The following is a 47207-nucleotide window of genomic DNA, read 5'->3' on the forward strand; positions in this document are numbered from 1 at the left end:
TCCGCCACACACTGTACTTGTTTGCGTAACTTTGCATCCGAAGATGCAGGTGTTTCTTTCTTCATCTCAGTAAAAGACTGAACGCCCATCTCATTCATCTGACTATCCGGCAACACAGCAAACTGCTTACGACCTGTCGGCGAAGAGCTACAACCCACCATCACAACCAACGCCGCAGCTAGCGCTGCCTTAAAAGAAACTTTCATAAACCCCATCGTAAAACCGCCTTGAAAACTGCATGGACTATTGGATATAGCCACTATTATAGAGAAGGGTTTTCGTTAGAAGCAAATGGAGATCAGCGAGTTTGTTAGAGGTTTTGTCAGAGCTATGACAAATATTAGTCAACATCATGTAGGATCAAACATTGTTGCTCTGAAGCCTTTATAAATCGTTCTACTATTTTATTCACACCTTGTCCTAAAAAAATGTAAACGATTCTTTACAATTCCAATATCTATCTTGAGTTAGGATATTAAATGCTCTAGGTGCAGAGCATATCTTTTAATGCAAGGAAAGCGACTAAAGTATTGAGATGCATATGATGCATTTCGCTCCCTTAATATAAGCTTTGGTTGAGAATATCTTGAAGCAATTGCAGACTGCATATTTTTATTTTATTTCGTTGTTTTTTGCTACCGCATTCTTATGTTTGTCGGCAAACGTATTTGCGCAGGATGTGAATTTAGATGACGGTTGGGAATATGCGTGGGGAGACTCTACGTTTAACCCTGACGGTGTTCCCTTATGGACTCAACAAGATAATTTAGCAGATTGGCAACCCATTGCTTTTCCAGCCAATCCCCCCGCTCGTGGTGAACACCATAATGTTTGGTTTCGTATAAGGCTTCCGCAACATGTTTACAGAGATCCTGTATTTTTTGCGTCCAGTATCGATTTATTGGCTGAAGTATATTTGGATGGTGAGCTTATTTATAAGCATGGTCAGTTAGATCAAAATGGCATGGGGCCATTTGCTGGTTGGCCTTGGCACATGATTACTCTGCCTGAGGATTTTGCGGGAAAAGCACTCTATTTTCGGGTGTATTCAGATTATATCAGTATTGGTTTTTGGGGAGAGCGAAAACTCACTGAGCGAGTTGATGCTCTCACACAAATTATTGAAGAATCTCTGCAAGGTTTTATTGTCGCTGGCGTGACAATTTTTATTGCTTTGATGGCGGCCATTTTTGCCATGTTAAAAGGTCAGCGTCGCCAATTTCTGAATGTATGTCTCTTTTCCCTTGCGGCAGCGGGTTTAGTATTGGGAGACATCCCTGCCATGAAGCTTATCTGGGATCAACCCTTACTGTGGAACTATATTGGTGCGTATGCGTATTTTTTATTGCCGATTCCGATGTTTATGTTGTTGGCTGAGTGGTTATCAGATGCCGGTTTAGAGGTTCGTCATTTTCAGTGGTTATGGCGCGCTCATGTTGTATTTTTGTTGTTAGCGGCAATTGGAAGTGTGTTTGGGCTCCTTCATCTTACCCAGCTTTATCCTGCATTTGATGGCATGTTTATCGTGACGTCACTCTTGTTAGTCGTCTCTGTGCTATTGGTGTTTAACCGTGTTCGTCTCGAGCAAAAATTACTCATCCTAGCTTACTTTGGTTTTTGCGCTGTCATGATGCTTGATATGGCGGTTGCACATAATTGGATCTCGTGGAGTTCTGTTCCTGTTTCTAGTGGTGCGCTGCTATTTTCTATCGCGATTATTGGCTTATCTTTTAACCACTATCTGTCGACTCAGCGCCGATTGGCGAAGCTGAATATTTCATTAGAGTCTAAAGTCATTGAGCGTACCGAGCAGCTTAGTATCATGGTAAAGCAAGAGGCACTTCGCGCTAATGGGCTGTTATTTCAACAGGAAAAGAATGAAATTGTCAGTGATGTCATCGTTGAGCTGGAAAGCTGTCATACACTAGAAATGGGAATTGAAAAGATAGCCAATAACATTGAAGCGCTTTGCATGCCTTTTTCTGGTGTATTTAGCATAGCGAGTACCGATGGGTGGCAAAAGGTCCATAGCTGGGGGCAGGGAATTAACGCTCCTCTCCCTGATAATACCGCGCTGATTAAGCTTAAGTTTAATAACGAGCAGGGCGTTTTTCCATTTAGATTCGTTAATCAGCAAGGTTCTGTTCGTTATGTTGCGATGCTGCAAGTTCAGGCAACAGAAGTGCTCAATGGTTATCCCATTGCGCACTTTATGAAACTGCTAAAGCGAGCCATAGAAAAAATAAACATTACCTTAGCGAATATAGCCTTACGCGAGGAACTACAACGTTTTTCCTATGAAGACGAGCTCACAGGGTTAAAAAACCGACGCTTTTTCTCTGAAGTCATGGAATGTGAAATTGCAGCGGCAGAACGAAATCAAGAAGCGTTATCCCTACTGATTTGTGATATCGATTACTTTAAAACCTTCAACGACACCTATGGTCACCCTGCGGGTGATGAAGCACTAAAAACCCTTGCCAGCCTACTGAGTCACTTTTTCCATGAAGGCGATATTGTTTGTCGTTTAGGAGGTGAAGAGTTTGTCGTTGTTATGCCAAGAGTCAGAAGTGAAGACTGCCTACGTAAAGCCGAGCAACTGAGGGCCGCTGTTGAAAAAACGCAAATAGAGTATGAAGGGAATTTGCTCGAAAATATCACCATATCCATTGGTATCTCAAGCTGGCCAGAACAAACTACAGATCCGCGACAATTATTCCAACAAACAGACTCTGCCTTGTACCAAGCCAAAGAGAGCGGCCGCAACTGTATTCGGATAACGGAAAAGTAGTTCAATAACATCATGACCTGCGAAACCAGATAGGCTGCCAAGCAATTGGCGGCCTTTTTCGTTATTGATTTAAAAGACTTAAGTTGTATCATTTGACAAAAGTTACGCGTGCAAGAATGGAAGTGGCAACTTAACATTGGTGAGTTGAAGCGAAAGGGCTAGCGGGTAAACGACTATCTTGTGTCATATTATGGAGTCGCGCTAAAATGCATTCTAGTAATGTTGTATCCAGTTTACAGTGCAGATATAAAAGGAGCTTATTTTGCAGCCATTAGCTATTTATCCACAACCTGATCGGCCTTCCAATCCCACACCTCTAGAAATGGCTATTTATAACTATGAGTTAAAAGCCAAAGCTTTTTATGATAGAAAAGCAAAACTGCGAGGTTCAAAAGACTCAGAAATAATTGATAGATTAAATCAAGACTATAATCACCTCGAAAAAGAGCGCAAGAGGTTAGAGTCGATTACCGTGATACAAGAATCTTTAGACGCGTATAGAGCTGCTAACGAATTATCAGATGAAGAAACTTTACTCAAAGAAAATCACCATCCAACCAATAAACTTGCTAGGTTTTTGACTGCGGTAGGGGAACCTAAGCCGACAGTTAAGCATGAGGCTCATCATATAATTCCTGGAAAAGGTCGTTTTGTAGCAATGCCTTTGCTTAGAGCCCGCTTGCAATTACATACACATGGAATAGGTATCAATGATCCTATGAATGGAGTGTGGTTATATGGTACCGAAAAAGGTAAGGATTTTGATTGGGCAACGGCGGATACCGTTTCTCATCGACGTCTTCATAGGCATAACTATGAGTTGTGGATTTCGGATACGTTAAGAGCCCAAGTAAATAAAACCCAATTTGTGAATTTGTTGAGACAAGTTAAATTAAAGATTAAAATGGGAACAATGCCACAAAATGTAATGATGCCAAAAAATAAGGCTTAGGATGGTGAGTTTTGATTTATGTTCCAAGGAATTATGAAAACACATGTGATGTAATTGATTTTGATTATTTTGAGGTTGTGGAAAAAATTAAGACGAAAATGAGCGATAATGTCAATCCATTACACTATTTGATGGATATGCATCATGAAAATAATACTTTAACTGAATTTTGGCCTGAGACGATATGTTTTAAATATTTACGAGACGCTAAGGAAGCTAACGTTGATATTAATATTCTGGCTGGTCTGATTTTTTTAAGTGAAAAAGCACATGATACGTTATTTAAGTTGCTTTCTTCGTATGGCGAGTTTTTGAAAATTAATGTTGAAGGAGACTTGAAATACCTTTTCAACCCTCTTGTTTTTGGTAAAGAAGATCTGGTTTTAAGTGAAAGAGACTATTTTGATGGGCTTCCCGTTGGCTATAAGAGTATAGTTTTTAAAAGTGACGATGTAGATAAAAAAGTTATTTTTAAGAGTAAGCTAGGTGGTGCAGAGTTTTATTGTAATGATGACTTTGTTGATGCCTACAATACCTATTGTTTGACTGGTATCAATTTTACACCTCTCGTTGATTTTACCTATAAAGATTTCATTGGTGCTTGAGTGATATAAATGAAATATAAATAAGTTCAATCATGAAGCAAACGAGTAGTGCTTTTAAGCTATGCATGAAAATGCAAACTTTTACTGAAAAATTGATTTAGATTTATTTTTAACTAGTTGCTAAGGAAAAGCTCGTTCGACGCAATCCTTAGTGCGGGACCCTATGGAGTTTCAGAGTCAGTTAAAAATCCCCTTCCTAAAAGCATCAAAATCAATCCATGCCTTACGGTTTAAATCGTCTTGCTAAAGGTTGCGTAAACACAGCAAATGAGACGTTTGGGCGATAGCCCGATAAAAGATTTTTTGCTTTTCTTTTAAGGTGGCGTTTTGCATCGTTTGGCAAAAGTTACACGCCCAGCCTTTGCTGAATTAAATAGTGGAGTAAAGGTCAGGAATATAAAGCATTCGAATGGAGCCAAAAAAAGATGAAATCCACAAATCCTCTGGCACTTCTATCAAAAAACACTGTCTACTCACCACAGTGCGCATTTTTCCTTTATGATAGTCGCCATTAGCATTTGAATTAAACTTGGAACCAGAAATTATGAGTAACACTCCCGAACACAAACCGCGTCCTATGATAGACCTTATTGTTAGTGTCATCTTGCCGTCGTTAATTTTAATGAAGTTGAGTGGTGAAGATAAGCTAGGTACGACCGGTGGTTTGCTTGCGGCGCTGGCGTTTCCTCTTGGTTGGGGGATTTACGAGTTAATTAAGTATCGCAAGTTTAACTTCATCGCCTTGTTAGGTTTGGTGAGCGTGTTGCTGACGGGCAGCATTGGCCTGTTTGAATTGGATAATAAATGGTTAGCGATAAAAGAAGCTGCTATTCCCGCTGTCATCGGGATTGGCGTTTTGGTATCGACTTTTACGCCTTACCCTTTGGTGCGAGCCATGTTCTTCAATGCGGCGATCATGGATGTGGATACCATCAAGCAAAAACTAGAAGAGAACAACAGCACAGAAATGTTTGAAAAACGCCTCATGAAAGCTACATATTTTATCGCCGGCTCTTTTGCTTTTTCTGCGACGATGAATTATGTCTTGGCGAAATGGATCGTCACCAGCCCAGCGGGAACCGAAGCCTTTAATGAAGAACTAGGGCAAATGACGTTATACAGCTATCCAATGATCGCCATTCCTTCTATGATCATGTTAATGGCTATTTTTTATTACCTATGGCGCAGCATCCAAAAAGCCACAGGATTGAAGCTAGAAGAATTAATCGTTAAGAAATAGCACTGTCTTCACGCCTGGGGTCAAAGCCCTTTTTGACCCCTTGGTCTCTTAGTCTACGTTGTCGGGCTAAAGCCGCGACCTACAAAACCCACTACAAACCAATCACTTGTAGGTCGGCATTTATGCCGACAAAAAATTTTAACACAACAAATTACGTCTTGTCGGGCTGTGGTCAAAAAGGGATTCGTCCCCTTAGTATTTCGAGCATCCGGTCAATAAAAGCTCAAACGATCAAAAGAGCTTAACCCCATCCTCCGCCTTCCCCTTGAAAAAAAGGGGAAGGCGGAATAAATGCCATGAATACAAAGCGTTTGAGCGGGGACTGAGTTTCTTGTCGCCCTGAAGGACGACTTACAAAAATGGTTTTAAAGCGACTATGCCACTAAGTCGCTTTTAGTCTACCTCTAGTCGTTTCCAGCCACCTCCTGCCTGTAGCTAAAAATTACACTGAGTTCATTGATAGTCACTCCTTTAAAAAGCCCATATTTGATAGGTAAGGAAGAGCAATGAACGCAGCAGAGCTACACGATAAGTCTATTATTATTGACGGTTTGATTTGTGCGAAGTGGAATCGCGAGTTATTCGAAGACATGGCCAAGGGGAAGCTGACGGCGGCGAATTGTACTGTGTCGTTTTGGGAAAACTTCGAGGGCACGGTTCGCAATGTGGTTGAGATGAACCAGTTGATCGAAGCCAACAGTGATTTGCTTACCAAGGTTTACACGACGAAAGACATTCATCGCGCTAAAGCCGAAGGCAAAACAGGTGTGATGATGGGCTTTCAAAATGCCCATGCGTTTGAAGATCAAATCGGTTATGTGCAGATTTTTAAAGACCTTGGCGTGGGCATTGTGCAGATGTGCTACAACACGCAAAACTTGGTTGGTACAGGTTGTTACGAGCGTGACGGTGGTTTGTCGGGTTACGGTCGTGAGATTGTGGCGGAGATGAATCGTGTTGGTATGTTGTGTGATTTGTCTCATGTTGGACCAAATACCGCGAAAGAAGTCATCATCGAATCGAAGAAGCCTGTGGCGTATTCCCATTGTTTGCCAGCGGGTTTAAAAGAACATCCACGCAACCGCACTGACGAAGAGCTTAAGTTCATTGCCGACAACGGTGGTTTTGTCGGTGTCACCATGTTCGCGCCTTTCTTAAAAGCCGGTATTAACGCGACCATAGACGATTACGTGGAAGCCATTCAATACATTTATAACATTGTTGGTGAAGACGCGATTGGCATCGGCACTGACTTTACTCAAGGTCACGGTTACGACTTCTTCGAATACCTAACCCACGACAAAGGTTATGCCCGCCGTTTGACGCGCTTTGGCGAGATCATTAATCCACTTGGTATGCGCACCGTTGGCGACTTCCCGAATTTAACCGAAGCCTTGTTGAAACATGGTTTTAGTGAGCGTCAGGTGGTGAAGATTATGGGTGAGAATTGGGTGAACCTTTTGCAGGAAGTCTGGGGAGAATAGTCAATCGACTAGGCTCGTAATGCTTTGCAGGATTTGATTTTAACGAAAAGAATTTAAGGAATTGAACATGTCTACACATGCGCCAGAAATGCCGATAGTTGTTGATGATGAGACGGGCGTTTGGACGACGGATGCGCTGCCTATGCTGTATGTGCCGCGTCACTTCTTTGTTAATAACCACATGGGAATAGAAGACGAAATCGGTGCCGAGCGTTATGCCGAGATCCTATATAAAGCGGGTTATAAGTCGGCGTATTTTTGGTGTGAGCAAGAGTCTGAATGCCATGGTATTTATGGCGAGGAGATTTGGCACCATTATTTGAAACGCCTATCGCAGCGCGGTTGGGGCTTTTTTATTACTGAAGAGTTGGACATCGAGAAAGGCACGGCAAAAGTGCGTTTGGAAAACTCGGCCTTTGTTTATCACTACGAAAAAATCCACGGTAAGAAAGTTAACCGCAAGGTGGATTATATGTTTACGGGTTGGTTTGCTGGTGCGTTGGATCAGATCCTAGAAAGCAAGGGTTTGACGACCCGCACTAAAGCGATTCAAACCCAGAGCGCAGCCGAAGAAGGTTGTGATGTAGGTTATTTCCAAGTTTCTCCACTTTAGTTTTTTAATCAGAGCTTAAATGTATGAGGTCACCACGGGCAGGTGATGACCACAACAGTAAAAGTTAAACGTCGTTTCCAAGAAGGCAGGATGTTATGTCCCAGTATGATGCGTTGTTCGAGCCACTCAATATTAATAAATTAACTATCCGCAATCGTATCGTTAGTACGGCTCACGCAGAGGTATATGCGACTGATGGCGGCATGACAACAGACCGTTACGTGAAATATTACGAAGAAAAAGCCAAAGGTGGCTGTGGTCTTTGTATTTGTGGTGGCTCTAGTGTGGTGTCTATTGACAGTCCACAAAGTTGGTGGAGTTCGGTCAATCTTTCGACAGATCGCATTATTCCTCATTTCCAAAATCTTGCTGATGCGGTTCATAAGCATGGTGGCAAGATCATGATCCAGATCTCTCACATGGGACGTCGTTCTCGTTGGGACGGTGAAAACTGGCCTAACCTAATGTCGCCTTCTGGTATTCGTGAGCCAGTTCACCGTGCGACTTGTAAAACGATTGAAGTAGAGGAAATGTGGCGCGTTATTGGTGATTTCGCTCAAGCGGCGCGTCGTGCGAAAGAAGGTGGCTTGGATGGTGTTGAGCTGTCTGCGGTTCACCAACATATGATCGACCAGTTCTGGTCACCACGCGTAAACAAGCGTACCGACGAATGGGGTGGTACGTTTGAAGGCCGTATGAAATTTGGTATGGAAGTGCTCAAAGCCGTTCGTGCCGAAGTAGGACCTGATTTTGTTGTGGGTATGCGTATCACAGGTGATGAGTTCCATCCTGATGGCTTAGGCCACGAAGAAATGAAGAAAATTGCTCAATATTACGATGCGACTGGCATGGTGGATTATTTTGGTGTAGTTGGTTCTGGTTGTGATACTCACAATACTTTGGCTAACGTTATTCCAAACATGAGCTATCCGCCTGAGCCATTCTTGTATCTGGCTGCTGGTATCAAAGAAGTGGTTAAAGTGCCGGTTATTCATGCACAAAACATCAAAGATCCAAACCAAGCGAAACGTATTATTGAAGCGGGTTATGTAGATTTTGTCGGCATGACACGAGCGCATATTGCTGATCCGCACTTTATTGCCAAAATTAAGATGGATCAAGTTGACCAAATTCGTCAGTGTGTTGGTGCAAATTATTGTATCGACCGCCAGTACCAAGGTTTGGACGTGTTGTGTATTCAGAACGCGGCGACATCGCGCGAATACATGGGCTTGCCACATATTATTGAGAAAACCACAGGCGTTATTCGTAACGTGCTAGTTGTCGGTGGTGGTCCTGGTGGATTAGAGGCGGCTCGTGTCGCAGCGGAGCGCGGTCATAAAGTGACCTTGCTTGAGAAAGCTGAGGAGCTAGGTGGGCAGTTAGTATTTGCTGCTAAAGCGCCTCAACGTGATCAAATTGCGGGTATTACTCGTTGGTTGGTTATGGAAGTAGAACGCTTGGGTGTGGACGTACGTTTAAATACTGCAGCGGATGAGGCGATGGTTAAAGAGCTGAATCCAGATGTGTGTATTTTGGCTACCGGTGGTCGACCATTTATTGATCAGAATGAGCATTGGGGTGCGGCGGAAGGTTTGGTTGTTTCTTCTTGGGATATTCTGAGCGGCGCCGTTGAGCCAGGTAAAAATGTTTTGGTTTACGATACGATCTGTGAATTCTCTGGTATGTCTGCAGCGGACTACTTGGCTTCTAAAGGCTCTTTAGTGGAATTGGTAACAGACGATATAAAACCAGGTGTAGGTGTAGGTGGTACAACATTCCCAACTTACTATCGTTCTTTATACGAGCGAGAAGTCATTATGACGTCAGATATGCTGCTTGATAAAGTGTATCGTGAAGGAAACAGTTTAGTAGCCGTGCTTGAGAATGAATATACCGCGCAAAAAGAAGAGCGTGTTATAGACCAGGTCGTGATTGAAAACGGTACTCGTCCAAATGAGGAACTGTATTACGCTTTGAAAGCCAGCTCACGTAATAAAGGTCAAATTGATAACGAAGCCTTATTTGATATTAAGCCTCAGCCAGTACTGGATGGTGGTTCAGGTGAAGGTATGATCTTGTGGCGTTTGGGAGACTGTGTGTCTCAGCGTAACGTCCATGCGGCTATGTACGATGCACTTCGTCTTTGTAAAGACTTGTAGGGGAGCGATTACTGCGCTCGTAAATGCTGAGTTAAAATGAACTCGAAATGCTCATTTATCATTACAAACTGTGCTTTCGTGTTCATTTTTCCTTGTCTTTACTTCGCTTGTGACATCGCTAATGCATATATTGGTAAATACAGTATGTGCCTTCTGTATTTATAATGATGAGGATTCATCATGATTCTTGATTGGTTACCTCCAACTTTGATTGGTTTTCTTCTTGTACTAGCAGGGATTGGTGCTGTTCGCCGCATGAATTTATGGCGCGCAGGACAGGCTGAAAAAGTCGATATTCTGGCTGGTTTGCTGGCTATGCCGAAACGTTATCTGCATGACCTTCACCATGTTGTAGAGCGAGATAAGTATATGTCTCGTACTCACGTTGCGACAGGCGGTGGTTTCGTTTTAGCAATGGTGTTAGTTCTGTTTGTTCACCTATTTGGCGTTAAGAGTGAAATTCTTGCTTGGGCGCTATTAGCAGCTTTAGTGCTGATGTTCTGTGGTGCTCTGTTTGTTTATAAGCGCCGAATGAATCCGCCATCACGCCTTTCCAAAGGGCCGTGGATGCGCTTGCCAAAAAGCTTGCTAACGTTTTCGATTACCTTTTTTGTTCTGACTTTACCTGCAGCTGGAATCCTTCCAGAAGGAACGGGTGGTTGGATACTCACTCTTGTATTGTCTGTGCTAATTTTAATGAGCCTTAGTGAAATGTTGTTTGGCATGACATGGGGCGGACCGATGAAACACGCTTTTGCGGGGGCTTTGCATCTGGCGTTTCACCGTCGTTCTGAACGTTTTGGCGGTGGCCGATCCACTGGATTGAAACCTGTGGACTTTGGTGATGGCGTTACCATTAAAGAGGTGCATGGTGTAGCTAAACCAACAGACTTTAAATGGAATCAATTGTTAGGCTTCGATGCTTGTGTGCAATGTGGTCGTTGCGAAGCAGTTTGTCCTGCGTTCGCGGCAGGTCAACCACTTAACCCAAAGAAACTTATTCAAGATATGGTGGTGGGTTTTGCTGGTGGTACTGATGAAAAGTATGCTGGTAGCCCTTACCCAGGTGTTGAGGTTGGTAACGCTAAAGGTGCGCCAGACCAGATTATAACCAATGGTTTGATTAGTTCAGATACGCTTTGGTCATGTACAACATGTCGCGCCTGCGTAGAAGAGTGTCCGATGATGATTGAACATGTTGACGCCATTGTTGACATGCGTCGTTTCTTGACCCTTGAAAAAGGTGAGACACCAAATAAAGGTGCACAAGTTCTGGAAAATATTATCGCTACGGATAACCCGAATGGTTACTCACCAGCGAGCCGTACGCATTGGGCAGCAGATCAAAATTTGAATGTTATGAAGGATGTGAAACAGGCGGATGTGCTGTTTTGGGTCTCTGACGGTGCTTTTGATATGCGTAGCCAGCGAATTTTGCGTTCTTTCGTGAAGTTGATGAAAGCCGCCAATGTCGATGTGGCGATTTTGGGTGACGAAGAGTTAGACAGTGGTGATGTTGCTCGTCGACTAGGTGACGATGCCGCTTTTCAAAGTTTGGCGAAACGTAACTTAGCGACTTTGTCGAAATATAGTTTTAAGACAATTGTGACGACAGATCCACACGCGTTCCATTGTTTGAAAAATGAATATGGGGATTTTGGTTCTGATGCTCTTAAAGGCGTAGAGGTACTGCATCATACGACATTTTTGAATCGCTTAATAAAAGAAGGCCGTTTTAATTTAAGTCCTCTACAAGGTGGCAGTAAGGTAACGTATCACGATCCATGTTATTTGGGACGCTATAACGGGGAATACGAAGCTCCGCGCGAGTTGTTGGCGAGTTTGGGGATTGAAGTGGCTGAAATGGAACGTTCTCGTTATCGCTCACGTTGTTGTGGCGGTGGCGGTGGTGCGCCAATTACCGATATTCCTGGCGAGCGTCGTATTGCCGATATGCGTATGGAAGACGTTATCAGCACGGGTGCAGACATGGTTGCTGTTGGTTGTCAGCAATGTACAGCGATGTTGGAAGGTGTCGTCGAGCCTAGACCCGTTGTAAAAGATATTGCTGAAATTCTTGCTGGGCAGTTAATTGAGGAGACACACTGATGAGTGATTTATCATCAAAAGACAGCTCTTTAGATAACCTGTTTCGACGAGACCCGAGAGCAGAATGGATAGCGCGCAACCGATTACACCCTTTACATGGTGAAATGTTACATGCAGGAAGTGGTGAGGTGCGTGGACCTTCTGGGTTGTTGCGTAAGAATCCACATGTTATTGGATTTATTGGTCCAAACGGCATTAAACGTATAGATAGGGCTAACGTATCTTCTGCTGCCGTTGGTGGCAAAAAACGCTCAGGCGAGGCAAAAGAAGTACAGTTGCCTTTGCATATTGTCGAAAACCCAGATTTTTATATCATGGTGGTGGCGGATATGGTGGGTGGTCGTTTGACTGGTCACGATAAAGATATTCTTGGCTTGGCGCATCAGTTGGTTGCTAGGCGCAATGGTGCCGTGACGCTGGTGTGCTTTGGTGAAAACAAAGAAACACAATGTGATTTAGCGGGTGTTGATAGATTGATTCACCTCGAAGGTGCTGAGTACGAAGGCTTTGCACCAGAAGCTAGGCTAACTGCGTTGCAGAAAATAGAAGCGCAATATAAACCTCATCATTGGTTGTTTCCTGACAGTGTTCATGGTGGAACGGATCTGGCTTGTCGTTTATCTGCGCGTTTGGGCGAACGTCTTGCAGCTCAGGCTTGGCAAGTAAATGCTGAGCAAACTGTGTGCCGAGGAGCGTCTGCTAGTCATGATATTTTGCGTGACACACCGCGGATTTTAACCTTGATGGAAGAGTGTGGTGACGCGATAGACGAAACTCGTCATCAGGTATTGCCAATCTCACTTGATAGCATTGAACAAGTATCTCCTGCCGTTGTGGATAAAGGCTTAATTGCTGTTGATTCAAATGCGGTGCCTTTGGCAGAAGCTGAGTTTATTTTGTCAGCAGGTAATGGCATTCATAACTGGGATCAATTTCATTCCACTGCTGCAGTGCTTGGTGCTACAGAAGGTGCAAGCCGTGTTGCTGTGGACGATGGCTTTATGCCGCGTTCTCGTCAAGTGGGTGCGTCGGGTACTTGGGTTACGGCGCGAGTTTACCTTGCTGTTGGTATCTCTGGTGCGATTCAGCATATGCAAGGTATCGGTCAATGTGACAAGGTGATTGCGATTAACACCGATGCTGGTTGTGATATGGTGAAACGTGCAGACTTGGCTGTCATTGCTGATAGTGAAGAGATATTGGCCGAACTGACTAGACTGGCTCAAGCGTATTCATCATCTAAAAATCAAGAGGAGAAGAGCGATGCAGCCTAGCGTCAAAGTTGTTTCATTAGTGTCTGTTGGTCGTCATCCTCAATCCGGTCGTTCTCGCCGTGCCGAACAAGATGGTCGCGCTGTAGAACTGGGTCTGAAATTGGCGAGTGCCGAACTGACGGTAGTGCATGCTGGCAATGCTCAAGAGCAAGTCCTTAGGCAATATGCAGGTATGGGATTGCTTTCGTTAACCGTATTGGAGCAAGAGAGTGATTGTGATGCTGTGCCTGTGCTGGTTTCGTTCTTACAAGACAAGCGTATCGATGTGGTGCTAACGGGAGTTCGTGCCGAAAGCGGCGAGTCGTCTGGTATGTTGCCATATCTATTAGCCGAAAAACTAGGATGGCCTCTAGTGCCAAGAGTGGCTGATATTATCAGTATTCAGGGGGGGGCGGCCGAAGTCTTGCTGGCTTTGCCTCGTGGTCAGCGCCGTGCCGTAACGGTGAAGTTACCATTTATTGCAAGTGTTGATAATGCCGCGCAAGAGGCGCGTCAAACGGCTTTTGGTCCTGGATTAAGAGCAGATGTCAAAGTGTTAAATGTTGACTCTGTTGTTGATGAAGCCGCAAGTCAATGGCAAATCAGCGCCGCCAAACCTCGTCCTAAGCGCATCAAGGTGGTAAAAGCAAAAACGGCTGCAGACCGAATGAAGGCGGCAACTGCAAAACCTATGGGCAGTGGTGGCAAAGTAATGAAGGACGAAACGGCTGCAGAAAAAGCCCAAGCCATATTTGATCTTTTATTAGAAGAAAAAGTGGTTCGCTAAGTGTTCGTTTAGGTATAAGCTATATGTCCCATTGGTTATTGATTGAACAAATTGTTTGTTTATAGGTATGCAAAATGATGATTGTAGATTTGGTCGACGAAGTCGATTTTAAAGAAAGACTCATCGCGCTAGGAGCGCCTGTTACTCAAGAGCAAAGTTTGGCACAAGTGCAGTCTGCTGTGCTGTCTTGGTTGCAGGCATATCCCGAGCAAACTCCCTTTGTAAAAGACCTTTGTATTGAAATGCAAAAGGACAACACAACTGTTTTGCCCGAAGTTTCTACAGTTATGGCGGCGTTCAGTTAACATTGGCTTTTTGAAATATAAGCTTTATGTCTATCAATAAATCTCTGTTGTGAAGTAGTAAACTTGTCTAAGTTGTATTACTTCATAATGAGATTTTCATTTCCCCCATTTTTTATGAGTCTAATCTCTCTAAATTAGACTTTCTCTATATTCTTTCCATAATTGTTACGTTTTGAAACTTGCTATGGTTTATACGCTTCTTATGCAGTACTTTGTCTAGGTATATGGATAATAAAGTAGTAAGGAAATAAAAATATTTCGTTATGGCCTTTTTTATAATGTCATTAATGATGATGTTTTTGGGTTATTAATAATCATTTTCAATGTATAAGTTAATGTTGATGATCAGCTGGTGAATTTATAAAAATTCCTTCTTGGCTCCATATGGCTATTATAATATTTGGGTGAATTCTATGAAAATCAAAACGAAGTTATTGATTGCTTTTTCAATCGCTACCTTGTTGCCCGTCTTAGTTGTCAGTTCCATAACTGCTTTCCTCGCGTCAGACCAAGCACTAAAAAACTTTTCAAAAAATAGCGGACAAACATTGGGCGCTGTTGAAAAATCCTTTGATCAATTTATGAATGACATTAAGTATGTTGTTGGTTTTATTGCTGAGAGTGATCCAGTTACTGTCACTGATGCAGCACCATTAACGACTTATTTTGAGGCAAAAGGAAAGGCACCAAGCAAAATTGCAGAACAAAATGGTGGCCGCGAAGCAGATGTTTTTAATATGTTTGAGGCGATTGGTAAAAATAATCCCAATTTTGTTTATGTTTATATGGGAGACGATGGTGACGGTTATTTAGAATGGCCGGGGACTTATGAATACGCTGAATGGCATCCTAAGCAACGTGGTTGGTATACAAGAGCGATGGAAACGCCTGGTAAAGTTGCGTTGCGTGATGCCTATTATTGGGAGCCTGATGATGCTGTTTATGTGTCTGCTGTTCGGACTTATAAAAAAGGCAATGCTATTGGTGGTGTCGTTGCGGTTGATGTGTCGATCAAAACTCTCACTGAAATGGCGAATAAAACTAAGTTGGGTAACTCCGGTACTATTATGGTCATTGAAAATACCGGTACTATTTTGGTTGATGCCCTCCATGCAGATAATAACTTCAAGAAAATCAGTGAGGTAACGGGTGAGGCGTATCAAAAAATCGCTCAAACTTCTTCAGGTTTGATTAACTTTAAATTGGATGGTGAAGATTATTATGCCGATGTTTACACTTCTCCGAATTTAAAATGGAAGTTTATTGGTTTAATGCCAGCGTCCGAAATTTACTCTAGTACTGTGGAGCTAATTCAAACCACGGCTATTGTTTGTATCTTGTTATTGATTGTTTTTGGTTTTGTTGCTTATTTGATGGCGAAAAGCTTAATCACTCCAATTGAATCTGTATCAGATCACTTACGTATTCTTGCAGAAGGTGAAGGTGATTTAACATCCAAAATTGACATTAAAACCAATGACGAAACAGGTACATTGTCTAATTGGTTTAATCAGTTTATTGAGTCAACTCGTAAACTTATTCTTGGTATTAAGCATTCCGGTATACAGATCGATAAAATTGCTGCTGAAACCTCAGCGAAAGCAAATGAAGTGGCTCAGTCAGCGACGGATCAATTGCAGTCTATCGAACTAATCGCAGAAGCAGGGCAGCAAATGCTGATTGCATCTAATGAAGCGGCGGAAAGTTGTGCTAATTCTGCTCAGTTTTCTGAGAAAGGATTGGAGACAACCATCGCCGGAAAAAATCTTCTTAAGAACAGTGCTGAAGGCGTAAATCGTTTAGGTGCTCGTTTGAAAGATTCGAACCAAATCATTACCGAATTGCAAAAAGAAACCGTTAATATTAATCAGATTCTATCGACTATACAGGCGATTGCTGAGCAGACTAACTTGTTGGCGTTGAACGCGGCTATTGAAGCGGCTCGTGCCGGTGAGCAGGGGCGCGGTTTTGCTGTAGTCGCTGATGAAGTAAGAACCCTTGCGGGGCGTACACAAGAGTCGACGGAGCAGATTAGTAATATCTTAGGGCTTCTTGCTAACAGAACTAAGCAAGCGTCGGATTCTATGGTGACAAGTTTAGCAGAATCTGAGAATGCGATTAGCTTATCTGATCAGGCGCTTGATTCTTTTGAGCAAATAGAAGAAGTTGTTAAGCAAATGCGCGATATGACGATGCAAACGGCTGCGTCTGCAGAAGAACAGCGAGCAGTGACCGAAGGTGTTAATGAGAATATTGGTGCCATCAGCGAAGCAGCACACCGTGTTTCTAGCATCTCTGGCGATGTAGCAAGCCTTTGTAAGAAGCAGGATCAATTGAGCAAAGAACTGCATTCTATGGTTGTTCGTTTCCGTACTGAATAAAAATTCTGCGTTCTTTCCTAGTTAACCTACTAAAGCTTCTCTCCTTAATTGGGGCGGAGCTTTTTCTTTTAGGTGTTTTTTAAAATTCCTTTCTAATATGAAGTGATAACGATTATCATACCGGGCAAATTTACTAATGAAGGTGTCAGTATGGTTAAGTCGTTTGTAATGCTTCTGTTCACTCTTTTTGTGAGTGCAACCTGGGCTGGTCAAGTTACGGTGAAGGATGTTCTTGATCGTGAGGTAACATTTAATGCGCCAGCTCAACGTGTCATTGTCGGGTTTTATCCTGAAGACTATATGGCTATCGGCACGGAAGCCGCTTACGACAAGGTTGTTGGTATGTCTAAATACATTTGGCAAGCGCGTCCTGCGAACTGGGAAATGTATGTTAAACATCGTCCATCTTTAGAAAATATTCCTGGCATTGGACGTGTTGATACGCAAACTTTTTCTGTAGAAAAAGTAATTAGCTTGAATCCAGATGTATTGATGTTGGCCGACTGGCAATATAAGGGCTTAGGAACGGATATTGAACGCCTTGAAAATGCCGGCATTAAAATCATCGTGGTGGATTACAACGCGCAAACGTTAGAGCGACATATTAAAAGCACTGAGTTAATCGGTGTCATTACAGGGCAAGAAAAACGCGCGGCGGCGATTGCTGCAGAATATAAGAAAACCGTTGAAAGCATCAGTAAGCGCCTTGCAGATGCTAATTTGCCAGTACCAAAAGTGTATACCGAGTTTGGTGCTTCTGGTGTACAAGAGCTTGGTTTTACTTTTGGTAAAAACATGTGGGGTGCGATCTCTACTATGGCGGGTGGCGATAATATTTCTGCACCGTTTGTTGAATGGTGGGGGAAATTGAACCCTGAGCAAGTGATTGCTTCGAACCCTGATGTCATTGTTATTACGGGTTATGAAACAGGCAAGGGTTCTGATTCTATGTTGATGGGCCAGGGTGTAGATAAAGCCGAGGCACTTAAACGTCTGGAAGGTTACAAAGATCGTTTGGGTTGGTCTTCTATTTCAGCAGTGAAAAACAATCGTTTATACGGTGCTTATCATGGTGCATGTCGTACTATTTTAGATGCGGCAATGATAGAGTTCTATGCAAAAGCCATGTATCCAGATTTGTTCGCAGACCTGAACCCTGAACAAGCTTATTTGGACTTCTACAAAAAATATCTTCCTGTCACGCCAGAGGGAACCTTTACTCTGTCGCTGTAAGATTAATTTTCACATGTAAAAAAGGGCTTGCTACATTCGTTGTAGCAAGCCCTTTTTTTGTTTATATCCTGTTTAAATCTAAAGATTACTCGAATGCATACCGCGTAACTTGTCGGTAAGTATCTTCTGGTGCAAGTAAGATTGGCGGGAAGTGAGATTGGTTAATCGCGTCCGGCCAATGCTGGGCTTCAAGGGCAAGACCTGCGTAAGCTGTCAATGCGCCTTGGTTAATATTCGATTCAGCATCAAGTTGGATATGACGGCCATCGTAAACTTGCAGTCCTGGCTCAGTCGTCTGGTAATCTAATGTGAGTCCGGTGATGGGGCCTTTTAGTGTTGCTACCGTTTGTATTGGGCGGTGACTAGCAAGAGAAAGACAAAAGTTAGTGTCTAACCCAGGATAATCGTCACGACCAATGGTTCGAAGTTGGTGAAAATCAAACGCGCTGCCAGCAGTTGGAGTAACTTCTCCTGTTGGAATAAGCCCTGCATCGACTGGTAAATAATGATCGGCTTGGATACTAAGTTGGTGATCTAAAATAGAGCCTTTGCCATCAAGGTTTACGTAGCTATGACCAGCAAAATTGCAAATCGTTAGCTTGTCTGTGGTGGCAGTGATTTCCATTTCCAAAGTGCTATCGAGTAGACGATAAAACACATCGATAATCATGTTGCCTGGATAACCCATTTCACTGTCAGCTAACTTGGTTTGCAGCTGAACCATGTCGTCATTTTGTTGAATGATTGACCAGTTCTTGCTGCCTGTTCCAGCTGGGCCGCCATGTAAATGATGTGCTTCTGGCAAGGTTGGTGGTAATTGATAGGTTTGATCGCCAATGACTGCATGGCCTTTATTGGTTCGGTTTGCCACTCGACCGACGACTGCACCAAAGTATTTTGCCCCCTGAAGGTAATCGGACAACTTTGGCGAGCCTAAAACTAAAGAATGTTCGTAGCCATTTAGATAAATAGATTGGATGCTAGCGCCTAATGTCAAAATAGACACCTTGAGTTGCGCGTTTTTTAGCGTGACAGATTGAACTTGGTTTAAGTCTGGAGCGAGGTTCACGGAAGTATCCTTTTCAAATAAACGGGAGCCGAAGCTCCCGAAAGTATAGATATATAGATAAATCAGATATTTTCTAACAAGTCGTTAATGCGATATTGCGCTGTTTCTAACGCATCGTCTATTGATTTGTTGCCAGTAACGGCAGAACCTAGTTCTTCACCAAGAATGTCTTGAATGGCAAATTGTCGTAATACCCCAGCTGGTAAGGCTTGTCCTGTTGTGGCTATTTTTGCAATATCACTACGATGCGGTAAGGATTTGAACTTGTCGCTGGCGATGACTTTTTTGACTGTTGGCAAGTGGCCAGTACGAGACCATTCGTAATCATTGTCGTAGAGGAATTTAAACAGTTTGCCAATAGCAGCCATTTTTTCATCGCTACGATCACCACGAGGAACAACCCAACCGTGTCCGTCGGCATAAGTGGCGTCTTTTTGTTTAAAAAACTGAGGCACAGGGAATACACTATAGCCGTCAGACAGTGCGTTATTGGCTTGTTTAGATTGGGCGTCATAAGAGCCAATTAACCAGGTCCCATTAACTGCAATACCGCCAGCGCCATTAGCAAAGGCTGATACGGCAGCAGGGTAATCCATATTTTTTGTACTTAAGTCTTTGTCCATGATGTTTTTCATCAAGGTAAGTGCGGCTTTTGCATCTTCACCACTTAAATCAATATGGCCAGGATCGGCGAAAAATTTGCTGTCTTGTTGCATCATTAGGGTATAAAAAATACGTGCGTACGTGGCGGTTTCGTTAGCTAAAACTTGTACTAAGTAGGGCTTTCCTGTCGCTTCGTTGAACTGTTTGCCTTGCGCAAAAAGCTCATCACGGCTGGTTGGTAGCATGGGCGTGCCATCGGCTTTCATTAGATCTGCTTTTTTCATCAGATTGTTATTTACGTGAAATAACATGGTCCAGTTATCAAATGGAAGAGCATAGACTTTGCCTTCTTTCGTGACACTGGAAATAGCTGCGTCTGTAAAGTCTGTTGCTTTGATACCTTGGTCTTTTAGTAACTTATCAAGCGGAACCAAAAGGCCACGGGATTGGTAATCTGACATGGCAGAGTAATGCATAGAGACCACATCTGGAGCGGATCGAGACGCTAGCTGAGCGTTGAGTTGATCGTATCCTGGCCATTCTACTGTGGTGACTTTCACGTCAATATCAGGATTGTCCGCTTCGAATTTATTCACTAGCGTGGTAATAATGCCGCATTCACCAACGGCAGCAGACACATCGGTTGTCTTGCCATATTCCGCTTCACAAGCGCCAAAGAAACGCTGTAACTCAATGGTTGTGTTGGCATTGGCCCATGAAGACAGCGCCAGTAGGCTGACTGCGGTTGTTCCAAGAAGTAGCTTTTTCATTATTGATTCTCCTAGGTCGTTGTTATTGTTGTAGCCCTATTTCACTTCCAATTTCTGATCTTTTTAGTTCAAATTATTTTTTAGTCATTGTGACAAGTGTTATTTCACGGCGCCTCCTGATACCGCGGTCACTATGTGGCGTTGAAAGAAGATGTAGACGATCACCACGGGCAAGGAAGCGAAGATGGCTTGCGCCCCTAAAAAGCCTAATCCTTCGGATTGCGCAAAGTTCGTTTGCGAGGAGGCTATGCCTATAGTGAGTGTGTACATGTCAGATTTAGTCGCGGAGATAAGCGGCCACCAGTAATCATTCCAAGCTTGCAAGAAAGTGAAAATGCCCAAGGTCGCTTGTGCAGGTAGTGTTAGTGGTAACAATACTTTCCAGAAGATACGGAAAGTTGAAGTGTTATCTAGCATGGCGGCTTCATCAATTTCTTTAGGGATAGCCCGAAAGAATTGCGTCATTAGAAAAACGCCAAACGCCGAAGACAAGTTAGGCAATATCAAACCAATGTGGGTGTTGTGTAGATCAAACCAGTTAAACATCTGATGACGAGCAATAATCACCGCTTGTTCTGGTACCGCTAAGCCAAATAATACAATGATGAATAATGTCTTACGGAATGGAAATTCCAGTCTTGCAAAGGCATAACCTGCTAGAGAAGAAAGTAGTAAGACACCAAACGTTTGCCCAACCGCCACTATCATCGAATTCATAAACCAGCCAAAAACGCTGGAAGATTCAAGGATGTTGGCGTAATTCACCAAGGTATAAGGAAATGAAAAGACAGCTTCTGTGCCTTTGAGCAATTCCGCGTTGTCTTTCAGCGAGAGGCCAATAATCCAAGCTACTGGCGCCATCATGATGACACCAAGTGCAGCCGCGATCCAGAACAAGCGACGGTTCGAGGTTAAATGCTCAGGCGAATAGTTTAATGCTTTCATGCGTCTGTCTCCTCTTTACGAGTGCTGACCCAATATTGCAGCATGGCGGCACACAGAATAATTAAGAATAGGATTTGTGACGCAGCTGCGCCCATTCCTATGTCCCAACGTAAGAAGCCAATCTCATATATGTACATCACAATGGGTCGTGACGAGCCCGCAGGGCCGCCGTTGGTCATCAGTTGTGCCTGACCAAATAACTGGAATTGCATGACTACCTGAATGATGGCCACCAACATAATGGTCGATTTAATGGATGGTAGGGTGATACGCGTAAGCACGCGCCAGCGGGAGGCGTTATCTAACGCTGCCGCTTCATACAGGTCTTTTGGTATCTGTTGTAAGGCGGCTAAGAACAGCATCATGGGTAAACCAATGCACCACCAAACGGTTGCTACGCCCACTGAAAACAGTGACCAGCCCGTCGTTGAAAGAAATCCAATTGGCTGCCAGCCAAAATAGTTGAAAATCAACGCCATTAAGCCGTCATTAGGGATAAACACGATCCGCCAGATGAGCGTCACTATGGTGACGGACAATATGGAAGAGGCAAAAAATAAACCTCTTAAAAAGGACGAGCCTTTGGTGGTTTTATTCAAGGCCAACGCCAGAAACAATCCCAGAATAACCAAAGTAGGCACGGATACGCCGACGAAAATTAGTGTATTTTTTACTGCTTGACCAAAGATTGGATCGCTCAAAACGCGCGCGTAGTTTTTTAAACCAATGAAGCGTTCGCCACCAAACAGATCGACTTTATTAAGCGATAGCCAAATTCCCCAGCCAAGCGGAAATACCAGCAAGGTCAAAAAAACGCTGAGATAGGGAACGACAAATAAGCCATTTGTCCAACGAGAACGACGATAACTTTCCGCCATTTTACACCTCCATTTGACTGTGATGAGCAAGGCCATCACCGTCAAAGATATGTGCAGCGTGAGGTGAAATCGACACTCTGACTGTTTCACCTGCTTTCACTTTTGAGCGACCCGAATCTTCGGCGATAAGGTCTGTGCCGTCGATTAAAGTGCCATATAGCAGCGTGCGATCACCAAGACGCTCAACCACTTTTATGGTCAGATCAAGGCCATCTTCTTCTGAGGAAACCACTGCAGTGTCTTCCGCTCTAATGCCAATTACTGCGTCTTTGGCGTTAAACTCCGGTGGAAGGGTAATCGCTGTGGCGATGCTTCCTGCTCTACTGACTTCAACAGTGACGCCATTAGCGGTTTGTTGGATGTTATTAATCGGCAACATAGACATAGGTGGAGAGCCAACAAATTCCGCGACAAAACGACTCACAGGGTGTTGGTAAATTTCCATAGGCGTGCCGATTTGTTCAATTTTTTGGTTGTGCATGATGACAATGCGATCTGCTAACGTCATAGCTTCCACCTGATCATGGGTAACAAAGATCATAGTCGAACCAAGACGCTGGTGGAGTTGTGCTAGCTCCAGCCGCGTCCTGCCGCGCAATGCGGCATCCAAGTTAGATAGTGGTTCATCAAACAAGAAGGCTTTTGGTTCTTTTACAATGGCGCGACCTATGGCGACGCGCTGACGTTGACCGCCAGACAGTCGTCCGGGTTTACGGTCTAACAAATGATCGATTTCGAGGATTTTCGCCGCATCATTAACACGACGATCAATTTCGTCTTGGGCTACTTTCACGTTTTCTAGACCAAACGCCATGTTTTGGCGAGTCGTCATGTGTGGATAGAGCGCATAGGACTGAAACACCATAGCGACGCCACGTTGACCCGGAGGTAAGGTGTCAATGCGCTTGTCGCCAATTTCAATGGAACCTTCTGTAATGGATTCCAGCCCCGCAATCATGCGCAATAAGGTGGATTTTCCGCAGCCAGAAGGACCAAGGAATACAACAAACTCACCGTCTTCAATGTGTAGGTTAATGTCGTCTAATACGGTAACGCTGTCATATCGCTTTGTTATATTTTTTATAGAGATAGATGCAGACATGTTTTCCTCTCTCAGCAAATTTTAAACGGAAGATCTTGGGGTGTTACACCCCAAGTCGAATCATGCGATAGCTCATAGGAGCAATGCTTGCCGTTAGTTTTTGCTGCGTAACAGATGCGCCTTGACCATCTTTTGGTGCTACTTGCTCTGCATCTGGGCCATTTTTTGCGTCAAGTGCATGACCTGACATGACTTTATCCATAATTACTTTCTGGTGTGTGAAGCCTTGTAGAGACAGATCTAATTCAATGCTTTCATCTGGGTGGCGGTTGACGATGAAGAAGGTCAATCCGCCATCGTTATCGGATTCCACGGCAGAAATATCCAGATAGGAAACATCACTGGCGAACTCTGTATCGTAGCCTTGGCATTGCACCGCAAGGTTGAGTGCTGTGCCACGACCGTATTGGGACGCATACAAATATGGATAGTAAGTCGACTGACGCCACGCTGGTCCATCTTTGACTGTCATAATCGGCGCGATAACGTTGACCAATTGCGCCAAACAGCCAATTTTGACCACATCACTGTGGCGAATAAAGGTGTTCAGAATACAGCCAACTTGTAGTGTATCGGTAAAGTCGTAAATGTCTTCTAACAAAGCTGGAGCATGTGGCCAGCCGTCATTGCCACCGAGAATTTTTTTGTCTTGTTCGTTAGAGTGATACCAGACGTTCCATTCATCGAAGGAAATATACACATCGTGTTTGGAGCGTTTTTTGGCTTTAGTGGCTTTAATGACTGCTGCGATGGTGTCGATATAGTTATCAAGCAAGCTGGCTTTGGCTAAGTAATTGGCGGTGTTTTTTTCGTGATTATCGAAATACATATGCAGTGAAATGTAGTCGACTGTGTCGTAGGTGTAATCTAGTACAGTGCTTTCCCATTCAGGGTAGGTCGGCATTTTAGGGGAAGAAGAGCCACAAACAACCAGCTCGATGTTTTTGTCGAAAGCGCGCATGGCTTTAGCGGTTTCGAATGCTACTCGACCATATTCAGCGGCGGTTTTTTGTCCGATTTGCCAAGGTCCATCCATTTCATTACCCAGACACCAAAGTTTAACGTCCCAAGGTTCTTCACGACCGTTTTGCTTGCGAAGGTCAGACCAATATGAGCCGCCAGGGTGGTTCACATATTCAAGAAAAGCACGTGCTTCGTCTAAGCCGCGTGAGCCAAGATTCACCGCTAGCATCATTTCTGTACCGGCTTGTTCTGCCCATTCTGCAAATTCGTGAATACCTATTTCGTTGCTTTCTGAAGTATGCCAAGCAAGGTCTAGGCGAGTCGGGCGGTCTTCTTTTGGCCCTATGCCATCTTCCCAGTTGTAAGCAGAAACGAAGTTACCACCAGGGTAGCGAGTAACTGGTACGTCTATATCTTTAATCAGTTCGATCACATCTTGGCGAAAGCCGTGTTCGTCTGCGGTTGCATGACCTGGTTCGTAGATGCCGCTATAAACAGCACGTCCTAAATGCTCGATGAAAGAGCCGTAAAGGCGAGGGTCTATTTTGGCAATCACATAATCTTTATGTGCGGTCACATTGGCGCGCATGGAAGTCTCCTTTCTTATTTTTGTATTTTTTAAGAATTTATTAAGTATCTGTATTTATGTTTCTTATCTGATTAGTGGATATTAAAAGCATATTTGACCTGAGGTCAATCAATAAGACGTATATTTTTTGTGCAGATAAATACCAAAATTGGTATGGGTGAGTGAGATTTGTAACGAAAAAAGAAAGAGGTAAGTGTTTTGGTTTTTTTAAAGTATTGAAACTTATAGGGTTTATAAATTTTATTTGTTAAGGCAGGCTTGCTGACATCTGCATCAGAAAATAAGATGTTTAAGATTGAAGGCGTAAAATAATGTCTTGGTCGTAATTACCAAATTGCTTGCCAAAAATATTGATGCCGCCAGGGTGTTCAGCATCATCGGGAACAGAGATTCGTACCCGAATCGATCTATGCTCTTCAAGCGCGAGATCTTTCAAAGAGATATCAGAAACCCGTACACCATCGACGTATGTACCGTCATTAGTGACACGAAAGCTTTTTAAATGGCCATACTGACTGCCTGCAAGCTTCCACCAATCGGGTGTGTATTTGCCTTGGTGATCGCCATAATCTCCAGGAGCTGTCCAGATCGCTGCAGTCTTGCCATTGATTGATATATGGATATCAGAAGGCCAGTTTTCGGACGTGCCAGGTACTTCGGATGAAAGCTCCATGACCAGCTCTAGCTCTTTCACTGTCTGGCCTGCAATGCGGGCGTTGTTGGGGAATTGATATTCCACATAGCCCTTGGTGAACCACAACAAACTGGCGCGCATGCGGTCAGGAGAAAGGTAAGTGTCTGGGCTGTCTAGGAAGCCAACAATGCCGGACTCAGAACACAAACCACAAGGGGCCATGACATCAAATTCAGAATATAAGCCCACAGGCATAGCCACTTCGATGACATTGTTTTTGTTCTGTTTGGTGTTGCTGAAAGACAAGACAATTTCTTCGTGGGTTGCACGACAAATTTTCTGGCTGCCTTTGCGGCCTTTTTGGCTTTCGGTGGTTATTAAACCGGCACTTTCGAGGGAGTTGATATGACTGGAAGTCGATGATTGAGGTAATTCGAGAAGGTCTGAAATGTCGTTAACATTCATTGGTCCTTTTTCATGTAACAAGGACAATATTGCCAATCGAGCGGGCGCAGCTAGGCTTTTCAGAACATCGGCGCCATCCTCAGGTGTCAGCAATAAGAATTTTTTACTCATCGTCATCTCCAGTTGAAGATGTCTTTATATCGAGTTTTTTGATTCTTATCAAGTTTTAATTGGCTTTCTCACCTGAGGTTAAATGGTGAGAAAGCCATGACTATTATGCTTAAGCTTTAAATTCCGCTTAATGATATAAGGCGTTAAACGGCACCATAACCAATGACGGAAATAAAATTAAAGCAATGAGCAAAGCGAGTTGAGCTAACAAGAAAGGCGCTATGCCTTTGGTAACTGCGCCCATGCTGGTATTGCCGACACTGGATATGGCGGCCAAAACCGTACCTACTGGCGGTGTTAGCAAGCCAATGCTGAGGTTAAGCACAAAGACAATGCCAAAATAGACAGGATCAATACCCGCTGCTGTAATGACGGGCATGAGAACCGGTGTCAAAATTAAGATAACCGGAGCAAGATCCATCGCCATACCGATGATTAATACCAAGATGTTGATAATGATCATTAGGGTGGTTGGATCGTCTTTCCAGCGTTGTAATAATTCGGACACGGCACCAGGAATATCGGCCATGGTAATCATCCAAGCAGCAATAGAGGAAGCCGCCACCAAGAACATAATAATACTGGTTAGGGTCGCGCAATTTACTAACACGCCATATAAACGCTTAGGTGTGAGTTCGCGATAGACAAATGTTCCGACAAACAGTGCGTAAAACGCTGCGACAGCACCAGCCTCCGTCGGGGTAAACACACCAAAGCGCAAACCGACAACAATAATGACTGGTAGGATGAGCGCCCATAGCGCATTTTTTAGAGCATGTAGACGCTCGCTAAGACTGGCCTTTTCTAGTAATTCGATATCTTCTTTGCGAGTTACGTACCACCACACAAAAATGAGTAATACACCCATCATGAGCCCTGGTGCTAAGCCTGCAATAAACAGTTGTGAGATAGAAACGCCACTGGTGACACCAAATAAAATCAGCGGAATACTCGGCGGTAAAATTGGGGCGATGATGCCGCTAGAAGCAATAAGACCACAAGAGCGATTATGGTCATAACCCGCTTTCACCATAAGTGGAATCAAAATGGCACCAAGCGCTACGGTATCAGCCACTGCAGAGCCAGATAAAGACGCAAAGAGTATTGCTGCCACAATGGTGACATAACCCATGCCGCCTTTTTTATGGCCAAGCATAGTCATGCCTAAATCAATAATTCGGCGGGTAATCCCCCCAGCATTCATTAATTCACCGGCGAGTATGAAGAATGGAATTGCCATCAAAGAAAAATTATTACTGCCACTGACTAGGTTTTCTGCAATTAACTGACTGTTAAACATATCCATGTAAAACATCAGCGCCATACCTGTCATGATAAGCGCGAAGGCGATAGGCATACCGATAACAATGGCGCCAAACAATGCGCCAGCAAAAATGACCAGCTCCATTATGCTTCTCCTTCTTGATGGTTTTTGTTTTTGTCGAGAGCGTCTTGTTGCTGTTCGTTTTCAAATAAGCGCCTAATGCCAAATAGAATAAACAAGCACATGCAAGCCCCCATAATCATTGCGCCTGCATAGAGTAACCATAAGGGCATATTTGTGGCGGGGCCGAGAGTATTCATATTAATCTTAGCTAATTGCCAGCTACCATCGATGAGTAACCAGAGTGCGTACAGCATTAAGGAAGCTGAAATAAGTTGCAATGTGACTCTTAGCCATTTGAATGGCATAAGCTTAATAAATATATCGACATTCAAGTGTTGATTGAATTTCATGGCTCGAGTAGTACCAAGAAAGATCATAAATACAAACAAGTAACGTGACATTTCTTCCGACCATGTGATACCAGAATCGAATAAATAGCGCAAAATGACATTCGAGAAAACAAGGCAAGACATAGCGGCCAGACAACTCGCCATGCCGATTCCTAGTAGTAAGTCTACAGAGCGAGATAGCTTTTTCATCATGGGGATGCTCTTAATGGGTCAAATAGTATTCAAGGTTTAATAGGAAAAAGGGCATCTATACGTATTAGATAGACACCCTTATCAAACTTACTTTTCGCCTAGTGCAATGATTTCTTGAACAATATCGCGAGCACCTGGATGAGATTTGTAGAAGTTTTCATAAGCAGATTGTTCTGCTTTTATTAGCGCATCGTGGAAAGCCTGATCTGGAACTGTGATTTTCACACCATCTTGCTCAAGTTTTGCTTTGTTTTGTGCTTCTTGCTTGATCAACAAACTCCACTCTTGCTTTGCTGCATTTTGGGCTGCAGTAGACACAGCTTGCTGCTGCTCCTTAGTTAAAGCGTTCCAAATGTTGTTGTTCATTAAGTACAAGTTTGGCGTGAAAACGTGATTCGTTTCTGTGATGTATTTCACAATTTCATACCACTTAGACGCGACAATATTTGGGTATGGGTTTTCTACACCATCCACAACACCTTGCTCTAGTGCGCTAAACACTTCTGAAATAGGTAAAGGCGTGATATTCGCGCCTAAATTTTTACCGATTTCAAGCATGCTGGTAATGCCAGGGAAGCGTAAACGAAGTCCTTGGAAATCACTCATAGAAGAGATTTCTCGGTTACTGGCAACGACTCGGAATCCTTGAACGCCGTAAGCAAGAAAGTGCAGTCCGGTATTGGAGTCCATCTCATTAACCAGTTTTTGACCGATATCGCTATTTAATGCGTTTTGAGCGTGCTCGTAATTTTTGAATAAGAAAGGCAGTTGGATGATGCCAACATTGGGAACCTCTTTATCCATAATTGTGCCAAGGATAGCCATGCTGACTGTGCCACCTCGAACGGAGTTATAGAGCTTTTCTTCTGCACCTAAAACGCCATTACTAAATACTTTAACTTTTAGCTCGCCATTACTAAGACTTTCGACATCTTTCTTGAAGGTGTCTTTTAGTGCAATGCTGTTAGGGTGAGTGTCAGGGAAAAAGTTAGCAACCGTAATCATTTTTGCTGCATATGCCGCTGGTGTAACAGCAAGGGCTGATGTAATTGCAAGGGCGGCAAGGTTTTTTCTTGTGAACATAGTCTTCTCCTAAATACGCTTTAAGCGTAGTTTGTTTTTATTGTGCTAAGAAAGATTGTGCTATTTATCGTTAATTAAGCTGCATGCTATGGTGTATTTCTCTAAGATTTCTGGCTTTGGTGAGAAGCCTAATCCAAGAGTGTTTCCAAGATCGTATGTCGCAGGGCATTCATTAAGTGGATGAAGGTAATCACCCAATTCAATAAAAGGTATTTCCAATGATGTTTCGGGCATGTTTGCCGCGATGAAATGGGCGGTTGCTATCATGCCTGCACCATAGTAGAAACAGTGAGGGACGACTTTGACGTTGTGGTGTTTGGCACGTTTGCAAACATCATACATGCCAGTAATACCACCTATTTTGCTCACGCTAGGCTGAGCAATATCAATGGCTCCTGCTTTAAATAACTGTTCAAACCCTTCTGGGCCAGAAGCGTTTTCACCCGCTGAGATAGGCACGCCAATGCTTCTAATGGTTGCAAGTTGAGCTGCATCTTCTGGCGGCCAAACAGGTTCTTCTACCCAACCTAAGTTAAGCGGTTTTAACTCAGTGACGTTGTCTGTTGCTTCCGTAAGATTCCAAGGGCAATTAACATCAACCATGAGCTCTACGTCGTCAGGCAATGCATCGCGTGCAGCAGCAATAGCCGCATAGGTTGTTTCGTGTAGTTTGATTTTTTTGAAGCCAGCATTGGCAGTTCGTAAGACGTTTTTACGGACTTTATCTGGTTCATTGCCATAACTTACCAGGCTAGCGTAAAGGTTGATTTTGCCGCTTTTGCCACCGAGAAATTTGTACAGGGGTTGCTTGGCATGCTGTGCTTTAAGATCCCAAATGGCAATATCGATTGCTGATAAGGCATAGAGCATAGGACCTGAGCTACCAAAGCTATGCAATGCACGCTTGGCTGCGTAGAGGTGTTGTTCGTAATTTGCGATGTTTTTGCCAACAAACATAGGTGCAACAAGGTGTTCTAAAGCCGCATAAGTCACGACGTTTGAGGCGTGTCCGAATGCTTCGCCCCAGCCAGTTAGACCCGTATCGGTTTCTATTTCAACAAGAAGTGATTCCATCTTGTCTATATTAGGAGAGGCGCCGTTGAATTTATCTTCCTCTTTTACGGGGGCTATGTCTCGTATGCCAGCCGTAAATGGAATAGCAATGCGCCTGATTGTTATTTTTGTAATTTTCATGGCTAAGAAAATCTCTTGTAATCAGCAGTAATAAATTGATGTAGTACATCATACAACTAACTTGTTTTCGGTCAAGAGGTATGATGACTATTTTTTATATGGTGTTTAATATCACTTTTTCGAGCCATTATCACGTTTAACTCATGTGTTTTTGAAGTTGGTTAGTAGTTAATGTCTTGTTTTTTTTAGTTTTCCGTATTTCTTTTATATGTTGTATGATGACTTTTTTGGTTGTTAGGAATAACTGAAAGTGAAAGAAGATGTATTACTGACTACTATTTCTGCTGATGAGCCCCGTCCAGAACAAAAGCCACAACGGAATTTGGCGCAAAAACTGGTTCAAGAAATACTAAATAAAATAGAAATTAAAGTATTAAACCCTGGTGATAAGTTGCCTAAAGAAGCGGACATCATGCAAGAGCATGGAGTTAGTCGTACGGTTGTGCGAGAAGCACTACAGCGACTTCAAGCATCAGGCTATGTAGAAACCAAGCATGGTATTGGCACCTTTGTTTTAAATAATAAAGGGCAAGGACCAATGGATTTGTCTTTTGATTATGTGAACGATGCGGTAGAGATTTTGGAACTGCGCATTGGTTTGGAAGTGGAAATTGCGGGTTTGGCTGCCATGCGGCGTACTGAAGAGCAGCTAGTGGAAATACGCAAAGCACTGGATGAACTGCGAGCTATAGACCGAAATGGTCATGTATCGGATGCTGGTTTGGCGGATTTTAATTTCCATTTATTAATCGCCAAATCGGCAGGTAATCATTACTTTGTCGATATCATGCAGCACATGGAAAACAGCCTTGTTCCGCGTAAGCGTATTGATGTCGCCCATGTCAACCACGAGCATGAAGAAGTGTATACTGCAATAGAGCGAGGTGATTCTTACGCTGCGCGTGCTGCTATGCGGTTACATTTAACTAACAGCAGAGAGCGGTTTTTGAAACTGGCAAGAAAGTGATTCCCCAGTAGGGCAATCACTTCTCTAGTGCTTTCTTGGCGACTTATTGGCATTACGCTAGCGGCCCTCCAATAATAGTAGTACGCAATCCTGCAATAATGTTTTCGCCTGTTTCGTGTCTTAGCTCATCATACCAAGCTTGGGTTTCTTGCATGTCTTTACCATGGGTAACATCACAGCGTTTGCGAGCTTTTAGTACTAGATCCTTTACGCGAAAGCGGCGTTCTTCTTCGTACTGCTTCAAAGCGGCTAGCACACCAGAAACCGTTTTGCCTTTCTCTTTGAATTGATCCGCGAAACACTGACCAAGAACAACGGCGTCTTCGAGTGCAGAGCAACCGCCTTGGCCAATGTCTGGGGTTGTGCTGTGGGCCGCATCGCCGAGTAGGGCGATATTGCCTTTTACCAAGGTATCGAATGGTTCGATGTCATGAATTTCGATGCGATTGGTGGTTTCTGGATTAATGGCAGCAATCAGTTTTTGGACAGGTTCAGCCCAGCCAGCAAAGTAACCCGTTAGATCGGCAACGACTGTACTTCTGTCTTCTGCTAGACCTTTTGGTAATGGCACATCAAAGAAGAAGTAAAAGCGGCCTCCGGCAATTGGCATAATAGAAACGCGTTTGCCTTGCCCAACAAAGGTTGTCCATTGATCGCCAGGGGCAATGCTTTCATCTATTTCTACTAAGCCATTCCAGTTCACATAATCAGCGTAGCGACGTTCTGTTTGATAGCCAATGACATCAGCGCGAACGACAGAATGCGTGCCGTCAGCGGCAATCATAAAATCACCCACAGCGCTGCTACCATCGCTAAAATACGCAGTTACACCTGTGTCACTTTGCTCGACTTTTTCAATACGCTTGCCAAATTGAACCTTATCACGGCCCCACCAATCGATCATTTGGCTTTGTAAGTCGGCACGTGATACTGGGCAAGGGCGTTCGCCAACCGCATCAACCAATGGTGAAAGACTAAATTGGGTCATGACGCTTCCAGTTAAACCATCGTGGTAAGCCATGTTATGCATTGGTCCGCCCAGTGCGTCCATAATGCTGCCCATACCTAAATGGTTCATGCACTTTACACCGTTAGACCAAATAGAAAGCGCCGCGCCAACAGGTTTGATTTCTTTCACCGCTTCAAAAATTTCACACTCGATGCCTTGTTGCTTTAACGCAGCCGCTGCAGACATGCCACCAATACCGCCACCAATAATAAGTGCTTTCATATCATTCCCCTTTAATCTTTCGCTTCGTTCTCTTGTTGTCTTAGCGAATTTTTAATGTCTTGTTAAAGGAGTAAATGGCAATAAATATGCCATGAAACAAATGAGCCTATATTTATTTATGTGAAACCTTTGTTTTAGGGTGGTGCGTAATCAGTTGTGATAGGTCAGAGAAGAAAAAAGCGTATTTTCTTCTCTGACCGATAGGACAGAAAGTGTTTTATCTTGGTGCGAATTTTGTGGTTTTTGCTTCATTCTGGCTCATTAAGCCTTGGGCTGAAGCCTAATTACATAAGACTAGCTGCCACGATAAGTGCTGTAAGAATAAGGCGAGACAAGCAGTGGAATGTGATAATGGGCGTTTTCATCATTGATGCCGAAGCGAATGATGACCGTGTTTAAGAAACTAGGAGCGGTAGGTTTGTTATTGTCTGAGTCTTCGAGAGAGTCAGCGAAGTACTCGTCAATGCCAAACTCTAGTTCGTACACGCCCACAGAGAAGCTATCAGCTTGCAGCAAGGGTTGATCACAGCGGCCATCGTTATTGGACACAGTGCTATGAATAAGCTGTCGTTGGCCGTCTGCAGAATGCTGGTAAAGATGTATTTTTACGCCAGCCGCAGCAACGCCTTTTGTTGTATCTAAAATGTGAGTGGTTAAGTATCCCATTGTTTTACCTCAATCTAATGTGAAAGCTTGCCTGATTTTTGCAGTAAGCGTCTTTATAAGTGAAATGGATCTGAAAATATTGTTTCATAGAGATCAATATTTGTGCCATGTGTTTCTGTATAGCGTATTTTGTTATTCATACAGATCTTTTTTATAAGAACTTTTTAGAGCCGTCAGAATTTGGAGTCCTATTATGCAAGACCCGTTAGCTGCGATTAGTCAAATGGAAGAAGTGGATTTTATCGCTTTATTTAGCAGTATTTATGAGCATTCCACTTGGGTTGCAGAAGAATTATGGCGACAAAAAGTCGAGCATCCAAGTGAGTATTTCGACAGTATCGACAAAATCAAAGACACCATGGCTGACATCGTAGAGCAAAGTACTGACGAACAAAAACTCATACTGCTTCGCGCTCATCCAGATTTAGCAGGCAAAGCGGCTTTAGCGGGTGAACTCACTCATGCGTCAACCTCAGAACAGTCAGGAGCAGGGCTGGATCAATGCTCTGAAGAAGAGCTAGCGCATTTTCTACAGCTGAACGATACCTATCGAGAGAAGTTTGGTTTTCCCTTCATTATGGCTGTGAAAGGCGCTACCAAGGATCAGATACTTGCAGGGTTTGAAGCCAGAACGCCCAATGACTGGCAAACAGAGTTTGACCGAGCCATGAGTGAAGTGCATAAGATTGCAGGGTTCAGATTGGCCGATCTTTAGATAAAGATCATAGGTAAGGTCGCAAGCAGTAATAATCCCATTGATACACTAAAGTAACGGTGGAATTTAGGTTCTTGAAGCCTCTTAGATACGAGCTTGCCTATGGTAATCCACATGAATGTGCCGGGTAACGTCGCGATATTAAACATCATGATGCATAGCAAAGCCGATGACCAATAAAGCTCTCCAGTCAATGTGAAGACAGAGCTTGCTGTCATTAAGCTGGCCCACGATTTAGGGTTAATTGCCTGAAATGATGCGGCTTGTAAAATGCCCATTGGTTGAAGGCTCTTTTTGTCTGAAGGCATTTTTGCACAAGCGATTTTTATAGACATATAAACAATGTAACTTGCTGCAATAAAGGTGAACACCTTATGAAGGTAAGGCCAATGCTTAAACATTTCACCCAAGCCAAATAAAATCATTATATGCAGTATTGTCATGCCAAAACGAATGCCAATCACGTGAGGCAAGGTTCTTTTAATGCCAAAATTGGCCCCTGAGTTAGCCAGCAGGATATTGTTGGGTCCAGGTGTGATGGTGCTTATTAGGCAAAAAAGCATCAGAGCGGGAGCGAGTTCCAATAGGGCGCTATTTATCATTTCCTTTCCTTCTTAGAAAAATTCAGCCAATAATTGTATCGATACAATTATTGGTGTAATGTACCAATATAGATTTACATATAATACAATTGTGGGCAATTTATTTATTGTTATGAATACAATTATAGAAATTAGTAAAGACGCATTCGATAAAGCTTGTTTGGCGCATCCAAAGTACAAAGCATTGGCTTTGCTTATCGAGCAGGCGATTCAGTCTGGTGAATTACCAAATCGACAAAAGTTGCCAGCGCAAAGACTTTTGGCGGATAAGCTAGAAATTACCCATGGCACGGTAACAAGAGCCTATGACTTGCTTGAAAAGAAAGGCTTGGTAAATGCAAAGCTGGGAGCAGGCACTTATGTAAACCTTCCAAGCTCCTTTGTGACTAGTGATGTATCAGCCATTAAAGAATACGATTTCGCCTCCAGTATGCAGCCTATGTTGGGTCAGCAAATGTTGGTGAAAAATGCGCTAAACGAATTGGCTCAAGATCTTATTTCAATAGAAGAGGTGATGACTTATTCGCCAAATGGCTTGCGAAAACATCGGCAAATATTCAGCGATTGGCTTGCTTCTAAAAAGATTCAAATTGATAAAGATGACATTGCTTTTACCCAAGGAGCCCAGCAAGGGATTTATACTTGNATATTCAGCGATTGGCTTGCTTCTAAAAAGATTCAAATTGATAAAGATGACATTGCTTTTACCCAAGGAGCCCAGCAAGGGATTTATACTTGCCTGCAGATTCTCGCCAAAGAAAATGACTACATTTTACATGAAGAGCTAGCGTACCCAGGTGTATTTCGAGCGGCTGAAGCCCGCGGCGTCAATCCGCTAAGTGTGCCATTAACGGCGGAAGGTTTAGATTTGGTGGTATTAGAAGAGTACTGCCAGAAGTTTCGCCCAAAAGCACTTTACATCACGCCTAACATTCAAAATCCGACTAATATTCAGTACTCAGAAAAGCAGCTAAGTGAAATAGTAAAGTTAAGTGAGAAATATCAATTTTATATTATTGAAGATGATGTGAATTATTGTCTACCAGAGAACTGGAAAGTGCCGTTGCAACAGCAAGCCCCAGATCGAATATTTTATCTTTCAAGTCTCTCTAAATATGTGGCGGGTGGTTTAAGAATTGCCTTCTGTTTGGTTCCTAAACAGTGGCAACAAGCTTTTAATATGAGCATTCATAGTCAGTGTTGGATGGTATCGACATTAAACTTCGAATTGGCCATTCGTTTCCTAATAAGTGAAAATTTTCAACATAACCAGTCTCTTCTCGAAGGTGAGATGCGTTATCGGCAAGGCGCTTTTCATGCATTGGTTGAAAAGCATGGTTTCCGTTCTCGGACTGGCGGTTTGAATGCGTGGTTGGAATTACCTAGCCATATTAATGTAAATCAACTGAATAATTTTTTTGCATCAAAAAATATCAAAGTTAGAACGGCAGATTTATTTCGTTGTCCTACTGCGTCTTTGCCTTCAGTAAATTGCTTCAGAGTATCTTTAGGTGGCTTTAATTCAAGAGTGGATTTTGAAAACGCGCTTTCTGAGTTTGAAAATGCCTTAATACAATTCAACCGCCAAGAAGATATTGTTATTTGATATTTTGAATCAAGTCTTACATAAAAAAAACCATCATAGGATGACTATGATGGTTTTTTAATTTTCTACTTATTTATCGACGAAATTAGCCTGAATGCGCTGGGTCAAAAAGTCTGCAGCGCTGATAGGTTGATAACGTTTAGCCGGACCTTGGATGATCTGCGTTTTATTGGCTTGGCAAAAGAAGGCAATGGAATGACGGCTGCCACAGTATTCATCGATTCGTGGTTGGCGAACTCTGTGTAAGTTGGATTTCAACTGGTCATCGCTCCAGCGCATGAGCATATCGCCGATGTTGCAGGTGATTACGCCACCAAGTGGCGGAATGCTGGTCCAGCGCTGAGTTTCTGCTTCTGCGCCGGGGCAAACTTGTAAACCGCCGTGGCCTTCGTGTTGGAACAATAGCGTTAAACAATCGAAATCCGTATGAGCGCCAGCACGCCAAATATTACCTTGTTCGGTGACGCCTTCAGTTGCGTAGTAGTGCAACAAGCGCAAGGTGCTTTGGTAGTCTGGCTTACGTGGGTCATGGGCTTTGCTAAAGAAGTCTCGATCAAAGCCTAGTTTGTCCGCAAAGCAAGACAATACCTTCATGCCGACTTCCCAGCATTGTTTTTCAAAACGCAGCGTATTGGCTTGAAAGTTTGGTAACTCTTCTTCAGTCGGCCACAAATTATCCATGTGGTATTGGGTAATCTGATAAGACTCTTTTTGATCCTTAGTGCCAGTAGAAGGGCGAATTTGGCTACGACTTTCCCAGCCCGCATTGACGCTTTTGGGTCTTGGGTATTTGCTTTTAATGCTTTCTGGAAGGTTAAAGAAACGCTCGGACTCTTTGAAGGCGGCTTTTATTTCTTCAGGATCGATGCCGTGGTTGCTTAATTGGAAGAAACCGATTTCGGTTGCGGCAAGCCAAAGTTGCTCGGTGATTTCTTCTCGGCGATTTTCAAAATCGCTCATATCGATAATGCGAATTTCTCGGTCGTTGGTGTCTTCGCCTGCACCACCAAACGTGGTTTCACGTTGTAGTTCTTCCAATGAATATGAATCAGTCATTATGGTCTCCTCCTAGTGGAAAATGGAGCAATGACCTGATGCACTTCAAAAGAAATACATCTGACTGCTTCTACTCCGATTGTTTTCTATTGCTTAATTAGTATTACCAAACACCTTCATGCAATTTTGCTGCCTCTTCTTCAAGGCAAGGCCCAATCACTTCTACTTTTCGTTGCCCCGATTCAAATACGGTGCGACAAGGCAAAGCCAAAGTTGGGTTTTCTGGGTGATTGCCAGTGATCTGTTTCAAGCTGTCTTCGCTTAATCCATACACAAGGCGTCCTAAACCTGCCCAATAGGCAGAACCTGCACACATGGCGCAAGGCTCGGCGGAAACGTACATGGTGCATTTCGCCAGAAAGTCAGGGCGATAGGCTTTGCTTGCGCGCGTCATTAATTTGCGTTCGGCGTGTCCCGTCATATCGAAATCAGGCAAGTAGCCATTTACTTGGCTCATTAGCACATTGTCTTCATCGTCGACCAATATCGCCGCAAACGGGTGGATGCCTTGTTGTTTGGCTTCATCCGCTAGGGCAAAGCTTTGGCGTAAAAATTCGGTGTCTTTAGTGTTTAATGTCATATCTGTCTCTATTTTATTTCTTCTTAGGAAGGCTCCACGGAAACCACCAAGCCTGAATCCACTGGATCGATTTAAACAGCAACAAACTGATAACCGATAAGAAGATCAGCCCAGCAAACGCTTGTGGAATTTTAAAGAACGAGGTGGAGAACTGAATGAAATAGCCCAAGCCTTCTTCTGCCGCGACGAACTCCGCTACTACAGCGCCGATAATCGCCAAGGTGATAGAGACACGAAGGCCACTGAAAATGTGTGGAATCGCATAAGGAATTCGGATCTGCCAAGTTTCACGATAACGCGGAGCACGCAAAGATTGGCTGAGTTCGATCATTTCAGGCGGTGTTTCCAACATGCCCGTCGTGGTTGATACCACAAGAGGGAAGAAGGTGATTAAACAAGTAATCAGCACGCGAGAGGGATCGTCTGTGCCAAGCAAGACAATGATCAAAGGCGCAACCGCAACCACAGGTGTAGACTGAATCACGATCAAAGCTGGATACAACACGCGGTTCATCAGTTCAGAACGCATCATGCTAATCGACAAGGGAATCGCAATAACGATAGACAAGGCAAAACCCATTAAAGCCACACGTAGTGTCGCCCAAAGGTGGGTTAACCAGCGAGAAAATTCCACATCAAAAAAGGCGGTAAAAATCGCTGATGGCGACGGCAGAATGTAGTTTGGCACATTGCCAAAACGACAGATTAATTCCCATAACAGCACAAGGCCGATAAAGAACAAGCCAGGCGCGAAGCGATTTGCCTGCTGGCCGAGCCAGGATTTAGGCTGGTACGTTGGGTTCATAGATATAGCCTCTAATTAAATCGGTTAGCTCAGCAAAACGAGGGGAGTTGATGGTTTTCGACGAGCGCGGGCGAGGTAAATCCACCTCAATCAAATCCAGAACCGTGCCGGGGCGCTTGCTCATTACCAAAATGCGATCAGATAACAGCACAGCTTCACTAATGGAGTGGGTGATAAACAACACGGTTTTTGGATTCTTCTTCCAAATATCCAGTAGATCAAAACCGATTTGCTCACGAGTTAACGCATCCAAAGCCGAGAAAGGTTCATCCATCAAAAGAATGTCTGGGTTAAGCAACAGTGCGCGAATAATACCCACACGTTGTTGCATACCGCCTGACAGCTCGTCTGGCATCTTGTCAGCAAACTGGGTTAGCCCCGCCATTTCTAATAGCTCGTTTGCGCGCTTTTCATCGCTGGCGGAATAGCTGCCGTATTTGTGTTTGAGTGGAAACAACACATTTTTACGCACGGTTAACCAAGGTAATAAATTGGCCTTTTGAAACACTATGCCCACATCATCACGAGGTTCTGTTACGGGCAGATTGAATACCGATACTTCACCATGAGAAGGAATCAGTAGCCCTGCCACCATGCGTAACAGGGTGGATTTACCACACCCAGAAGGTCCTACTACCGCCACGAACTCGTGACGGTGGATGTCGAGATCAATACCTTGCACTACCATTGGTGTTTCTGGACGTGGATCGTATTTATGACCCACGCTTTTCATGCTAACGTAGGCCGCTTTAGCATTGTCATCTGTCGTGTTTTTGTCTTCCATTTGGCTACTCCGGTTTAAAGCTATTGTTCACGGCAGTTTTTGGATCAATCGCGTCCGCTGTTAGACCGTTGGCTTCGGCTACGTATTCCCAGGTTTTTTGAATACGTTCGTCGGTGAAATTACCGAAGCCATCTTTTGTGGTGACATCGTTGTACACCAAGTTATAAATGCTCTTTATTTGTGCGGAGACAATGTTGGCGTCTACTTCTGGCACCATTTTGTGTAGGTCTGCACCGGCTTGGTCTGGGTTGGCATAAGTAAATTCAATAGACTTCGCAAAGGCTTTTATGAAGCGTTTCGCCACATTTGGGCGTTCTTCTAAAAAGCGTTCAGAGGCTAAAACAGAGGAACTATAAAGTGACAAGCCAGAGTTTGACCAAGGCATTTCGATCAGTTCTTTGCCTGCGCCTTTTGCTTGTGCTTCATAAAGCGCTGTGTTGGTAACCCAAGCAATAATGGCGTCGGTACTACCAGTAATCATCATTGGTGCTAATGCACCTGGATCAGATTTCACTAATTTAATATCGCTTTCGCTCAAACCGTTTTGCTTCAATACCAAAGGCAAGAAAGCATTAGATGAAGTAAAAGGCGACGTCGCGACTTTTTTGCCTTTCAAATCTTTAATAGAGGTAATGCCGCTGCTTTTCAGCACAAAGAACGCGTGGGGCGCTTGGGTGAAGTAAGGAAAGACGGCGACCACTGGTACATCGGCTTGCGCTTTGGCTGCCATCAAAGCGCCAATATCAGAACTGCCAATATCCGATTGGCCTGTGGCCATCTTAGTCAACGCATCAGTAGAACCACGACCACTGGCGATCTTAACTTCCAAATCTTCGTCAGCAAAGAAACCTTGTTGAATCCCCACATAAACGGGCGCTTTATCACCGCCTGGTAGCCAATCTAATTGAAACGTCACCTGATCTGCCGCCATGGCAGAGGTGGTTGAGATGAGACTGGCTAAAAGTGTTAATCGGATTGCTGTTTTCTTTGCCGCTTTCATAAACATGCTCCATACAAATAATAGGGACTAAAGACCCGCTTGTTTCACATTTATATTGGTTAGCAACATTTGTTCCATATTCTGTGGGAATCTGAAATTTTCTGTAAGTGTATGAATTTAAATTGAAAAATAAAAATTTAAGGTTTGGATAGATACGTTTTTTCAGATATGGAGTGGAGAGGTGAGACAAAATGGTGCGTTAAAAAAGTGATATTGGGTGTAACAGTAGACGGGGAAGTAAATATGATTTGCTTGGAAATAGAGAGTAGATATCAAATCTAGTTCTATGAGGTTTCACTGGATGGCAGCAATGCTGTGTCTTTTTTTCGTTTGCTGTAAAGTACACTCGCCATGTAGCAAACCACTATGACATTTAGCAAAAATACGCAGACAGTCAAAATGTGTATATGAAAAATGATTTCATAGATCTCAAATGGTAAATAGATTGCTCCTGTTACTAAGGCAAACCATTCAGTCCAAACAAACGCTTTCCATAAACCATAGGCTTCAACGAACCGAATTAGTGAATAAACTAGTGCACCAATAGCAACCAAACTCATATTGCGGTCTGTAATTGAGCTTGCAGCATGGATGAAAATACTTGGAAAATGGCTCGCAGGATTTAGATGAGCGTGAGAGACGATGGATTCAGCTATTTTTTGTAAGTTCTCGCCAGCTAAGACATGGATTCCTAACCCTACGATAAGAGACATTAAGCCTTTTAGTGCCTCTATAAACGCGATGGCTTTCAGCCCATTTTTTGATGATGTCATCTCGATCTCTTAATAAGCCAAATAGTATGTGTTCAACAAGTTCAGGCTTAGTTATACCAGTATAAAGCCAATAGATTGTTGAAAAATAAATAATATTTACGGTAACTTGAAAAGTGTTGTCTAGCTTGCTTGTTTCGGCTTTTTTGGTGAGAGAATTAAAGTCAATCAATCCGAGAGGCGAGTTTTTTATACACCGCGTCTTTGTCTCGTTTGCCAATTGCCAGTACATAGATGACGATTTCATCATCAATGACTTCATAAGCTAGGCGGTAGCCTGAGGTTCTTAGTTTTATTTTATAGACAGAATCATAGCCGCGCAGCTTTGAGGCAGGGACATGTGGGTTTTCTAGTCGCTCCGCTAGCTTTTTTTTAAATTGTGTTTGAATTTGTGGTGCTAATTCGCGCCATTCTTTTAGAGCAGCAGGAAGAAATTTTAATTTATAAGTCATCTAAACTCACTTCGATGGCTTTGGATAAATCAGTACGGCGAGCCTCAACCAATTTTGCTAGTTCAATATCATCGGCCATCTCCATTAAAAGCTCATAGGCCTCAGCAGGGACGAGGTAAGCCGCTGGCTTATTGTGGTTTAAAATGGCGATAGCAGAGCCACCAGATTCGTTAAGTAAAGCCGTTGGGTTTTTCTTTAATTCAGAAATACTGGCTGTGTAATTGGCTAAGACTTGTCTCATAGGAACCTCAATTAAGTACTAAATTTAAGTCTTATTTTAGACCTAAATTTTTAACAGTGCTATATCTTTATCGCTCTGGTTTTATATTTGATGCTCACCTTGGAGAGCAGTCTAAGACGGTTCTATCATCATGAAGTGCGTGTCAGTTTGTGCGACAGGGCAGTGATCAACCCCTTTTGGCATGACATACATATCGCCTGCATCAAGGACTATGTCACTAGATGATTTGAGCTTTAAGGTCAGTTGGCCTTTGAATACCATGATTATTTTCTCTTCGTCTTCATGTTTGTGCCAGCCTAACTCTCCTGTCCCCTTTAGGATTCGTACCGATTGCCCATTGGACTCGGCAATGATTTTTGGTGCCCATTCTTCGTTTAGAGATACAAATTCTTCATTAATGTTAATCTTGTCCATATTGGTAACCTTATGTCCTTTATCAAACTGCATTAATGATAATAAAACTCATTTGTCTTTGTGGCTAGAGAAAACAGTGCTCTTTACATATTCAATTCATTTTTGAGTGGGATGGTGGATGTTTTTGATTACAAAATTAATTGTTCAAGTGGAAAAATTCGTTTTAAACTAAAAGTTTGTACGATTGGTCAGATTTTTGCATTTAAGCTATCATTGCTTACATCATTTTAAATAAGGAGAGCGCTTTGCAATTTATACTAAACGATGAGCTCATCGACGATAACACGCTCCCTAGCGACTTTACGGCTTTGCGTTACCTAAGAGAAAAGCGTGGATTAACCGGTACGAAGGAGGGATGTGCATCGGGAGATTGTGGTGCATGTACGCTGCTTGTTGGTGCGTTAGAGAACGGCGAATTGACCTATTCAACGCTCAATTCATGTATTACGCCCGTACAATCCTTGTCGGGCAAACATGTTGTCTCGGTTGAGTATTTGTCTAAAGTTAATGAATTGCATCCAGCTCAACAAGCCATGGTGGAATCTCATGGTTCTCAGTGTGGTTTTTGTACACCGGGTTTTGTGTTGTCGTTGGCAGGGTTATACGAAAACAAACAGAACGCTGATCTGCCCATTGATCGTGAAGCGGTTTGCGATGCCATCTCTGGTAATTTGTGTCGTTGCACTGGCTATCGTCCAATCATCGAAGCTGGTTTATCTATGATTAAGGTGCAAGAAGCTAAAGAGACACCTTTTATTGAGCTGATGAGTAAAAACGAAGGCATTAAAGGTCTGCTTGAAAACCTACAAGCCGAGACGAATGCCAAAAGCAATTATCTGCAACCAATCAATTTAGAGCAACTTGCTCAGGCATTAACCTCTAATCCAGGCGCCACCTTGATCGCTGGTGGTACGGATTTGATGCTAGAAAATACTCAGCGCTATCGTGATTTTGATACTCTCATCGACGTATCTAGCGTGGCGGAACTCAAACAGTTGCAGTTAAGTGAATCGACACTCCATATTGGCGCATCGGTGACTTACAGTGAGTTGGAGGATTTCAGTAAGTTGCTCTATCCGCAGATCCATGGCTTGCTGAGCCGAATTGCCTCTCGACAAATTCGTAATCGCGGCACGATCGGTGGCAATGTAGCGAACGCATCCCCAATTGCCGATTTACCGCCTTTGTTGCTGGCATTTGATGCCGATATTCAATTATTGAAACACGACGGCAGCACCAGAGTCGTGAACATCGCGGACTTTTACCAAGGTTACAAACAAACTCAACTAGCCGACGATGAAATGATCGCATCCTTTGATGTGCCGCTCGACAAACTGTCGCAATTTCATCGTTTTTATAAAGTATCGAAACGCATGGAAGACGATATTTCCAGTGTCATGTTAGCGGTTCGATTCGGTGTGGATAATGGCAAAGTAAGCGACGTGCGCTTTGCATTTGGTGGCATGGCCGCCACACCGATTCGCGGCTTAAAAGCAGAATCAGCGCTGACCGGCAAAGCCATTAACGACGAACAAGCCTTAAATCAAGCTATCGAAGCATTGCGTGGTGAATTAACGCCAATGAGCGACATGCGAGCCAGCGCGAAATATCGTTTAGATATGGCCAGCAACCTGATTCGTAAAGCATGGCTGGAACTAAACGGCACCGAGGTAGTGACTTTCTCTGGTCACGCTGTCAGCGATTCCATTTTATCGACCGGTTCGGAGGGCAGCACTCATGCGTAAACTTCCACAAGATTTCACTCTCGACACAAAAGCCTTTAAGAAAGGGCTTTTGCCCGTCCATGAATCGGCTATTAAGCACGTAACAGGTCAAGCTGTTTACATCGACGACATGCCAGAATGGCCAAATGAATTGCATGTGGCAACGGGATTATCGACCGAAGCCCATGCGGATATTGTGTCGATCAATTTGGACAAAGTGCGTGCTTATCCAGGTGTGGTGGATGTTATCGTGCAAGCGGATATTCCTGGGGAAGTGGATGTGTCACCTGTGTTAAGTGGCGATTTACTACTCGCTGGTGATTTTGTTCACTTCATCGGCCAATCAATTTTTGCGGTCGCTGCAACCAGTTTACGTGCGGCGAAACAAGCCGTTGCCTTGGCTGAGATAGAGTACAAACCGCGAGAAGCAACCTTGCATCCTCGTCAATCGTTAGAGCGCCAAGAGTTTGTCTTGCCAACTCACACCATCAGCTGTGGCGATGCCAAAGGCGCATTAGAAACCGCGCCGAACAAGCTTAAATCCGATTTGTACATCAAGGGCCAAGAGCACTTCTATTTGGAAGGGCAAATCAGTGTGGCAACGCCTAATGAAGATGGCGGCGTGCAAGTATTTGCTTCCTCCCAGCATCCTGCCGAAGTGCAAAAGCTGGTGGCGCGTGTGCTAGGTTTACCCGTGGCACAGGTTCTTGTTGAAGTACGACGTATGGGCGGTGGTTTTGGCGGCAAAGAATCCCAAGCAGCGGTGCTGGGCTGTATGGCGGCTGTGCTTGCAGTACGAAATCGTTGTCCGGTGAAATATCGCATGCCTCGTCAAGACGACATGGTACAAACGGGCAAGCGTCATGACTTCTGGAACAGCTACCAAGTAGGCTTTTCTGACGCGGGAGAAATCCTCGCGGCAGAATACGATATGGTCGGAAAATGTGGTTGTACCGCCGATTTGTCGGACGGCGTTGTCGATCGCGCCATGTTCCATGCGGACAATGCTTACTTTCTACCGAATGCTCGTATCAGTGGTTATCGCGGTAAAACCCACACAGTTTCCAATACCGCATTTCGTGGTTTTGGTGGGCCAAAAGGTGTGATTTTAGCGGAAAACGTCATTGAGGAAATCGCTTGCGCAGTCGGTAAAGATGCCTTAGATATTCGTAAGCTAAATTGTTATCAAGCCGGTAAAGACACCACGCCATATGGGCAAAAAGTCGATGACGATGTGTTGCTTACATTGATTGAAGAGCTCGAAACCAGCTCAGATTATCGAGCTCGTCGTGAGGCGATTAACGCCTTCAACAAGCAGAATCCTTTCCTGAAAAAAGGTCTAGCGCTTACGCCAGTAAAATTTGGTATTTCCTTTACCTCGAAACACTTAAACCAAGGTGGTGCCTTGCTGCATATCTACACCGACGGCAGTGTGCACGTGAGCCATGGCGGAACGGAAATGGGGCAGGGGCTTTACACCAAGGTGGCGCAAATTGTTGCCAAAGCCTTTGGCATTGATTACCAACGCGTCAACGTAGGTTCTACTCGTACTGACAAAGTGCCAAACGCGTCACCAACCGCCGCATCAGCGGGAACGGATTTGAACGGCATGGCTGCGTTGGATGCGGCCATGACGATCAAAAGCCGCTTGCAAGAATTCGCCATGGAACACTTTGCTATTGCTGCCGATGAATTTGCTATTGAAGACGATCAAGTCATCCTAGGCAGCGAGACAATGAGCTTCCCTGAATTCATCAAATTGGCATACATGAACCGCGTGTCTTTATCGTCTACCGGGTTTTATAAAACCCCGAAGATTGGCTACGACCGCAAAGCCGCCAAAGGCCGACCTTTCCTATACTTTGCCAATGGCGCGGCCGTGTCTGAAGTGATCGTCGATACCTTCACAGGGGAATACAAAGTTACCCAGGTTGATATCTTGCACGATGTAGGGGATTCGATAAACGCAGATTTGGACATAGGTCAGATCGAAGGCGCGTTTGTGCAAGGTATGGGCTGGCTCACCTCAGAAGAATTAAGCTGGGATGACAAAGGCCGCATCACCACCAACAGTCCTGCGAATTATAAAATTCCAACCTCGGCGGACATTCCAGAGAAATTCAATGTTAAATTGTTCGATCGTCCTAACAGTGAAGAATCTGTCTATCGTTCTAAAGCTGTGGGCGAACCGCCACTCATGCTGGGGATTTCCGTTTGGTGCGCATTAAAAGACGCTTGCGCTGCGGTGGCAGACCATAAAATCTCGCCTCCATTGGCCGTGCCAGCTACGCCAGAAGCGGTGTATTACGCCATGCAAGCGGCGCAAAATCATAAAACAGGTGGGGAAGTCAGCCTATGATGTCTTCTATGAGCTGGGTTCAGGCGTTACAGGAAGTAGAGAAAGCAGGGCAAGCTTGGGTGATAGCCACTGTGATTGGCACCCAAGGTTCTGCGCCTCGGGAATCATCCAGCAAGATGATCATTACCGAAGAACACAGCTTCGACACCATCGGCGGCGGACAGCTGGAATACGCTGTTTGCCAAAAAGCCCGAGCCATGCTGCAAGATGCGTCTTCGCCTTCTCATGTGTTGGAGAACTTTCCCCTTGCTGCCAAAACCAACCAATGTTGTGGCGGCACGGTTAGCGTGTTGCTAGAGTACTTCCCAGAACCCGCCACAAAGATCACTATCTTTGGAATGGGACACGTCGCGACCACCTTGGTCAATGTATTGGGCAACATGCAGGCGAAAATCTCATGGATCGACAGCCGCGAAAACCTTGCGCAAGATCACAACATCCAAGGCCTACCGAGCAACGTCACACCCTTTTTGTATGAATCCATGTTGGAACACATAGATCATATGAGTCATAACGAAATCGCCTTAGTCATGACCCACGACCACGCATTGGATTATCAGCTAGTGGAAGCCTTGTTAGATCGAAAAGACTGCCGATTCATCGGCTTAATTGGCTCGAAAACCAAAGCCCTGCGCTTCAAAAAACGCCTCGTCAGCGCCTCCTTCAGCCAAGCGGAAATCGACTCCGTGCATTGCCCAGTGGGTTTAAACGAAATCGCAGGCAAAAAGCCCTTCGAAATCGCCATCTCCATCGCAGGGCAAATTATCCAAATCACCCAAACCAAAACCGAAGCGAAAAAGGGTAGTGGACTTACTTGGAAAGAAATCAACAACGTCTTGAGTAGCTCAGTCACAGAGACTTGAAGAAATGACATTCCTCCTGCGAAACTAGCGCCTACCTCGTAGGAATGTCATTTTTCAATTCTAGCTTGCTTTGCTCTGCATCAACGTAATTATTCCCTCCCCTTATGTCTTCCAAGGGGAGG

At 43.9% G+C, this 47207-nt stretch carries 43 protein-coding genes (1 of these 43 only partly in view); 19 read left to right on the plus strand and 24 right to left on the minus strand.

All coding sequences use genetic code 11. From position 1 onward, the window contains the following. Nucleotides 1–206: the start of a M48 family metallopeptidase gene (locus KPL72_RS15750; RefSeq protein WP_219703626.1), read on the minus strand. 592 nt of this gene lie to the left of the window's left edge; 206 of the gene's 798 nt are visible here — the first part of the coding sequence; the start codon lies at nucleotides 204–206; the stop codon falls past the left edge of the window. A 380-nt stretch (nucleotides 207–586) separates the two neighbouring features. Here KPL72_RS15750 and KPL72_RS15755 point away from each other — a divergent pair, with 380 nt between their 5' ends. From KPL72_RS15755 to KPL72_RS15815, 13 genes are all read left to right on the plus strand, one after another. Beyond that, nucleotides 587–2791 (plus strand): GGDEF domain-containing protein, encoded by a 2205-nt coding sequence (locus KPL72_RS15755; protein ID WP_219703627.1) that lies wholly within the window; start codon nucleotides 587–589, stop codon nucleotides 2789–2791. Between the two features lie 262 nt (nucleotides 2792–3053). Next, nucleotides 3054–3743 carry an AHH domain-containing protein gene (locus KPL72_RS15760; RefSeq protein ID WP_212915662.1) on the plus strand — a complete coding sequence of 230 codons (690 nt, stop codon included), beginning with the start codon at nucleotides 3054–3056 and terminating at the stop codon, nucleotides 3741–3743. 11 nt (nucleotides 3744–3754) lie between these two features. Then, nucleotides 3755–4348: a hypothetical protein gene (locus KPL72_RS15765; protein WP_219703628.1), complete on the plus strand. Its 594-nt coding sequence runs from the start codon at nucleotides 3755–3757 to the stop codon at nucleotides 4346–4348. A 544-nt stretch (nucleotides 4349–4892) separates the two neighbouring features. Next, the gene (locus KPL72_RS15770; protein ID WP_212915660.1) at nucleotides 4893–5588 is read left to right on the plus strand and encodes a VC0807 family protein; all 696 of its coding nucleotides are present in this window, start codon (nucleotides 4893–4895) and stop codon (nucleotides 5586–5588) included. A gap of 506 nt (nucleotides 5589–6094) precedes the next feature. Beyond that, entirely contained in the window at nucleotides 6095–7072 is a 978-nt protein-coding gene (locus KPL72_RS15775; RefSeq protein ID WP_072840475.1) for a dipeptidase, read from the plus strand. A gap of 67 nt (nucleotides 7073–7139) precedes the next feature. Then, the gene (locus KPL72_RS15780; protein ID WP_212915656.1) at nucleotides 7140–7685 is read left to right on the plus strand and encodes a DUF5943 domain-containing protein; all 546 of its coding nucleotides are present in this window, start codon (nucleotides 7140–7142) and stop codon (nucleotides 7683–7685) included. A gap of 95 nt (nucleotides 7686–7780) precedes the next feature. Beyond that, on the plus strand, nucleotides 7781–9847 hold the full coding sequence (dgcA, locus tag KPL72_RS15785; RefSeq protein ID WP_219703629.1) for a dimethylglycine demethylation protein DgcA: 2067 nt from the start codon (nucleotides 7781–7783) through the stop codon (nucleotides 9845–9847). Between the two features lie 180 nt (nucleotides 9848–10027). Beyond that, nucleotides 10028–11956: a (Fe-S)-binding protein gene (locus KPL72_RS15790; protein WP_249422298.1), complete on the plus strand. Its 1929-nt coding sequence runs from the start codon at nucleotides 10028–10030 to the stop codon at nucleotides 11954–11956. Further along, on the plus strand, nucleotides 11956–13230 hold the full coding sequence (etfA, locus tag KPL72_RS15795) for an electron transfer flavoprotein subunit alpha (protein WP_219703630.1): 1275 nt from the start codon (nucleotides 11956–11958) through the stop codon (nucleotides 13228–13230). The genes KPL72_RS15790 and etfA overlap by 1 nt, the downstream gene beginning before the upstream one ends. Continuing rightward, nucleotides 13220–13996 carry an electron transfer flavoprotein subunit beta gene (etfB, locus tag KPL72_RS15800; RefSeq protein ID WP_219703632.1) on the plus strand — a complete coding sequence of 259 codons (777 nt, stop codon included), beginning with the start codon at nucleotides 13220–13222 and terminating at the stop codon, nucleotides 13994–13996. The genes etfA and etfB overlap by 11 nt, the downstream gene beginning before the upstream one ends. Before the next feature lie 74 nt (nucleotides 13997–14070). Then, nucleotides 14071–14301, plus strand: coding sequence for a hypothetical protein (locus tag KPL72_RS15805; protein WP_012070409.1), 231 nt, complete (start codon nucleotides 14071–14073; stop codon nucleotides 14299–14301). A 413-nt stretch (nucleotides 14302–14714) separates the two neighbouring features. Continuing rightward, a complete protein-coding gene (locus KPL72_RS15810) occupies nucleotides 14715–16682 on the plus strand; it encodes a methyl-accepting chemotaxis protein (protein WP_212915652.1) in 1968 nt (655 codons plus the stop codon). A 150-nt stretch (nucleotides 16683–16832) separates the two neighbouring features. Beyond that, nucleotides 16833–17915, plus strand: a complete 1083-nt coding sequence (locus tag KPL72_RS15815; RefSeq protein WP_219703634.1) for an ABC transporter substrate-binding protein — start codon at nucleotides 16833–16835, stop codon at nucleotides 17913–17915. An 85-nt stretch (nucleotides 17916–18000) separates the two neighbouring features. Here the strand turns inward: KPL72_RS15815 and KPL72_RS15820 are convergent, their stop codons facing one another. The 11 genes from KPL72_RS15820 to KPL72_RS15870 all read right to left on the minus strand — a co-directional run bounded on the left by KPL72_RS15820 (nucleotide 18001) and on the right by KPL72_RS15870 (nucleotide 30250). After that, a complete protein-coding gene (locus KPL72_RS15820) occupies nucleotides 18001–18984 on the minus strand; it encodes an aldose epimerase family protein (protein ID WP_219703636.1) in 984 nt (327 codons plus the stop codon). Nucleotides 18985–19046: 62 nt separating this feature from the next. Continuing rightward, nucleotides 19047–20357: an extracellular solute-binding protein gene (locus KPL72_RS15825; RefSeq protein WP_212915649.1), complete on the minus strand. Its 1311-nt coding sequence runs from the start codon at nucleotides 20355–20357 to the stop codon at nucleotides 19047–19049. Between the two features lie 99 nt (nucleotides 20358–20456). Beyond that, a complete protein-coding gene (locus KPL72_RS15830; RefSeq protein WP_212915648.1) occupies nucleotides 20457–21302 on the minus strand; it encodes a carbohydrate ABC transporter permease in 846 nt (281 codons plus the stop codon). Further along, entirely contained in the window at nucleotides 21299–22180 is an 882-nt protein-coding gene (locus KPL72_RS15835; protein ID WP_212915647.1) for a carbohydrate ABC transporter permease, read from the minus strand. The genes KPL72_RS15830 and KPL72_RS15835 overlap by 4 nt, the downstream gene beginning before the upstream one ends. A 1-nt stretch (nucleotide 22181) precedes the next feature. Beyond that, the gene (locus tag KPL72_RS15840; RefSeq protein WP_219703638.1) at nucleotides 22182–23282 is read right to left on the minus strand and encodes an ABC transporter ATP-binding protein; all 1101 of its coding nucleotides are present in this window, start codon (nucleotides 23280–23282) and stop codon (nucleotides 22182–22184) included. Between the two features lie 43 nt (nucleotides 23283–23325). Next, a complete protein-coding gene (gene arfA / locus KPL72_RS15845; RefSeq protein ID WP_219703640.1) occupies nucleotides 23326–24834 on the minus strand; it encodes an arabinosylfuranosidase ArfA in 1509 nt (502 codons plus the stop codon). Between the two features lie 289 nt (nucleotides 24835–25123). Beyond that, nucleotides 25124–26044, minus strand: a complete 921-nt coding sequence (locus tag KPL72_RS15850; protein ID WP_212915644.1) for an ArsR/SmtB family transcription factor — start codon at nucleotides 26042–26044, stop codon at nucleotides 25124–25126. A 127-nt stretch (nucleotides 26045–26171) separates the two neighbouring features. Further along, nucleotides 26172–27452 carry a TRAP transporter large permease gene (locus KPL72_RS15855; RefSeq protein WP_212915643.1) on the minus strand — a complete coding sequence of 427 codons (1281 nt, stop codon included), beginning with the start codon at nucleotides 27450–27452 and terminating at the stop codon, nucleotides 26172–26174. After that, complete coding sequence (locus KPL72_RS15860; protein ID WP_219703641.1) at nucleotides 27452–27973, minus strand: TRAP transporter small permease; 522 nt, start codon at nucleotides 27971–27973, stop codon at nucleotides 27452–27454. Before KPL72_RS15860 ends, KPL72_RS15855 begins: the two co-directional genes overlap by 1 nt. 87 nt (nucleotides 27974–28060) lie before the next feature. After that, the gene (locus tag KPL72_RS15865; RefSeq protein ID WP_212915641.1) at nucleotides 28061–29056 is read right to left on the minus strand and encodes a TRAP transporter substrate-binding protein; all 996 of its coding nucleotides are present in this window, start codon (nucleotides 29054–29056) and stop codon (nucleotides 28061–28063) included. A gap of 60 nt (nucleotides 29057–29116) precedes the next feature. Further along, complete coding sequence (locus KPL72_RS15870; protein ID WP_219703643.1) at nucleotides 29117–30250, minus strand: mandelate racemase/muconate lactonizing enzyme family protein; 1134 nt, start codon at nucleotides 30248–30250, stop codon at nucleotides 29117–29119. A 250-nt stretch (nucleotides 30251–30500) separates the two neighbouring features. On the opposite strand from KPL72_RS15870, the gene KPL72_RS15875 reads away from it, so the two are divergent. Beyond that, on the plus strand, nucleotides 30501–31217 hold the full coding sequence (locus tag KPL72_RS15875; protein ID WP_346729521.1) for a FadR/GntR family transcriptional regulator: 717 nt from the start codon (nucleotides 30501–30503) through the stop codon (nucleotides 31215–31217). A gap of 52 nt (nucleotides 31218–31269) precedes the next feature. Here the strand turns inward: KPL72_RS15875 and hpxO are convergent, their stop codons facing one another. Continuing rightward, nucleotides 31270–32448 carry an FAD-dependent urate hydroxylase HpxO gene (hpxO, locus tag KPL72_RS15880; RefSeq protein WP_219703645.1) on the minus strand — a complete coding sequence of 393 codons (1179 nt, stop codon included), beginning with the start codon at nucleotides 32446–32448 and terminating at the stop codon, nucleotides 31270–31272. A 294-nt stretch (nucleotides 32449–32742) separates the two neighbouring features. After that, nucleotides 32743–33114, minus strand: coding sequence for a hydroxyisourate hydrolase (gene uraH, locus KPL72_RS15885; RefSeq protein ID WP_072840491.1), 372 nt, complete (start codon nucleotides 33112–33114; stop codon nucleotides 32743–32745). A 193-nt stretch (nucleotides 33115–33307) separates the two neighbouring features. On the opposite strand from uraH, the gene uraD reads away from it, so the two are divergent. Continuing rightward, nucleotides 33308–33829 carry a 2-oxo-4-hydroxy-4-carboxy-5-ureidoimidazoline decarboxylase gene (gene uraD / locus KPL72_RS15890; RefSeq protein ID WP_219703647.1) on the plus strand — a complete coding sequence of 174 codons (522 nt, stop codon included), beginning with the start codon at nucleotides 33308–33310 and terminating at the stop codon, nucleotides 33827–33829. Here the strand turns inward: uraD and KPL72_RS15895 are convergent. Then, entirely contained in the window at nucleotides 33826–34431 is a 606-nt protein-coding gene (locus KPL72_RS15895) for a LysE family translocator (protein ID WP_249422299.1), read from the minus strand. The two genes, uraD and KPL72_RS15895, sit on opposite strands and share 4 nt — an antisense overlap. A 112-nt stretch (nucleotides 34432–34543) precedes the next feature. Between KPL72_RS15895 and KPL72_RS15900 the strand changes: the two genes are divergently transcribed. After that, nucleotides 34544–36037, plus strand: a complete 1494-nt coding sequence (locus KPL72_RS15900; protein WP_219703649.1) for an aminotransferase-like domain-containing protein — start codon at nucleotides 34544–34546, stop codon at nucleotides 36035–36037. A 69-nt stretch (nucleotides 36038–36106) separates the two neighbouring features. Here KPL72_RS15900 and KPL72_RS15905 read toward each other — a convergent pair whose 3' ends face one another. The 9 genes from KPL72_RS15905 to KPL72_RS15945 all read right to left on the minus strand — a co-directional run bounded on the left by KPL72_RS15905 (nucleotide 36107) and on the right by KPL72_RS15945 (nucleotide 42139). Then, on the minus strand, nucleotides 36107–37093 hold the full coding sequence (locus KPL72_RS15905) for an isopenicillin N synthase family dioxygenase (RefSeq protein WP_212915635.1): 987 nt from the start codon (nucleotides 37091–37093) through the stop codon (nucleotides 36107–36109). A gap of 103 nt (nucleotides 37094–37196) precedes the next feature. Next, the gene (locus tag KPL72_RS15910) at nucleotides 37197–37673 is read right to left on the minus strand and encodes a nucleoside deaminase (protein ID WP_212915634.1); all 477 of its coding nucleotides are present in this window, start codon (nucleotides 37671–37673) and stop codon (nucleotides 37197–37199) included. 13 nt (nucleotides 37674–37686) lie between these two features. Next, entirely contained in the window at nucleotides 37687–38478 is a 792-nt protein-coding gene (locus KPL72_RS15915; RefSeq protein ID WP_219703650.1) for an ABC transporter permease, read from the minus strand. Beyond that, on the minus strand, nucleotides 38456–39262 hold the full coding sequence (locus KPL72_RS15920) for an ABC transporter ATP-binding protein (protein ID WP_212915632.1): 807 nt from the start codon (nucleotides 39260–39262) through the stop codon (nucleotides 38456–38458). The genes KPL72_RS15915 and KPL72_RS15920 overlap by 23 nt, the downstream gene beginning before the upstream one ends. 4 nt (nucleotides 39263–39266) lie before the next feature. Continuing rightward, the gene (locus tag KPL72_RS15925) at nucleotides 39267–40262 is read right to left on the minus strand and encodes an ABC transporter substrate-binding protein (RefSeq protein WP_219703652.1); all 996 of its coding nucleotides are present in this window, start codon (nucleotides 40260–40262) and stop codon (nucleotides 39267–39269) included. A gap of 284 nt (nucleotides 40263–40546) precedes the next feature. Continuing rightward, nucleotides 40547–41035 carry a DUF2127 domain-containing protein gene (locus KPL72_RS15930; RefSeq protein WP_212915630.1) on the minus strand — a complete coding sequence of 163 codons (489 nt, stop codon included), beginning with the start codon at nucleotides 41033–41035 and terminating at the stop codon, nucleotides 40547–40549. Between the two features lie 161 nt (nucleotides 41036–41196). Then, complete coding sequence (locus tag KPL72_RS15935; RefSeq protein WP_219703654.1) at nucleotides 41197–41484, minus strand: type II toxin-antitoxin system RelE family toxin; 288 nt, start codon at nucleotides 41482–41484, stop codon at nucleotides 41197–41199. After that, complete coding sequence (locus tag KPL72_RS15940) at nucleotides 41474–41725, minus strand: type II toxin-antitoxin system Phd/YefM family antitoxin (protein ID WP_219703656.1); 252 nt, start codon at nucleotides 41723–41725, stop codon at nucleotides 41474–41476. The genes KPL72_RS15935 and KPL72_RS15940 overlap by 11 nt, the downstream gene beginning before the upstream one ends. A 111-nt stretch (nucleotides 41726–41836) precedes the next feature. Further along, nucleotides 41837–42139 carry a cupin domain-containing protein gene (locus tag KPL72_RS15945; RefSeq protein WP_212915629.1) on the minus strand — a complete coding sequence of 101 codons (303 nt, stop codon included), beginning with the start codon at nucleotides 42137–42139 and terminating at the stop codon, nucleotides 41837–41839. Between the two features lie 245 nt (nucleotides 42140–42384). On the opposite strand from KPL72_RS15945, the gene xdhA reads away from it, so the two are divergent. The 3 genes from xdhA to xdhC are packed head-to-tail and all read left to right on the plus strand — an operon-like array spanning nucleotide 42385 to nucleotide 47085. Then, nucleotides 42385–43884, plus strand: coding sequence for a xanthine dehydrogenase small subunit (gene xdhA / locus KPL72_RS15950; protein WP_219703658.1), 1500 nt, complete (start codon nucleotides 42385–42387; stop codon nucleotides 43882–43884). After that, nucleotides 43877–46222 (plus strand): xanthine dehydrogenase molybdopterin binding subunit, encoded by a 2346-nt coding sequence (xdhB, locus tag KPL72_RS15955; RefSeq protein WP_219703660.1) that lies wholly within the window; start codon nucleotides 43877–43879, stop codon nucleotides 46220–46222. The genes xdhA and xdhB overlap by 8 nt, the downstream gene beginning before the upstream one ends. Next, a complete protein-coding gene (gene xdhC / locus KPL72_RS15960) occupies nucleotides 46219–47085 on the plus strand; it encodes a xanthine dehydrogenase accessory protein XdhC (RefSeq protein ID WP_219703662.1) in 867 nt (288 codons plus the stop codon). The genes xdhB and xdhC overlap by 4 nt, the downstream gene beginning before the upstream one ends. The last annotated feature ends 122 nt before the right edge of the window (nucleotides 47086–47207 follow it).

Source organism: Marinomonas lutimaris (assembly GCF_019426345.1).
Taxonomy (GTDB): domain Bacteria; phylum Pseudomonadota; class Gammaproteobacteria; order Pseudomonadales; family Marinomonadaceae; genus Marinomonas; species Marinomonas lutimaris.

Bases quoted from the DNA above. Each gene is read 5' to 3' on its own strand.
- KPL72_RS15790 (WP_249422298.1), top strand. From the start codon at position 10,028: ATGATTCTTGATTGGTTACCTCCAACTTTGATTGGTTTTCTTCTTGTA.
- KPL72_RS15770 (WP_212915660.1), top strand. From the start codon at position 4,893: ATGAGTAACACTCCCGAACACAAACCGCGTCCTATGATAGACCTTATT.
- dgcA (WP_219703629.1), top strand. From the start codon at position 7,781: ATGTCCCAGTATGATGCGTTGTTCGAGCCACTCAATATTAATAAATTA.
- xdhC (WP_219703662.1), top strand. From the start codon at position 46,219: ATGATGTCTTCTATGAGCTGGGTTCAGGCGTTACAGGAAGTAGAGAAA.
- KPL72_RS15830 (WP_212915648.1), bottom strand. From the start codon at position 21,302: ATGAAAGCATTAAACTATTCGCCTGAGCATTTAACCTCGAACCGTCGC.
- KPL72_RS15870 (WP_219703643.1), bottom strand. From the start codon at position 30,250: ATGAAAATTACAAAAATAACAATCAGGCGCATTGCTATTCCATTTACG.
- KPL72_RS15895 (WP_249422299.1), bottom strand. From the start codon at position 34,431: ATGATAAATAGCGCCCTATTGGAACTCGCTCCCGCTCTGATGCTTTTT.
- xdhB (WP_219703660.1), top strand. From the start codon at position 43,877: ATGCGTAAACTTCCACAAGATTTCACTCTCGACACAAAAGCCTTTAAG.
- etfA (WP_219703630.1), top strand. From the start codon at position 11,956: ATGAGTGATTTATCATCAAAAGACAGCTCTTTAGATAACCTGTTTCGA.
- KPL72_RS15945 (WP_212915629.1), bottom strand. From the start codon at position 42,139: ATGGACAAGATTAACATTAATGAAGAATTTGTATCTCTAAACGAAGAA.
- KPL72_RS15815 (WP_219703634.1), top strand. From the start codon at position 16,833: ATGGTTAAGTCGTTTGTAATGCTTCTGTTCACTCTTTTTGTGAGTGCA.
- KPL72_RS15910 (WP_212915634.1), bottom strand. From the start codon at position 37,673: ATGACATTAAACACTAAAGACACCGAATTTTTACGCCAAAGCTTTGCC.
- KPL72_RS15925 (WP_219703652.1), bottom strand. From the start codon at position 40,262: ATGAAAGCGGCAAAGAAAACAGCAATCCGATTAACACTTTTAGCCAGT.
- KPL72_RS15930 (WP_212915630.1), bottom strand. From the start codon at position 41,035: ATGACATCATCAAAAAATGGGCTGAAAGCCATCGCGTTTATAGAGGCA.
- KPL72_RS15840 (WP_219703638.1), bottom strand. From the start codon at position 23,282: ATGTCTGCATCTATCTCTATAAAAAATATAACAAAGCGATATGACAGC.
- KPL72_RS15935 (WP_219703654.1), bottom strand. From the start codon at position 41,484: ATGACTTATAAATTAAAATTTCTTCCTGCTGCTCTAAAAGAATGGCGC.
- KPL72_RS15920 (WP_212915632.1), bottom strand. From the start codon at position 39,262: ATGGAAGACAAAAACACGACAGATGACAATGCTAAAGCGGCCTACGTT.
- etfB (WP_219703632.1), top strand. From the start codon at position 13,220: ATGCAGCCTAGCGTCAAAGTTGTTTCATTAGTGTCTGTTGGTCGTCAT.
- KPL72_RS15915 (WP_219703650.1), bottom strand. From the start codon at position 38,478: ATGAACCCAACGTACCAGCCTAAATCCTGGCTCGGCCAGCAGGCAAAT.
- arfA (WP_219703640.1), bottom strand. From the start codon at position 24,834: ATGCGCGCCAATGTGACCGCACATAAAGATTATGTGATTGCCAAAATA.
- KPL72_RS15805 (WP_012070409.1), top strand. From the start codon at position 14,071: ATGATGATTGTAGATTTGGTCGACGAAGTCGATTTTAAAGAAAGACTC.
- KPL72_RS15810 (WP_212915652.1), top strand. From the start codon at position 14,715: ATGAAAATCAAAACGAAGTTATTGATTGCTTTTTCAATCGCTACCTTG.
- hpxO (WP_219703645.1), bottom strand. From the start codon at position 32,448: ATGAAAGCACTTATTATTGGTGGCGGTATTGGTGGCATGTCTGCAGCG.
- KPL72_RS15835 (WP_212915647.1), bottom strand. From the start codon at position 22,180: ATGGCGGAAAGTTATCGTCGTTCTCGTTGGACAAATGGCTTATTTGTC.
- KPL72_RS15825 (WP_212915649.1), bottom strand. From the start codon at position 20,357: ATGAAAAAGCTACTTCTTGGAACAACCGCAGTCAGCCTACTGGCGCTG.
- KPL72_RS15865 (WP_212915641.1), bottom strand. From the start codon at position 29,056: ATGTTCACAAGAAAAAACCTTGCCGCCCTTGCAATTACATCAGCCCTT.
- KPL72_RS15855 (WP_212915643.1), bottom strand. From the start codon at position 27,452: ATGGAGCTGGTCATTTTTGCTGGCGCATTGTTTGGCGCCATTGTTATC.
- KPL72_RS15780 (WP_212915656.1), top strand. From the start codon at position 7,140: ATGTCTACACATGCGCCAGAAATGCCGATAGTTGTTGATGATGAGACG.
- KPL72_RS15860 (WP_219703641.1), bottom strand. From the start codon at position 27,973: ATGATGAAAAAGCTATCTCGCTCTGTAGACTTACTACTAGGAATCGGC.
- uraD (WP_219703647.1), top strand. From the start codon at position 33,308: ATGCAAGACCCGTTAGCTGCGATTAGTCAAATGGAAGAAGTGGATTTT.
- KPL72_RS15775 (WP_072840475.1), top strand. From the start codon at position 6,095: ATGAACGCAGCAGAGCTACACGATAAGTCTATTATTATTGACGGTTTG.
- KPL72_RS15850 (WP_212915644.1), bottom strand. From the start codon at position 26,044: ATGAGTAAAAAATTCTTATTGCTGACACCTGAGGATGGCGCCGATGTT.
- uraH (WP_072840491.1), bottom strand. From the start codon at position 33,114: ATGGGATACTTAACCACTCACATTTTAGATACAACAAAAGGCGTTGCT.
- KPL72_RS15940 (WP_219703656.1), bottom strand. From the start codon at position 41,725: ATGAGACAAGTCTTAGCCAATTACACAGCCAGTATTTCTGAATTAAAG.
- KPL72_RS15905 (WP_212915635.1), bottom strand. From the start codon at position 37,093: ATGACTGATTCATATTCATTGGAAGAACTACAACGTGAAACCACGTTT.